Origin of the sequence: Sulfurimonas sp. (assembly GCF_019429335.1) — a bacterium.
GTDB lineage: Bacteria > Campylobacterota > Campylobacteria > Campylobacterales > Sulfurimonadaceae > Sulfurimonas.
Genome location: NZ_JAHYJB010000014.1, coordinates 1 through 42008 on the forward strand (window position 1 = coordinate 1; position 42008 = coordinate 42008).

At 39.0% G+C, this 42008-nt stretch carries 44 protein-coding genes; 28 read left to right on the top strand and 16 right to left on the bottom strand.

Annotated features, from left to right (window positions below; all coding sequences use genetic code 11):
- Positions 1–264 precede the first annotated feature (264 nt).
- Positions 265–555 carry a hypothetical protein gene (locus tag K0A91_RS06425; protein ID WP_295009142.1) on the bottom strand — a complete coding sequence of 97 codons (291 nt, stop codon included), beginning with the start codon at positions 553–555 and terminating at the stop codon, positions 265–267.
- Positions 556–648: 93 nt separating this feature from the next.
- Here K0A91_RS06425 and K0A91_RS06430 point away from each other — a divergent pair, with 93 nt between their 5' ends.
- Positions 649–831, top strand: a complete 183-nt coding sequence (locus tag K0A91_RS06430; RefSeq protein WP_295009144.1) for a hypothetical protein — start codon at positions 649–651, stop codon at positions 829–831.
- A gap of 20 nt (positions 832–851) precedes the next feature.
- On the opposite strand, the gene K0A91_RS06435 is transcribed toward K0A91_RS06430, so the two are convergent.
- The gene (locus tag K0A91_RS06435; protein WP_295009146.1) at positions 852–1604 is read right to left on the bottom strand and encodes a response regulator transcription factor; all 753 of its coding nucleotides are present in this window, start codon (positions 1602–1604) and stop codon (positions 852–854) included.
- Between the two features lie 95 nt (positions 1605–1699).
- Here K0A91_RS06435 and thiS point away from each other — a divergent pair, with 95 nt between their 5' ends.
- Entirely contained in the window at positions 1700–1900 is a 201-nt protein-coding gene (gene thiS / locus K0A91_RS06440) for a sulfur carrier protein ThiS (protein ID WP_295009148.1), read from the top strand.
- On the opposite strand, the gene acpS is transcribed toward thiS, so the two are convergent.
- From acpS to K0A91_RS06470, 6 genes are all read right to left on the bottom strand, one after another.
- The gene (gene acpS, locus K0A91_RS06445; protein ID WP_295009150.1) at positions 1868–2242 is read right to left on the bottom strand and encodes a holo-ACP synthase; all 375 of its coding nucleotides are present in this window, start codon (positions 2240–2242) and stop codon (positions 1868–1870) included. The two genes, thiS and acpS, sit on opposite strands and share 33 nt — an antisense overlap.
- Positions 2243–2800, bottom strand: coding sequence for a flagellar basal body-associated protein FliL (gene fliL, locus K0A91_RS06450; protein WP_295009152.1), 558 nt, complete (start codon positions 2798–2800; stop codon positions 2243–2245). It abuts the gene before it with no gap.
- 67 nt (positions 2801–2867) lie between these two features.
- A complete protein-coding gene (locus K0A91_RS06455) occupies positions 2868–3125 on the bottom strand; it encodes a hypothetical protein (protein ID WP_295009154.1) in 258 nt (85 codons plus the stop codon).
- A gap of 79 nt (positions 3126–3204) precedes the next feature.
- Positions 3205–4551 (bottom strand): DNA repair protein RadA, encoded by a 1347-nt coding sequence (gene radA / locus K0A91_RS06460; protein ID WP_295009156.1) that lies wholly within the window; start codon positions 4549–4551, stop codon positions 3205–3207.
- A 121-nt stretch (positions 4552–4672) separates the two neighbouring features.
- Positions 4673–5551 carry a signal recognition particle-docking protein FtsY gene (gene ftsY, locus K0A91_RS06465; protein WP_295009158.1) on the bottom strand — a complete coding sequence of 293 codons (879 nt, stop codon included), beginning with the start codon at positions 5549–5551 and terminating at the stop codon, positions 4673–4675.
- Positions 5552–6106 carry a TlpA disulfide reductase family protein gene (locus K0A91_RS06470; protein ID WP_295009160.1) on the bottom strand — a complete coding sequence of 185 codons (555 nt, stop codon included), beginning with the start codon at positions 6104–6106 and terminating at the stop codon, positions 5552–5554.
- 54 nt (positions 6107–6160) lie between these two features.
- Between K0A91_RS06470 and K0A91_RS06475 the strand changes: the two genes are divergently transcribed.
- The gene (locus tag K0A91_RS06475) at positions 6161–6733 is read left to right on the top strand and encodes a 5-formyltetrahydrofolate cyclo-ligase (RefSeq protein ID WP_295009162.1); all 573 of its coding nucleotides are present in this window, start codon (positions 6161–6163) and stop codon (positions 6731–6733) included.
- Between the two features lies 1 nt (position 6734).
- The gene (rny, locus tag K0A91_RS06480) at positions 6735–8303 is read left to right on the top strand and encodes a ribonuclease Y (protein WP_295009164.1); all 1569 of its coding nucleotides are present in this window, start codon (positions 6735–6737) and stop codon (positions 8301–8303) included.
- Positions 8304–8366: 63 nt separating this feature from the next.
- Here rny and K0A91_RS06485 read toward each other — a convergent pair whose 3' ends face one another.
- Entirely contained in the window at positions 8367–9260 is an 894-nt protein-coding gene (locus tag K0A91_RS06485) for a cation diffusion facilitator family transporter (protein WP_295009165.1), read from the bottom strand.
- 61 nt (positions 9261–9321) lie between these two features.
- On the opposite strand from K0A91_RS06485, the gene cmoB reads away from it, so the two are divergent.
- Together cmoB and K0A91_RS06495 are read left to right on the top strand one after the other, a co-directional pair.
- A complete protein-coding gene (gene cmoB, locus K0A91_RS06490; protein WP_295009166.1) occupies positions 9322–10212 on the top strand; it encodes a tRNA 5-methoxyuridine(34)/uridine 5-oxyacetic acid(34) synthase CmoB in 891 nt (296 codons plus the stop codon).
- On the top strand, positions 10209–10700 hold the full coding sequence (locus tag K0A91_RS06495; RefSeq protein WP_295009168.1) for a hotdog domain-containing protein: 492 nt from the start codon (positions 10209–10211) through the stop codon (positions 10698–10700). The genes cmoB and K0A91_RS06495 overlap by 4 nt, the downstream gene beginning before the upstream one ends.
- Before the next feature lie 8 nt (positions 10701–10708).
- Here K0A91_RS06495 and K0A91_RS06500 read toward each other — a convergent pair whose 3' ends face one another.
- Positions 10709–11302 (bottom strand): MBL fold metallo-hydrolase, encoded by a 594-nt coding sequence (locus K0A91_RS06500; RefSeq protein WP_295009170.1) that lies wholly within the window; start codon positions 11300–11302, stop codon positions 10709–10711.
- Between the two features lie 128 nt (positions 11303–11430).
- Between K0A91_RS06500 and K0A91_RS06505 the strand changes: the two genes are divergently transcribed.
- The 4 genes from K0A91_RS06505 to argB all read left to right on the top strand — a co-directional run bounded on the left by K0A91_RS06505 (position 11431) and on the right by argB (position 15232).
- Positions 11431–12237, top strand: a complete 807-nt coding sequence (locus K0A91_RS06505) for an NAD+ synthase (protein ID WP_295009172.1) — start codon at positions 11431–11433, stop codon at positions 12235–12237.
- A 10-nt stretch (positions 12238–12247) separates the two neighbouring features.
- Positions 12248–13369 carry a DegT/DnrJ/EryC1/StrS family aminotransferase gene (locus K0A91_RS06510; RefSeq protein WP_295009174.1) on the top strand — a complete coding sequence of 374 codons (1122 nt, stop codon included), beginning with the start codon at positions 12248–12250 and terminating at the stop codon, positions 13367–13369.
- Between the two features lie 104 nt (positions 13370–13473).
- The gene (locus tag K0A91_RS06515) at positions 13474–14397 is read left to right on the top strand and encodes a tetraacyldisaccharide 4'-kinase (RefSeq protein ID WP_295009176.1); all 924 of its coding nucleotides are present in this window, start codon (positions 13474–13476) and stop codon (positions 14395–14397) included.
- Positions 14381–15232: an acetylglutamate kinase gene (argB, locus tag K0A91_RS06520; RefSeq protein WP_295009178.1), complete on the top strand. Its 852-nt coding sequence runs from the start codon at positions 14381–14383 to the stop codon at positions 15230–15232. The genes K0A91_RS06515 and argB overlap by 17 nt, the downstream gene beginning before the upstream one ends.
- A gap of 10 nt (positions 15233–15242) precedes the next feature.
- Here argB and K0A91_RS06525 read toward each other — a convergent pair whose 3' ends face one another.
- The gene (locus K0A91_RS06525) at positions 15243–16385 is read right to left on the bottom strand and encodes an FAD-binding oxidoreductase (RefSeq protein ID WP_295009180.1); all 1143 of its coding nucleotides are present in this window, start codon (positions 16383–16385) and stop codon (positions 15243–15245) included.
- A 97-nt stretch (positions 16386–16482) separates the two neighbouring features.
- Between K0A91_RS06525 and K0A91_RS06530 the strand changes: the two genes are divergently transcribed.
- The 11 genes from K0A91_RS06530 to K0A91_RS06580 all read left to right on the top strand — a co-directional run bounded on the left by K0A91_RS06530 (position 16483) and on the right by K0A91_RS06580 (position 26831).
- The gene (locus K0A91_RS06530) at positions 16483–16764 is read left to right on the top strand and encodes a DUF2018 family protein (RefSeq protein WP_295009182.1); all 282 of its coding nucleotides are present in this window, start codon (positions 16483–16485) and stop codon (positions 16762–16764) included.
- Positions 16765–17178 carry a hypothetical protein gene (locus tag K0A91_RS06535; protein WP_295009184.1) on the top strand — a complete coding sequence of 138 codons (414 nt, stop codon included), beginning with the start codon at positions 16765–16767 and terminating at the stop codon, positions 17176–17178. It begins immediately after the preceding gene.
- A gap of 13 nt (positions 17179–17191) precedes the next feature.
- Entirely contained in the window at positions 17192–18079 is an 888-nt protein-coding gene (locus tag K0A91_RS06540) for a polyprenyl synthetase family protein (protein ID WP_295009186.1), read from the top strand.
- Entirely contained in the window at positions 18079–19377 is a 1299-nt protein-coding gene (gene hemA / locus K0A91_RS06545; protein WP_295009188.1) for a glutamyl-tRNA reductase, read from the top strand. The genes K0A91_RS06540 and hemA overlap by 1 nt, the downstream gene beginning before the upstream one ends.
- Positions 19378–20682 carry a proline--tRNA ligase gene (proS, locus tag K0A91_RS06550; protein WP_295009190.1) on the top strand — a complete coding sequence of 435 codons (1305 nt, stop codon included), beginning with the start codon at positions 19378–19380 and terminating at the stop codon, positions 20680–20682.
- Between the two features lies 1 nt (position 20683).
- Positions 20684–21112: an FxsA family protein gene (locus K0A91_RS06555; protein WP_295009192.1), complete on the top strand. Its 429-nt coding sequence runs from the start codon at positions 20684–20686 to the stop codon at positions 21110–21112.
- Positions 21075–21896, top strand: coding sequence for a thioredoxin domain-containing protein (locus K0A91_RS06560; RefSeq protein ID WP_295009194.1), 822 nt, complete (start codon positions 21075–21077; stop codon positions 21894–21896). The genes K0A91_RS06555 and K0A91_RS06560 overlap by 38 nt, the downstream gene beginning before the upstream one ends.
- Complete coding sequence (gene hemC, locus K0A91_RS06565; RefSeq protein ID WP_295009196.1) at positions 21897–22838, top strand: hydroxymethylbilane synthase; 942 nt, start codon at positions 21897–21899, stop codon at positions 22836–22838.
- 2 nt (positions 22839–22840) lie between these two features.
- Complete coding sequence (locus K0A91_RS06570) at positions 22841–24655, top strand: menaquinone biosynthesis decarboxylase (protein ID WP_295009199.1); 1815 nt, start codon at positions 22841–22843, stop codon at positions 24653–24655.
- Positions 24656–24984: 329 nt separating this feature from the next.
- Positions 24985–26364 (top strand): argininosuccinate lyase, encoded by a 1380-nt coding sequence (gene argH / locus K0A91_RS06575; RefSeq protein WP_295009200.1) that lies wholly within the window; start codon positions 24985–24987, stop codon positions 26362–26364.
- Between the two features lie 2 nt (positions 26365–26366).
- Entirely contained in the window at positions 26367–26831 is a 465-nt protein-coding gene (locus tag K0A91_RS06580; protein WP_295009202.1) for an OsmC family protein, read from the top strand.
- Here K0A91_RS06580 and K0A91_RS06585 read toward each other — a convergent pair.
- Positions 26826–28016, bottom strand: coding sequence for a murein transglycosylase domain-containing protein (locus K0A91_RS06585; protein WP_295009204.1), 1191 nt, complete (start codon positions 28014–28016; stop codon positions 26826–26828). The genes K0A91_RS06580 and K0A91_RS06585 overlap by 6 nt on opposite strands.
- A 31-nt stretch (positions 28017–28047) precedes the next feature.
- Positions 28048–28404 (bottom strand): histidine triad nucleotide-binding protein, encoded by a 357-nt coding sequence (locus K0A91_RS06590; protein ID WP_295009206.1) that lies wholly within the window; start codon positions 28402–28404, stop codon positions 28048–28050.
- Between the two features lie 123 nt (positions 28405–28527).
- On the opposite strand from K0A91_RS06590, the gene pheS reads away from it, so the two are divergent.
- The 7 genes from pheS to serA all read left to right on the top strand — a co-directional run bounded on the left by pheS (position 28528) and on the right by serA (position 37928).
- Positions 28528–29520 carry a phenylalanine--tRNA ligase subunit alpha gene (pheS, locus tag K0A91_RS06595; RefSeq protein WP_295009208.1) on the top strand — a complete coding sequence of 331 codons (993 nt, stop codon included), beginning with the start codon at positions 28528–28530 and terminating at the stop codon, positions 29518–29520.
- Positions 29517–31853 (top strand): phenylalanine--tRNA ligase subunit beta, encoded by a 2337-nt coding sequence (gene pheT, locus K0A91_RS06600; RefSeq protein ID WP_295009210.1) that lies wholly within the window; start codon positions 29517–29519, stop codon positions 31851–31853. The genes pheS and pheT overlap by 4 nt, the downstream gene beginning before the upstream one ends.
- On the top strand, positions 31850–33121 hold the full coding sequence (gene aroA, locus K0A91_RS06605; protein WP_295009212.1) for a 3-phosphoshikimate 1-carboxyvinyltransferase: 1272 nt from the start codon (positions 31850–31852) through the stop codon (positions 33119–33121). The genes pheT and aroA overlap by 4 nt, the downstream gene beginning before the upstream one ends.
- Before the next feature lie 99 nt (positions 33122–33220).
- Positions 33221–34048, top strand: a complete 828-nt coding sequence (locus tag K0A91_RS06610; RefSeq protein ID WP_295009214.1) for a 4-hydroxy-3-methylbut-2-enyl diphosphate reductase — start codon at positions 33221–33223, stop codon at positions 34046–34048.
- Positions 34049–34198: 150 nt separating this feature from the next.
- The gene (locus K0A91_RS06615; RefSeq protein WP_295009216.1) at positions 34199–35860 is read left to right on the top strand and encodes a 30S ribosomal protein S1; all 1662 of its coding nucleotides are present in this window, start codon (positions 34199–34201) and stop codon (positions 35858–35860) included.
- Positions 35860–36339, top strand: coding sequence for a hypothetical protein (locus tag K0A91_RS06620; protein WP_295009218.1), 480 nt, complete (start codon positions 35860–35862; stop codon positions 36337–36339). Before K0A91_RS06615 ends, K0A91_RS06620 begins: the two co-directional genes overlap by 1 nt.
- Complete coding sequence (gene serA, locus K0A91_RS06625; protein ID WP_295009220.1) at positions 36339–37928, top strand: phosphoglycerate dehydrogenase; 1590 nt, start codon at positions 36339–36341, stop codon at positions 37926–37928. Before K0A91_RS06620 ends, serA begins: the two co-directional genes overlap by 1 nt.
- A gap of 118 nt (positions 37929–38046) precedes the next feature.
- Here serA and K0A91_RS06630 read toward each other — a convergent pair whose 3' ends face one another.
- From K0A91_RS06630 to K0A91_RS06640, 3 genes are all read right to left on the bottom strand, one after another.
- Positions 38047–39735, bottom strand: a complete 1689-nt coding sequence (locus K0A91_RS06630; protein ID WP_295009222.1) for an efflux RND transporter permease subunit — start codon at positions 39733–39735, stop codon at positions 38047–38049.
- The gene (locus K0A91_RS06635; RefSeq protein WP_295009224.1) at positions 39735–41318 is read right to left on the bottom strand and encodes an efflux RND transporter permease subunit; all 1584 of its coding nucleotides are present in this window, start codon (positions 41316–41318) and stop codon (positions 39735–39737) included. Before K0A91_RS06635 ends, K0A91_RS06630 begins: the two co-directional genes overlap by 1 nt.
- A 10-nt stretch (positions 41319–41328) precedes the next feature.
- On the bottom strand, positions 41329–42008 hold a 680-nt coding region (locus tag K0A91_RS06640; RefSeq protein WP_295009226.1), incomplete at its 5' end, for an efflux RND transporter periplasmic adaptor subunit.

Sequence of the window (42008 nt, forward strand, 5' to 3'; positions counted from 1 at the left end):
TCTTCACACAGAATAGAACTCCAAGGCGAGTCCATGAGAAAAATGAATTCAGTGATGCAAAATTGCCCTTATTAAAAACATCATCCGGCCACTTTATGCTAAAATGACACTACAGAAAATATCTCTTCAGAGGTGGCCGGATGCTCTGCGCGTTTGGTGGCCAGTTTGAGCGCTATGCGCAGTCGAGTGCTCGATTCACTCAGAACCCACTACTCTCAAGCTCCGTTAACAACGAACTTTCAGTAAAAAAATTAATCTTTTATACTATTTCTTTCTATAGTGTGACATAAAATAGTGAAAAGAGTGTTTTAGAGCTTTATTTGTTAGCTCCACAAATTCTTTTACTTCTTTGAAATTTTCTTCAGCCTTATTTGAAAGAGTTTCAAATTTTGTGTGTGCATCTTTATAAAGAGTTTCCAGCTCTTTTGCACCTATGTCAAATTGTTTTTTAGCTTCTTCACTTAGATGTGAACTTGCCACTTTAAGTTCGGCTATCTCTTTTTGGAACCTAACTAACTGTTTTTTAGCTTCTTCAATCATTTCATCTCTTTTCATGACGTTGCACCTTTTTATTGAGTTGCCTTAATTATATAGCAACTCTCTTAAAAAAAGATATTTATGTTGCAATAACCATGCTTTGGATGTGCTATGTTGGATGCGGAAAGTTTGAAGCATACTGTGAGTGCAATCTCAAGCCTTTGGATGTTGATAGCAGAAGAAGCTCTTAGTAAAATATCAAACGAGAAAGGTGAAGAGTATACGCTTGATAATCATATCATAGCGAGCAGCAATGCTTTCGTGCATAGCGACTTGCTCTGTCATATCGGGTAAGCAGTTATAATTTTCGCAAATTACTTTTCAAAGTGCGGCACTATTCTGTAGCCGATTCCGTAAATACTCTCAATACAGTTAGCAGGCAGTTTTTTTCTCAATTTTGAGACAAGTTTTCTAACGTTAATAATGTCGAGATTTTCATTAATCGAGTTGTAGTAGTCTGTAATATCCTCGTTTGAGTATATTTTGCCTATGTTGTCACTTAGAAGCTGTAAAAATATTATCTCATATTTTGTCAAAGTAACCATCGCGCCGTGAACATGTAGTATATTTGTCTCTTTATTAAACGTAGCAGAGCTGTTTAGCTTTATAATGGCAGAGTTGTGATGAGCGCTGTTTTCGCTGTTTTGAAGTGTGACTTTTTTCGCTGCTCTTAGAAGCACTTTTAGCAGCTCTTGGTAATCGATAGGTTTTTTTATAAACTGCTCAATGCCAAGATTTACCAAGGGAAGCAGATATTTTGCCTCATCATAAGCAGATATAATGATTACGATTTGGTTTGGGTTAATGCCGTAGATAGTTTCAACCAGCCCAACTCCGTTAAGGCGTGGCATCTGAATGTCTGAGAGAATTATGTCATAGTATTTTGACTTTTTTGTGTAGTGCTCTTTATATTTTCTAATTGCCTCTTCGCCATTTTTGGCGCTGTCGACTTGATTGAAAAATGTTTTTAATATCTCTCTCGTATTATCTCGAATATCATCATGATCCTCTACAAAAAGAATAGATAATTTTTTCGTGTAAACCAATAACTCTTTAGAATTCAGCATATTACCACTCTTTAATATAATTTTTCCAAATGATTATATCCATTATTGATTCTATATTCAATAAAAAAAGATATTATTACAAGAAAAGAGTATGTATGAAACTTATAATTAACGGTGAAACAAAAGAGTTTAGTGAAAATATAACTTTAGAGAAGGTGCTTCAAGAGCTTGGTTTGGCAGGCAAGGTGATGGCAGCGGCTGTCAATATGGAGATAGTAAAACAGGATAAATGGGGTGAGAATATACTAAACGATATGGATAAGTTAGAGCTGCTTGATTTTGTCGGCGGAGGATGATTCAACCGCCACAACTGCTATTGCGTAATCCCCGTCATGTGTAATAGATAGGCTACAGTCTGAAATATTAAAATTTTTGAGCAGCCTCTGAGATAAGTTTAGTTTTGGAGCGCCGTAAGAAGTTTTATATATAGTTATATCATGGAATTTACACTCGGAGCCGATTCCAACCCCAAGAGCTTTAGAACAGGCCTCTTTTGCCGCCCAGAACCCTGATGCAGTTTTATAGTTTTTAACAAGAAGTATCTCATCGGAAGATAAAAATTTATGAAGTGCCCTCTCGCCAAAGCGTTCCATGAAGCGCTCCATGCGAGAAGTTTTAATTAGGTCTATGCCAATCATCTATTGTATGACAAATTCCGTAAAGTAGATGCCTTTTATGCTGCCGTCAGTTATCATGGAGTTTAGCGTATCAATAATTTGCTCTGAAACTTTTTGCTTCCCTTTTTTGGAAGATATCTCCTCTAGCGTTTTAGAGGTTAAAATTCTGATAATTCTATCCCTTATAACGGGAGATTTGTTATCAAGCTCTCTGCTTAACTCTTTACCGTTTAACTCTAACGAGATAGTAGCTTTTAGGTAACGTCGCCCAGCATCGCTTTTAAGATTTACGGTAAAAGTGTCAAGAGGATATAAAATACCTATTTCGCTTAGCTTTCTTGAGCCCATGTCATTCGAGTCCTCCCTAGATCTGCTAGATGAAGCTCTTTGTTCAATTTGAGTGCTGTTTTGCTGAACTGTGTTTGTCGCCTGCTCATCATCGCTCATTAAAAGCACGGCAACTACGGCAACCGCTATTATAATAAGTGCCATAACGGCAACTATGACTATAATCAACAGGTTTTTAGATTTTTTACCCTCATTTTGGGTATCTTCTTTGTTCTCTTTATCAGCAGGCATATTCCCTCCTTGGGTTTAGTTTTGTTAGTATATCGAAATTTATGCTATTTTATAAAACTAGAGCTCTCTAGTCGCAAATAGTAATGTTTAACGTTTTTATAATCTCTTCAAAAATTTTGCCTGCCATACGGTCTACATCGTCTTGGTATTCAATAACTACTACATCTTTTTTGTTTGATATTCTGCAAGTGTATGATTCTGGTTTTATAGGGTATTTTGAAGTTATTTTGTCTATTGTAGAGCAGACAAGCTCTGCCTCTTCTTTGCCTTCATATGATATAGAAATTTTTGAGAATTTTTCTTCACTTCTTACTTTTGCATCCATTACACTTATTCCTTTGATAATATTAAAATTCGCAAATTATACTATTAATAGTGTAAAGCGGGTTTAAATATTTGCAAAATCAGTACCATTCTAAAAGTTTTGTAACTTCATCAACAACAAATGTTTTTATATTTGTTTTCTCAAGCGGTTTTTTTGAGACTAGAGCCTTTGAAATGTCCTGCATGCTCGCTTCTCTTAATCTGATATCCATGGCATATACTTCTCTCACATCGCCAACTAGAGTGACCTCTCCTATAAAAACAGTTTTTTTTGAGATGGCACGATTGCGAAAACTGCTTATAATTGCGGCCAAAACTGCCAAATCCGCCGATGTTTCGGTTATTTTAATTCCACCTGTAATGTTTATAAAAACATCATATCCTGAGAGCGGAATTTCTAGTTTTCTCTCTAAAAGTGCAAGTAACATGTTGAGTCTATTTGTGTCAAAACCTGTCGCTTGCCGCTTTGAATTTGCGGTGTGTGACTCTGACACTAGTGCCTGAACTTCAAGAATTATAGGGCGAGAACCCTCCATGATAACGGTAAGTGCGGAGCCCGCCTGTTCCGAATCACGGTTGAAAAAGCGTGAACCTATATCAGTAGCGGATACGAGCCCGTCACTTCGCATCTCAAAAACTCCTATCTCGCTTGTAGGACCGAAACGGTTTTTAAAACCGCGAAGTATTCTTAGCTCCTGCGATGAGTCCCCCTCAAAATATAAAACCGTATCAACCATATGTTCCAAAACTCTAGGCCCTGCAATTGACCCCTCTTTTGTTATATGACCTATGATGAAGATAGCTATATTTTTATCTTTTGCTATTCGCATCAGCTCAAAAGTTATCTGCCTTACTTGCGTTACAGAACCGGGAGCGGAGGAGATGTTTTCCGAATAGAGAGTTTGAATGGAGTCAATAATTATAAAATCGTAATTCCTATGTTCAAGCTCAATCAAAACCTGCTCCAACCTTATTTCGCTAAGCAGATAGAGAGAGTTATGATTTGCGCTCAGTCTGTTTGCACGCAGTTTTATCTGTCCGCTCGACTCTTCTCCCGTTACATATAGAACATTTTGTCCGCTTGAAGCTATGTCTCCGCCTACTTTTAGCAACAGAGTCGATTTTCCAACACCGGGACTTCCGCCGATAAGCGTTAAAGACCCAGGAACAACGCCTCCGCCAAGCACCATATCTAGCTCTATGCTTCCTGAACTAAACCTAAATACTTCTTCTTCTTTTATATCATTTATGCTTTGAGCTTTAGAAGATGAAGAAGAAGCTGATTTGGTCTGTTTTGCAACTTCTTGTTGATGCTCATTAAGCTCTACAAACGAGTCCCAAGCTCCGCAGTTTGTGCATTTTCCCATCCATCTTGGTGTTGTGAGTCCACAGTGCTGACACTCAAAGAGAATCTTTTTTTTTGACATGTAGTTTGCCTTTTGTAGATGTTTGAAGAATTATACACTCACAGTTTTGAAGATGATAAAAATATGGCAAATTGCCATATTTGAATATTTATATACTAAAATTTTTCAATATAGCATAACGTTAGTTCTCTTCTATAAAAATAGCATCAAGCAATCCGTCAACGAATTCATACTTGTCAAATGGTGTTAAATTTTCCGGTTGTTCGCCGGTTCCTACATATAAAATCGGAAGCTCCAGCGCATAGGCGATGCTAAAGATGCTTCCGCCTTTTGCCGTTCCGTCAAGTTTTGTAATAATTATGCCGTCAATCCCTACCATTTCATTAAAGGCTTTTGCCTGAGCTATGGCGGAGTTTCCCTGTGTTCCATCAATGATAAGAAGAGTTCTGTGTGGCGCGCCGCTATGAGCTTTATCGCATATTCTGGCTATTTTTTTTAGCTCATTTGCGAGATTTGTCTGTGTGTGGAGTCGCCCAGCCGTGTCGATAATAACATGGTCAAATCCTCTTGATTTTGCCGAGTCTATGGTATCGTAAGCAACTGCAGAGCTGTCATGTCCCTGTTTTGAAGAGATTATGGGAATGTCAAGTTTTTTTGCCCAAAGAGTAAGCTGTTCGATAGCAGCTGCACGAAAAGTGTCTCCAGCGCCAAGAATAACCTTTTTGCCCTCACTTTTGTAACGGGCTGCAAGTTTTGAGATAGTAGTTGTTTTTCCAGCACCGTTTACACCGACAATAAGCTCTACGAACGGAGAAGTGAATTCAGGCTCTTTGTACGATGTGTAGGCAAGTGTTGCGAGCAGTTTTGAGCGTAAAATATCGCGTGTTACATTGCTTTGGTATATCTCATTTAAAATAATCTCTACAAGTGCATATTCAACGTCAGCTTCAAGTAGAATATCTTCAATTTCCTCTTTTGAAAAAGATATCTTTTTCTTTGGAACTACAGATTTTATAGCATTTGCGGTTTTATTGAGAGATTTTTTTATGAATCCAAACATCTATTTGCCTAAAGCATTTCTGATGTCACTCTCTATAAACTCCTCCTCCGTAGCGCCAACGTAGTAATTTATTAGTTTTGCGTCTTTATACATCGCCATTGTCGGAATAGGAAATCTATCGCCGAGTTCGAGCTCTTTTACAAGTGCGGTTATAAGAGAGCGGTTTTGCGCGGAATTTACAAGAGTATATTTTGCGCCGTAAGTTTGAGCAAACTCTTGGAGTTTCGCATCTTCAATACCATCTTCAATTGTTATACCGATGATAATAAGATTATCTTTGTACTTTTCCATAAGTGAGCCAAGATGCGGAGCTGCAGCGCGACATGGAGGACACCATGTTGCAAAAATATCAAATATTACTATCTTCCCCTCAGCACCATCAAGTACAAAACCTTGAGACTCTTTTTTTACAACATACTCTTTTTTGTCAAGTGAAGTTAGCACATACTGATTTACAGATATCATATCGTTTACATCTGATTTTTTACTCTCAGAGCATCCTGTAAATAGAACTCCAGATAGCATGGATAGGAGAAAAACATATTTTTTAAACATTTGCTTACCTTAATTTTAGTAGAATGAGCGAAATTATAGCCACAAAGATTTTATATGCCTCTTACAAAAGCAATTTTTAGACAAAATTGTCTAGATAAAATAAAAAACAGCCCAAAACATAACCGCATATATAAAAATGCAAAGATAAATAAAGAGCTGATAAAAGAGCTTAAAAAATTTAAAAATTTAAAAATACTTTTTTATACATCCCTGCCTTTTGAGGCAAACACCGCAAAATCTATAAATATTTTGAGAAAAAAATATAAAATTTTTGTTCCGTTTATGGAAGGCGAAAGTTTTAAGATGGTACCATTTAGATTACCGCTCAAGAAAAGAAAATTTGGTATTTATGAAGCGGGAAACAGTTTAAGAAAAATTAAAAAAATAGATGTAGCCATAGTGCCCGTTGTCGGCGTAGATGGAAACTTACAAAGAGTTGGTTTTGGAAAAGGGATGTATGATCGTTTCTTTGCAAAGTTAAAAAAGAGACCGTACACGATTTTTATACAATCAGAATATTGTTACACCAAAGAGCTCATTTGTGATGATTATGACATTACTTGTGATTTGATAATTACGCCCCATGTTAGAGTGCAAAATAAAAATATGGTTATAAACAGGAAATAAAATGTTAAACGAGATACTAATAGGGGGCTCAATTGCCTCTATTAGTGGGCTTGTTGGATTTTTCATCTCTAAAAAAATAACTAATGCTAATTTTGATATATATGTCGAAAAAGCTAAGGCTCAAGCCGGTGCCATTGAAAATGAAGCACAGTTGCTTTTATATAAAGCCAATATTAAATCTCAGGAGATAGAGCTAGAAGCTACAAAGTTGTATGAAAATGCAAAAGAGAGAGCTAAAGCGGATCTTTCTCGAAGAGAAGAAGATATTGTAAGAAAAGAGCAGAGTTTCAAACGATATAAACAAAATGAAGAGCGAAGACTTCAGGATGAAGTAGCTACTCTAAAAGCAAGACAAGTTGACTTGAAAAGAAATGAAAAATCTCTAGGCTCGCTGAAAAAGAGATATGAAGAGAAGATAGATGAAGCGCTGAATGCAATTGAGCATTGCGCTGGAATGACTAAAGACGAGGCAAAGGCTGTTTTACTTGAGAAAGTAGAAGAGAAGTCGCGTGCAGATATAGCGCATGTAGTGAGACGTTATGAAAATGAGGCAAAAGTAGAAGCTAAGAAAAAGGCAAACTATATTTTGGCTCAGGCAACAAGCCGCTTTGCCGGAGAATTTGCAGCGGAGCGACTTACAAATCTTGTTTATCTCTCAGATGATGAGCTAAAAGGGCGAATAATAGGAAAAGAGGGTAGAAATATAAAAACCCTTGAAACACTTCTTGGTGTGGATATCGTAATAGATGACACTCCAAATGCTATTTTGGTAAGCAGTTTTAATCTTTATCGTCGCGCTATTGCTACCAAAACTCTTGAGCTATTGATAAAAGACGGGCGTATCCAGCCTGCTCGAATTGAAGAGATTTACGGCAAAGTTTGTGATGAATTTGAGGCGGAGACGCTCTCGGAGGGTGAAGAGATTGTTATGAATCTAGATATAGGTGTTATGCATCCTGAACTTATAAAGCTCATAGGCAAACTTCGCTATCGTGCAAGTTATGGTCAAAATGCTCTAGCACACACTCTTGAGGTTGCACATTTGGCAGGAATTATGACTGCCGAGATGGGCGGAGATATCAGGCTTGCAAAGAGAGCAGGGCTACTGCATGACATCGGCAAGGCACTTACCCATGAACACGAGGGAAGCCATGTAGACTTGGGTGTTGCTATTTGTAACCGTTACAATGAACACAGTGTGGTTATTAATGCTATCTATGCTCATCACGGTCATGAAGAGATTAACTCAATAGAGTGCGGAGCGGTTTGTGCCGCTGATGCGCTCTCGGCTGCAAGACCTGGAGCTAGACGTGAGGTGCTTGAGAGCTTCTTAAAGAGAGTTACTGCAATAGAAGAGATAGCTTCTGAACATACTGGTGTAAAGCAGGCCTATGCGATTAATGCAGGTCGAGAGGTTAGGGTAATCGTAAACGCTTCTCTTGTGAATGATGACGAATCTATTTTGATGGCTAAAGAGATAGCTAAAGAGATTGAGGAGAAAGTTCAATATCCTGGCGAGATAAAAGTAAACGTAATCCGCGAGAGCAGAGCGGTTGAATTTGCCAAGTAATAAAACTCGTGCCGCCAAGCTTTAAAAAATAGGCGGACACTTGCAGAACACAAAAAAAGTCTATTAGTACAAATCCTCTATATCATTAATCTCTGAATCATCATACGGGTCCATATGCATAAGCATATGTACTTTTTTATCTGCAAACAGCCTCTTTATTTTCTCTTCTAATTTGTCAGATACAAGATGTGCATCATAAAGTGATATGCTGACGTTAAAGACGATATGAACTGAGACAAATATGTGCGATCCCGACTCTCTTGTTCTTAAATGATGGTAAGTTGTTACCGTCTTCTCACTCTCTATAACATCCTTAATCTTTTGTATATCGTCTTCTTTAAGTGCCGCATCAAGAAGCATAAGTATTCCCTCTTTAATGATTGGCATAGCCGAGTAGATCATATATATCCCGATACCTACGCCAAGAATTGGGTCAAAAAGCTGCTCACCGGTCATAGCAACAAGTCCAAGTGCTAGCAGAACTGCGCCATTTGAGAAGATGTCTGTTTTATAGTGAAGAGCGTCTGCTTTTATGACCATATTGCCCGTTTTTTTGGCAACTCTGTTTAGAAACATGACAAGAAAGAGCGTGATTATTATAGAAACTAGCATCACTGCAATGCTCACACTTACAAACTCCATCTCCCTAGGATGTGCTATTTTAACAAGTGCTTCATAGAGGATGAAAACGGCAGAGAGCGATATTACAGTCCCCTCAATAACAGCTGCCAGCGGCTCTATTTTGCTTCGTCCGTAGTTAAAGTTGTCATCTGGGTCTTTTTCGGCATTGTGAAGAGCAAAGTAGTTAAAGAGGGATACGGTTAAATCCAAAAGAGAGTCTATGGCTGATGCCAAGACGGCTATCGAACCGCTTAGTATTCCGACAGTCATCTTCATAATAACAAGCAGCGACGCAACAGATGTCGAGACAACAGTTGCTTTTTTTTCCAATCTCATCTTTGGTCCTATCGGTTTTAGGGTACAATTATAATAGAATAAATATATTATAGTGATTAAAATGAATATAAAAGAGTTAAGACAAGAGCGTTTAAGGTGGATGGGGTGGAAAAACATAGCTCCACTAAGAGAGGCTTTGAAGAGTTTAGAAGAGGGTTCGTGGGATGTTGAGCTGGATGATGCGGTTACAGTCAAAGGCAAAGCCCCAGCAAACATAGAAGAGACGGCGAGACTTATGATGCCGTGGAGAAAAGGTCCGTTTAAGCTTTTTGACACATATATAGACTCCGAATGGAGAAGTAACGTAAAATATAACCTTTTGCGAAAATATTTTAATTTAAAAGATAAAAGAGTTGCCGATATAGGGTGCAACAATGGATACTATCTTTTTAGGATGCTTAAGGACAAGCCAAAGTCGCTTGTCGGTTTTGACCCATCCCCTCTTTTTAAAACGCAATTTGATTTTATAAACCATTTTGTAAAAAGCGATATTGTTTATGAACTTTTAGGCGTTGAACATCTGGAGTTTTACGAAGAGAAGTTTGACACTATCTTTTGTCTTGGTGTTTTGTATCACAGAAGTGACCCTGTCGGAATGTTGAAATCTCTCTATAAGGGCTTAGACAAAGAGGGAGAAGTCTTTCTTGACACCTTTTATATAGAGGGTGATGATGAGATGTGTCTCTATCCAGAGTCCACCTACTCAAAGATACCAAATATCTACTTTGTGCCTACTGTAAAGGCTCTAAGAAATTGGTGTTTAAGGGCTGGATTTAGCAGTTTTGAGGTTTTGGAGAGTTCTAAAACAGAGAGTAGCGAGCAGAGAAAAACTTCATGGATAGAGGGCGAGTCGCTGGAGAATTTTTTAGATGAAAATGACAGCAGCAGAACAGTTGAGGGGTATCCGGCACCTGCTCGGGTTTATGTAAAATTGATTAAGGGAAAAAGATGAGCGATCAAAAAGAAGAGATATTAGATGATGATGAAGAGCTTGAGATTAACGAGTATAGAGGTAAGGACGACGTTTTATTAAAAACTCACGAAAATATAAATCAGGAGCTTTGTGGAGAGCTGGAAAAACTTGAGCAGGGGTTTGTAAAGTTAAAGCTTGTTACCGTCTCTGAAATGATAGTTGATTCAACAGGTCTTATTCACGGCGGTTTTATTTTTAGTGCGGCTGATTTTGCCGCGATGGCTGCGGTTAATGAGAAAAATGTCGTTTTAGTGGCAAGTGAGTGTCAATTTCTCTCTCCTGTAAAATTTGGGGATATAGTCTATTTTACGGCCAAAGTCCGCCATAAAGAGGGTAGAAAAAGAAATGTACATGTAATAGGAAATGTTCTGGACATAAAGGTTTTTGAAGGGGAGTTTAAAACAGTCGTAACAGAGAGACATGTTTTAAAACTTAAACTAAGCGGCGAAGAGGATGACGAAGAGTAGCAAACTGATTATAGGTTTGCTATCCAGTAGTCGCTGTACTGCTGCTCCTGTTTTATGGTAGTTGTCCCGCCGTGCCCTGGATATATAGTTTTATCGTAGGTTAGTTTTTTGAATTTTTCAAGAGACTCCCTCATCTCTTGCGGTGAAGAGTATGGAAAATCAGTACGTCCGATAGAGCGTTCAAATATAAAATCTCCGCTAAACATAGCATCTTCTATCTCTATTGTAGAACATCCAGGAGTGTGTCCAGGAAAATGGCTGAACTTAACTTTTAGGCCGTTAAAATCAAACTCCTGATTCGGTTCCACCTCTATATCAGGTTTTGAGGGTGGCAGATCTGGACTCCAGCTGCTTCCTTTAAGAAGCATAACATCCTCTTTTGGAGTATAAAGAGGAATCTTTAGCTTCTCTTGCAGCTCGGCATTGCTCCAGACATGGTCAAAATGTCCGTGTGTATTTAGTATAGCGACCGGATTTTTAACATTTTGGATAACCCATGCAGTAGCACCTATGCCCGGGTCTATAATAAAATCCATCTCATTAACACTCACGATATAGCAGTTTGTCTGATACTCACCCATAGCTCTTGTTTTTATTTTCATACTTAAAACTTCTCTTTTTTGAGAAAATTGTAGCCTAGTAATATAAATAGATGCAAATAGCATCGTTTCGCGCATCGTTACAAATCTTTGATATAATATTATTTATTAAAGTTCATTAAAGGTTAAAGATGAAAAAGTATGAGCAGATATCTGAGTATCTGCAACATTTTTTAAGTGATGAAGTTCGAAAAACAGGTATACAAAATGTTGTTTTAGGACTTAGCGGCGGGATAGATTCGGCCGTAGTTGCTCTGCTTGCCCAAAGGGTCTTTAAGGGTAATTTGCTGTGCGTGAAGATGCCATCGCAATACTCTTCACAAAGTTCGCTTGATGATGCTGATGAGTTATGCCGTGACTTTAATATCAATGCCATAACTGTCTCCATTGAGCCAATGCTTAGAGCTTATGAGGAGTTAAATCCTGATATGGACAACTTAAGATGCGGCAACCTCTCCGCACGTCTTAGAATGAGTACTATTTTTGATATTTCGGCAAAACAGAGAGCTTTGGTTTTGGGAACAAGCAATAAGAGCGAGCTTATGCTTGGTTATGGAACCCTTTTTGGCGACCTCTCAAGCGCAATAAACCCGATAGGCGATCTGTATAAGAGTGAAGTTTACGAGTTGGCAGAGTATCTTGGTGTAACAAAAAGCATTATAAATAAAGCTCCATCTGCCGATTTATGGAGCGGACAGAGTGATGAAGCCGATTTGGGCTATACGTACGCAGAGCTTGACAAAGCTCTAAAGCTCTATGTTGAAGACAGATTGAGCAAAGAAGAAATTGTTGAGATGGGATGCGACAAAGATTTGATTGAGATGATAATTGAGAGAATATTTCGCAATCAGTTTAAGAGAAAGATGCCTCTTATCGCTAAATTGACATCTAGAACGATAAACCACGATTTTAACTATCCAAGAGATATTAGACTATAAGGATGAAGCAATGAAAGTTGAATTTTGTAAATATGAGAGTAGCAGAGATGCACATTCAAATGTTAGTGACGTTTTAGACGGCGAAAATAGTGATCAAGTGAAAGAGCTTGAGAAAGAGTTTATCTCATATATAGGATCAAAGTACGCGCTTGCTACTTCACATGGGACTTCTGCGCTTCATTTGGCAATGCTGGCACTTGATTTAAAACGCGGCGACAAAGTTGTCTGTTCCGTAAATGCGCACCCTAAAGTTCCTGAGGTTGTCCGCCATTTTGATGCGGAGCCTGTTTTTATAGATATTGATTCCCAAACTTATAATATAAATCTTGACAAGCTGGAGACATATCTAGAAGACAACAAAGCCAAGAAACTGAAAGCAGTTATAGTTACTCACGTAGCAGGTCAATGCGTTGATTTGAGCAGATTGTACAATATGGCAAAGATATATGACGTAAAAATCGTAGAGGACGCAAGCGAAGCTCTGGGTGCGACATATCAAGGCAAAAAAATAGGTTCTACTGGAGCAGATATAACATGTTTTAACTTCTCGTCTCACCTAAAAAAAGATGTTTGCAACGGCGGTATGCTTGTTTCAAACAGCGAAGAGATAATAGAGCGTGCAAAACTTTTAAATTCGCACGGAATGACAAGAGATAAAGATTCGCTAGATTATGTTTATGACGTTATCGATATCGGATTTGACTACTCGATGAGCCAGTTGGATGCCGCATATATAAGAGCAAAAATTAAGGAGCAGGATAAAAACCTAAAGAGAGTTAAAGAGATAGCAGAGATGTACAACAAGGCTCTTGATGGTGTTGCTCACATCGCTATACCAAGGCCAAATAGCGATGAGCATCCATACTCTCTCTATATAATAAAAGTGGATAAAAATAGAGACTCTTTTGCGCTTGAACTTAAAAAACACGGCATTGAAGTCGGTCTGCACTATATACCGCTTCATTTTTTATCATACTATAAAAACAAATATGCACTAAAAGTAAATAATTTTCCAGTCGCACTTACGACGTATCAGCAGGTTATGTCTCTTCCGATATATTCTAGTATGCAGGATAAAGAGGTTCAGTTCGTTATAGACAAAATTAAATTAGTTGCTTCAACAAGAGTTTAGTTCTATGTTAGATTATCTGCCGCTTTATGCGGCTAGCTTTAGTGGCAAAGCGGTTTATCCTCCTTGGTCGAGGGCTAGTGTAGCATTAACGGACTTGTTCGTAGATGCGTAAAATAGTCGTTTTTTGGGTTGAAAAGTACTTTTACAACCCAAGCCTAGTACAAAAAGCACTCTCCTTTTTACTCCTGCCGCTTAGCTGGATTTACTGTTTTTGCATGTACCTAAGATTTAAGAGCCTCAAGAGCAGAGATTTCGGCATAGACATAATCAGTATAGGAAATTTAAGTGTCGGCGGAAGCGGCAAAACGCCTCTGGTGACTGCACTTGCTTCAAGATACAAAGACGTTGGGATAATTCTTCGCGGATATGGGCGTAAAAGCAGCGGAGTAGTAGTGGTGAGCAGCGGCGGCAAAATTTTATGCGGTGTAGATGCAAGCGGCGATGAGGCCATGATTTATGCATATAAACTCCCGAACGCAAAAGTAATAGTCGGTGAAAATAGGGTAGATGCTATTTTAAAAGCCAAAGAAATGGGTGCAAAAATTCTATTTTTAGATGATGCATACTCAAAACACGATATAAAAAAACTGGATATTCTTATAGATGTGCAAAGCAAAAACACATCTTGTTTGCCGTCAGGACCCTTTAGAGAGAGGTTGTGGAGCGCAAAAGAGGCTGTTATCGTAAAAGAGGGAGTTGATTTTAAAAGAGTGGTTGAACTTAAAAATAAAAGTGATAAAATGTCACTCGTAACTGCCATAGCCAGACCGCAGAGGCTGAGTGCATACCTGCCCGAGGTTGTGAGTAAAAACTATTTCGAAGACCACCACTCGTTTGTCAGAAATGAGGTTTTGGATATTCTTCAAAGAGACGGCTCAAGCTCAATTTTGGTGACATACAAAGATTTTGTAAAGCTTGAAGAGTTTAATCTGCCGCTCTCATTACTGGATTTACATGTAGAAGTTGATGAAAATATTTTTAAAATAGTAGATGATTATATAGGGAATAAAAATGCAAAAAAAGATTGAAACAGTTCAGACGCTTCTTGAAGCGCTGCCTTTTATAAAAGAGTTTAGAGGCAAGACTATTGTTATAAAATATGGCGGTTCGGCTCAGGAGTCTCTGCAGCTAAAAGAGAAGTTTGCAGAGGATGTTTTGCTCATGTATCTGGTTGGTATCAAACCTGTTATCGTTCACGGAGGCGGCAGACAGATAAATGAGATGCTTGATGCGCTTAAAATTGATATTAAGTTTATCGACGGTCAGCGTGTGACTTCAAAAGAAGTTATGCGAATTGTTGAGATGGTTCTAAGCGGAGAGATAAACAAAGAGATAGTTTCTCTATTAAACTCTCACGGGGCAAAAGCGATAGGAATCAGCGGAAAAGATGCCCATTTTATATCTGCAAAAGCAAAAGATTTCGCAAAATGGGGACTTACTGGAAATATCACTGATGTAAAAGCCGAGGTAATAGAGAATCTTATAACTGAGAAATTTATCCCCGTAATCGCTCCAATTGCTGCTGGTGGCGAGATGGGGCACCCTGGATTCAACATCAATGCCGATTTGTGCGCTTCATACGTTGCAAAGGCTATTGGGGCTAGCAAGATTATATTTTTGACCGATACGGCAGGGGTTTTAAACAAAGACAAAGAGCTTTTGAGCACACTTACAAAAGATGAAATAGAGGTTCTAAAGGCTGACGGTACGATTCACGGCGGAATGGTGCCAAAAGTCGATGCTTGCCTTGAAGCGGTTGAGGGCGGTGTCCAAAAAGCGCATATAATTGACGGAAGAATAGAACACTCCATGCTTTTGGAGTTGTTTACATCTGCCGGAGTCGGCACGCAGATAGTTTTGTAAAAACTCTCTCTTAGCTTTTTCTAGCCATTTTATAAAAAAGTTTCAGGGTTGATATCTCTTGGGGTATCGGCTCACTGTAGAGAATATTTTGAGTAAGTATTTTTGCAAGATATGGACCAAAAACAAACCCTCTTGAGCCTAACGCATTTATAACATGTAGGTTTACAAAATAGTCCAGACTCTCAGGCGGAATTTTTGTGCCGTTTTTGATGGATGGGTGCTTTTTTAGAGTGCTCGTATAATCTACTGCTTGACCTATAACGGGAAAGTAGCTTTTTATGGTCGCTCTGGCTCCCTTGTAAATCTTTACTACTTTCAAATCATCAAGTTTCATAAGTTCGTCCGCCTGAGATAAAAGAGTCTTTATCTGCTCATCTTCACTGTTTACATAAAAAGAACATTTATCGCAGGTTGTCAAACACTCTATTTTCTCATTTTCGTGTCTCTCGTGCGTTGCGCCGATGGAGATAGTTCCGTCTTGTTTGTTTGTGGAGATTGAGATAGATTTGTGGACGTTAAAAGGAACTTTTGTAGTTGTTTTGACATCGATTCTAAGTCCGAAAATAGGAGCTATTTTCATATATGGAATCTCTACTAACGAAGTGCCAACACCTTGAGACAGAATGACATTTTTGGCTCTTATATTTTCTAACATGTACAAACCGTTTTCAAAAATCAGCTTCTCTACATCTATTTTGTAAAAGTCACACCCCTCTATCAGTTTATTGCAGATTTGTATCGGTTCTATAACCGCCGCATTTTCATAAAAATAACCCTCAATATCTCTGAAGTTTTTTGAGATACTATGGAGTTTTTCGCTCTCAAAATAGTCATATTTTATACTGTTTTGTGAGAGTTTGTCTTCATCAAAATTACTGTTTGCAACTCTGAGGACACCTCTTTTATCTACCGCTTGCGGGAGCAGTTTTTCATAAATAGGCAAAGAGAAATTAAGAGCGTCGTTGACAAGAGAGTTGTATGGATTTTTCTGCCCAGGAAGAGGTGACAAGAAAGCTCCGGCGGCTCCGCTTGCACCTCCGGCAATGCCTTCTCTGTCAATAATGGCTACGCTTTTGCCCTCTTTGTTTAAAAAGTAAGCTGCTGAACAGCCGGCACTTCCGGCTCCGATAATTAAAAAGTCATATGTTTTCATTTTCGTATTATAGAAAAATATGACTTAATGTCAGGTGTTAAGCAATTGTTACAATAGTGATGTTATAATCGCCATAATATAATAAACAGGATGTTGAATGTACGGACTTTTTGAAGACGAAGATGATATATTTATGGGATCTCCTAAGAGCAAATTGATGGATGTTATTTTTAATGCCAATAATGATGTTGTGAGGCACGAGTTGCAAAAATTTATTGACAGAACTGCGGCAATCGAGCTTATGATGGCAGATAAATTTAGCCAAGATATGGATAAAGAGATTCAAAGCTATATGCACACAAACGGCGATGAAGTTGAGAATCATTCGAAAAGCTTATATATCGAGTTAATGGGTGCGATTTTATCACAAAGTGAATAATTGAGAAGTTTTTTACGCCTAACTGCTATTTTCACACTTGGTTTTAGTTTCATATTTGCCAGTGATTATAGAGAAATCGAAGAAATTGTGCTAAAAAAAGATGAGCAAAAGAAAATTCTTGTAAAATACGCTGATAAAGAAAAACTTTTTAATTTCAGATGGACTCTTTATAAGAACGGCGGACTTGTTCTCTTTAGGTCATACGATAGAATTGTTGCTCAACATCTACTCTATTTGAGACATGAAAATCAGAGTTTTAGAGTTGAGCTTATGCCAAAAGGCGCCAATTATAATAACTCGGCTTATTTGCTTGTTAAATTCAAAGAGTTTAAACAAGATAGCAAAGAGGCGGTGTTTGATATTTTTCTCTTTGATAGCAAAGGTCAAGTGTTGTTAGAAGATTTTAAAAAATAGATAAAGTGAGCACATGCAAAGAGTAGAGAGCGAAATAGCAAGAGTAATAAAAGAGATAAACTACGATGAAGTAAGCCGTCTTTTTGGGACACTTTCTGGCGGAAAAAGGCTTCGCGCAAAGTTGATTTTAAAGATTGCGCCTGCTAACGAAAATGCGCCTATGCTCGCTGCAATAGTAGAACTTATACATGCGGCAAGCCTGCTTCACGACGATGTGATAGATGAAGCGACTCTAAGACGCGGAGTTGCCTCGGTGAATGCAACGGACGGCAGCAAAACAGCAGTGATGCTTGGCGATATTCTCTACTCAAAAGCCTTTACTGAACTTGTCGCGTTTGAGAAAGATGTGGCAAAAATAGTTGCATCTTCAGTAACCGCTCTTAGCAAGGGCGAGATGATGGATGTGAAGATGGCAGGCGAGTTTAACACGGACGAAGAGAAGTATCTTGACATGCTGTATCTAAAAACCGCAACTTTAATTGAGGCTGCCGCTGAAGCCTCAGCTATTTTGGCTGGAAAAGATGCCCCGTCTCATGCGCTATATGGAAGAAATCTCGGGCTATCTTTTCAAATAATAGACGATATTTTGGATATCACGAGCAATGCAGCGACGCTCGGAAAACCAGCGATGAACGATTTTGTAGAGGGAAAATGTACGCTGCCCTATATCTATCTTTACAGAGCTTTGGATGATAGCGACAAGCAGAGGCTGCTTCTGCTTCATGCAAAAGTTTTGAGCGAAGAAGAGAGTTTCTGGATTAGAGAAAAGATGAAAGAGCACAAAACAATCGAGAAATCTTTTGAATTGGCAAGCAGACTCTCAAATGAGGCTATGAGCGCGGTGAGGGAAGATACGGAGCTCGTAGGTATTTTACAAACTATGATAAAAAGAAGTTACTAATGCACTATTTAAACATAAGTTTTTCACATAAAAATTCGACTATGGAAGTCAGAGAAAAGCTCTCTTACAAGGATGATGACTCAAAAAGAGGGTGTCTTACAAAGTTAAATTCTAGTCCTACAATCAATGAGTCGATTCTGATATCTACATGTAACCGTATGGAAGTCTTTTGCAGCTGTAGCGATGTGGCTGCTGCAACACAGCATATTTTTGATATGCTGACCGCAAGGTCTGGAATCTCGATAGACGAGTTAGAGGGAAGAGCAAATATATACGACGACAGCAGTGCTATTCACCATATTTTTTCCGTTGCCTCATCGCTTGATTCGATGGTAGTAGGCGAGACACAGATTGCAGGACAGCTGAAAGACGCTTTTAGATTTTCGTACGACAAAGGCTATTGCGGTCAAAAATTGGCTCGCGCTATGCATCATGCTTTTAAGTGTGCTGCAAAAGTCAGAAATGCTACGGATATATCTTCAAAACCCGTCTCAATAGCAAGCGTAGCAGTTTCAAAACTTAAATCTGTTCTTGATAGTGTTGAAGGCAAAAAAGCTTTGGTTATCGGCGTTGGAGAGATGTCTGAGATAACTGTAAAACATCTTCTTTCAAGCGCTGCAGACGTCTATATAATGAACAGAACAAAAGCCAAAGCCCAAAAGCTGGCGCAGGAGTGCGGCGCTAAGGTTTTAGATATGAGTGAGCTTCCAGAAGCGGTAAACGAATTTGAGATTCTCTTTACTGCGACGTCGGCTTCTGAGCCTATAATTACCGACGAGATTATCAAAACTTGCGATTTTGACAGATACTGGTTTGATATGGCAATGCCTCGCGACATAAGCTATCACAAGGGTGAGCGAATAAGCCTCTATGTTATTGATGATTTAAAAAATATAGTAGATGAAAATATCAGTATGCGTGAAGACGGTGCAAGAAAAGCTCACGGTATTGTAGGGCGAAGCACGGTAGAGTTCTTCGAGTGGCTAAATACGCTAAATATCGAGCCTATAATTAAAGAGATATATGAAAAAGCTTTTGATGCGGCAACCATTGAGTGCAGCAGAGTTATTAAAAAGGGCTATGTTCCAAAAGAGTATGAGGCTCAAATCCGCAAGATGAGCGAGCAGGTTATGAAGAGATTCCTGCATAAAATGACATCAAAAATGCGCAGCGTATCGGAGGAATCAAAAGCGGATATGGTGACAAGCGCTTTACAGTTTTTAATACAAAAAGACAAGAGTGACATGCCTGACAAGTATAGGTGTGAGCATGCCTTAAACATTATAGAAGGAAGATAATTGAGAAGAAGCAGATCGTTTATACCTACAGCAAAAGAGGCGCCATCTGATGCAACTTTGCCGTCGCATAAATTTTTAATAAGGGGCGGTTTTATCAATCAACATGGTGCCGGACTTTACAATTTTATGCCACTTGGAAAGATAGTGCTTGAAAAAATCAGAGCTATCGTAAAAGAGGAGCTTGACAATGCCGGCTGCTTGGAAGTTCAGCTTAGTTTTGTAACTCCTATCGGTTTATGGGAGAGAAGCGGTCGCTGTGAAACAATGGGAAAAGAGATGCTTCGCATAAAAGACAGACACGAAAACGAGTTTGTGCTTAGTCCCACAAATGAAGAGGCTATGGTTGAGCTGGTAAAAAACAGAGTAACTAGCTATAAAGATTTGCCTCTAAACTTGTACCAGATTAATACCAAGTTCCGTGATGAAGCAAGACCAAGATACGGGCTTATGCGCGGAAGAGAATTTTTAATGAAAGACGGTTACTCTTTTCACTCATCACAAGAAGATATGATAAGAGAATTTGACTTGATGCAAGTGACATATAAAAAGATTTTCACAAGACTAGGGCTTGACTTTAGAGTAGTTGCGGCGGATAGCGGAGCAATAGGCGGAGAAGGAAGCAAGGAGTTTCACGTATTGGCAAACAGCGGTGAAGATACTCTTGTCGTATGTGAGGCATGCGATTACGGCGCAAATATCGAGACTATATTTGAGAGCGAAGAGGAGATTGATACGCTTAGAGCAAAATCTTATGATGAACTTCAAGAGCTAAGTATTGAAAAACGCTGCTCATGTGGAGCCGAGTTACATTTTAAAAAAGGGATTGAAGTAGGACATATTTTTCAATTGGGCACAAAATATTCCGCTGCGCTAGAAGCACATTTCAGCGATGAAAACGGCAGAACTAAACCTTTTGAGATGGCAACATTCGGCATAGGTGTGAGCAGGCTTGTAGCAGCTGTTATTGAGCAAAATCATGATGAAAACGGTTGTATCTGGACAAAAGCGACTGCGCCTTATTTGGTAAATATTATGATTTCAAATATTAAAGACGCCGCTCAGGTCAGCCTTGGTGAAGAGCTATATGCAAAACTCAAAGATTCAAATGTAGATGTTATGCTTGATGACTCCAAAGAGAGATTTGGATTTAAGATGAAAGATGCGGAGCTTATCGGTTTCCCGTACACGATTGTCATAGGTAAAGAGCTTGAAAGCGGACTGGTGCAGATATTTAACAGAAGAGCAAAAGAGAGTCTCTCCGTTAAAGCTGATGAGATTTACTCAAAAATAATGGAACTTTTGTAATATGATTTATTTTCTTATATATCTCTTTTTTGAGGTTCTTATTTCCGTCAATATATCATCGGCAATCGGGGGGCTAGCAACTTTTTTTGAGATAATTTTAAGCGCTTTTTTTGGAATAGCGATACTTGTTAATTTCAAATCAACACTTAGGGAAAATTTTACGGCGGTCTCTTACAGCTGCATAGATTTAAAACAGTTCCAGAGTCTAAACCTCTTTACGATTTTTGGAGCGATACTGCTTATTGCTCCTGGATTTTTAACCGATATAATAGGTGTTTTGTTACAATTTAGCGTATTTACCACTATGCTTGTTAATCGTTATAATGTAAAATCAAACAGATGTAAAGAAGATTACGAAAACAACAATAGAGAAAAGGATATTAATGTCATCGATGTTGAAATTATTAGCGACAACACTCACGCTAAGTAGCCTCTTGTGGGCAGATTCTTCAACTCTAGAGGTTGAGAAGTTTTTAAAAGACACCTATAGCGCCAACCCGAATATAAAATCGATAAACGTTAAGGTTACAAACGTAACAGAAGTTAAGGGATTTGAGGATTGGAGTGCATATTATGTCGAGCTTGATGCGATGCTTAAAAAAGAGAAGCGCCAAGTTGTTCAGAAGATGGTCTGGTTTTCAGACGGTAAGATTATCTCAAAAGAGCTTTTTGATTTGCAGAGCGGTCAAAATTTGAACGAGTTTGTCTCAGTGCCTTTTAAAGATGAGTTTTATAAAAAAGAGAATCTAATCTACGGAAATGCAAACGCAAAATATAAAGTTGCTATTTTTTCAGACCCGCTCTGCCCGTTTTGCAGAACCTTTGTCCCAGAGGCGATAGAGTACATGAAAAAAGAGCCAAACAAGTTTGCAATCTACTATTTTCACTTTCCGCTAGATTCGCTACATCCTGCTGCCGTAGAGCTGGTTAAGGCCGCTATAGCGCTTGAGTTAAAGGGTAGAAAAGATGTTCTTCTTGACCTTTACAAGGTAAAAGTGGATCCTAAAGAGAAGTCGAACGAGAAGATATTGGCAGAGTTTAACAAAGTTATGAAATCAGATATCAAGATGTTTGAACTTATGTCAAAAGAGGTTGTAGCACACTTAAAAAGTGACTTGGCTATAGCGGATGCGCTCATGGTTAACGGAACTCCTACAATTTTCTTTGACGGGCATATAGATAAAACAAAAAATAAGTATAAAGAGGCAAAATAGATGAAAAAATTGGTAATAGCAACAAGGGGGTCGCAGCTTGCACTTTGGCAGTCAAACCATATTAAAGCAGTTCTTGAAGAACAAAATCCAGGTCTTGAGGTTGAGCTTAACATTATCATAACAACTGGAGACAGGATTCAAGATAAGGCTCTCTCAAAAATCGGCGGTAAAGGCCTATTTTTAAAAGAGCTTGAAGAGGCAATGTTAAAGGGCGAGGCGCAGATAGCCGTCCACTCGCTCAAAGACGTTCCGACTGTTATGCCAGAGGGTCTGCTGTTAGCTGCAATTACCGAGAGAGAAGATTGCAGAGATGCGCTTTTATCTGAAAAATATGCAAACATAGATACTCTTCCAAAGGGTGCGGTAGTAGGAACTTCATCGCTTCGCCGCCGTATGCAGATAGAAAAGATACGTCCTGATTTGATTATAAAAGATTTAAGAGGAAATGTTGATACAAGGATAAGAAAACTCAAAAATGGCGAGTTTGATGCGATTATATTAGCAGCAGCGGGCATCAACAGACTCTCTCTCTTGGATGCGGTAAAACATGTATATCCGATATCTCTTGATGAGATGGTTCCATCTATGGGACAGGGTGCGCTTGGCATAGAGGCTGTAAATGATGCAGAAGTTTTAAAAATAGTAGCATGTCTTGAGGATGAATACAGCAGAATAGAGACTACAATCGAGAGATGTTTTGTTGATGAATTGGAGGGCGGATGTCAGGTTCCAATAGGTGTGAATGCATCTGTTTTAGAAGATGGAAATATAAGTATTAGAGCAATTTTAGGGCTTCCTGATGGAACAGAGATTCTAAGTGACTCTAAACTAACATCCAAAAGAGATTATCAAAATATCGGCAGAGAGATGGCTGCTGAATTTATTTCAAAAGGTGCCAAAGAGTTGCTATTACGCGCTGAAGCGATGATGGAAAATAAATAAATATGAAAAGAACCATCGCGTTACTAAAAAATAATAATGAACTAAGAGTAGTTGAAGAAGAAGTTGATATATATTTGGAGATTCCTCATTTAGCTTACGCAGAAGTAAAGAAAAAAGATGGCGGCAAGGCGATACTTTTTACAAACGTTGTAGACAAAAAAAACGGCATAAAGTTTCAAGAGGGCGTGTTGATGAACGTTTTTGGTTCATATAAGCGCTGCGAGCTTATCTTTGGCAGAACAATAGAGTCTATTGCAGAGGAGATAACAAAGCTGCTGCATATGAAACCTCCTGAGAAATTTTTTGACAAAATCTCAATGGCAGGAGAACTTTTTTCACTTAAAAATATTTTCCCAAAACGTACAACGGCTAAGGCCGCATGTCAGCAGTTAAAATATTTGGATGAGAGTATTGACCTTTATAAGCTCCCTATTCTCACTACTTGGGAGCAAGACGGCGGTCCGTTTATAACTATGGGGCAGGTCTATACACAGAGTCTTGATGGCGAGATGATAAATCTTGGAATGTACAGACTTCAGGTTTATGATAAAAATCATTTGGGTATGCACTGGCAGATTCACAAAGACTCTTCACACTTTTTTGACCAGTATCAAAAAGCAGGCAAAAAGATGCCGGTCAGCATTGCTATCGGCGGAGATCCGCTTTACACTTGGTGTGCGACTGCTCCTCTTCCATACGGCGTAAACGAGCTTTTGATGTATGGACTTATAAAAAAAGAGGGCGCAAAACTTGTAAAGTCGCTTACCACTCCGCTCTATATACCGCATGATGTTGATTACGTTATTGAGGGGTGGGTAGATACTAACGATATGAAAATTGAGGGACCGTTTGGCGACCATACCGGTTACTATACCCTTGAAGAGCCATATCCGGTTATGCAGGTGAGTGCGATTACGATGAAAAAAGAGCGCACATATTTAGCAACAGTTGTCGGCAAGCCGCCTCTTGAGGATAAATATATGGGCTGGGCAACAGGAAAGATATTTTTCCCGCTTTTAAAAACAACCGCTCCTGATCTGCTTGATTACCATATGCCTGAGAATGCAGGTTTTCACAATCTTATTCTTGCAAAGATGCAGCCTCACTATAAAGGACATGCAAAACAGTTTATGCACGCTTTTTGGGGTGCAGGACAGATGAGTTTTGTAAAACATGCAATATTTCTGGATGAAAAAGCTCCTAAACTTGAAAGCTACGAAGCTGTAACTGCTTATGTACTAGATAGGTTTACGCCAAAGTCTCTCTTTATTACCGAAGGGATTTTGGATGCGCTTGACCACTCATCTCCGGAGACTCTAGTTGGTGGAAAACTTGGGATTGATGCAACCGCTGCGTATAAGCTAGATGCTCCTCAGCTACTAGGTGATGAAGAACTTTTGGCAAGAGTAAAAGAGGTTATGCCTGATGCGCTCAATCTTCATCAATACATGAGAAGAACAAAAAATCCTATAACCGTGATATCTGTAAATAAAACAAAAAATGCAAAGCAATATTTTGACGCTCTTGTAGAACTTAGCATGCATATCAGGATCGTAGTTTTTGTTGATGCGCAAAAAAATGATATCTTTAATTCCTACATGTTGATTTGGAGAGTCACGAACAACATAGATGCTCAGAGAGATATTTTTATCTCAGGTTTAATGGTCGGAGTTGATGGGACAAACAAAAACATGCTTGATGGATTCGAGAGAAGATGGCCCGATGATGTTGATTGTACTCAAAGCGTTATAGACTCTTTAAAGAGCAAAGGCATCTGGGATTTGAACGAAAAAGTGCATGAAAAGTTTCAGTTGTGATAATTTAGTATCTTTGTTGCTGGCTATAGGGTTAATATAATAAATGGTAATACAGCATAATCCATTATTATAAGGGACTTGGTGCATGAATAAGGTTTTTATCTCTGTTTAGCCATATTTGTTCTTACCTCATTTTACGCAAATGCGGCGGTCTATAAGGGTAAAAAAGAGTTTGTGATAAAATGTGTTAAGTGTCATAAAGCAGGATAGGAATTCGACTCTCTTAAAATAAGATAGATTTTTTCTATCTTAATTACCCTCTTCATTTTGTAAAATCGTTTAATTTGGCTAAAATACGAAACTTTTTTAACTACTTCAAGGAAATTATTATGAACAAAATGTGGTCAGGTCGTTTTTCTGCGAGTGCATCAACTCTTCTAGATCAATTTAATGCTTCTATTATGTTTGACAGAAAACTCTATCGCGAAGATATCGAGGGCTCTCTCTCACATGCTGGGATGCTTGCAAAACAGGGGATTTTAACTGCTGAGGAACTATCTCAAATAACAAAAGGGCTCTCCCAGATAAAAGAGGAGATAGAGTCAGGGGTATTTGAGTGGAAAATATCGGATGAAGACCTCCATATGGGCATTGAGAAGCGCTTGACTGCAATTATCGGCGATGCCGGTAAAAAACTCCATACTGCAAGAAGCAGAAACGACCAGATTGCAGTAGATTTTCGCCGCTACGTATTGCGTAAAAATTTGGAAATAGTGGGTGCCGTAAAGCTTTTGATGCAGGAGATACTCGTTGTTGCACAAAAGCACACCCAGACGCTTCTACCAGGAATGACGCATCTTCAACATGCGCAACCTATAAACTTCGCTTTCCATTTAGGCGCCTATCTGTCAATGTTTAAAAGAGATATTGAGAGATTTGAGAGCTCACATGCTAGAAACAACGTCTCTCCGCTTGGCTGTGCGGCACTTGCTGGAACTCCACATAAAATAGACAGAGATATGACGGCGGAGCTTTTAGGATTTAGCAGTGTAAGCGTTAACTGCCTTGATACGGTAAGTGACAGAGATTTTGCGTTGGAGATTTTGTTTAACATATCTACGATGATGATGCATATTTCACGCCTTAGTGAAGAGCTTGTTATGTGGTCTAGCTATGAGTTTAGATTTATCGAACTTAGCGATGAGTACTCTACTGGTTCTTCAATTATGCCACAAAAGAAAAATCCTGACGTACCGGAACTTCTTCGCGGAAAGACCGGGCGTGTTTACGGCTCTCTGATGGGTCTTCTTACCGTTATGAAAGCTCTTCCGCTTGCCTATAACAAAGATACGCAGGAAGATAAAGAGGGCGTCTTTGATGCGGTTGAGACTGCTGAAATTTCACTGGAAATACTAAAAGAGGCTATTAAGACTATGCAGGTTAAGGCTCATAATATGAGCAGTGCTTGTAAAATGGGGCATCTTAGTGCTACTGATTTGGCTGACTATCTTGTTCAAAAGTGTGATATTCCTTTCAGGGAGGCTCACTTTATTACGGGAAAAGCTGTGGCAAAAAGCGAAGAGCTAAAAATTGATTTGAGCGATATCGAGTTGAAATATCTTCAAGAGATAGATAGCAGAATAGGTCAAGACGTTCTGAAATTTCTATCAATCGAGAATTCTATGAATGCCAGAACTTCTGCAGGCGGAACATCTACACAAAGAACAGAAGAGCAGTTGGCTTATTTTAAAAACTTCTTGGAGAAATAATTATGAGAGTAGTTGTATCACATTTAGATGGAATGAAGTTTGAAGCAAAAACAGATAAGAGCAGTTTTATAATCGACGCTCCGCAGATATCTCCGCTGGAGTATTTTTTATCTGGGATTATCTCATGTAGCGCTACAGATATGGTGTTGCTTCCCAAAAATCAGGGCAAAACAGTTTCAAATTTAGTAATCAGCGGCGATGCTATAAGAAACGAGGATTTCCCGAAAAAGTTTAACACTCTTCATCTGGATTACGGTTTTAATTCGGATGGTGATGACATAGTCGCAGCAAGGTGGGTCATGGCTTCGCTAGAGACATACTGCTCAACGATTAACACCATAAGAGACAGTGTTGCAATAACGTACTCTATAACTCATAACGGCAATAAAATTAGAGAGAATGAAAAGATGATTTCAGGCGGCGGAAGCATTCTGGACATGGGCAAGATAGAGAGCTGTCTATCATAGTAAGCCGTACACTTTACGGTAAGAGTTAACTCTTTGCGTTACTTTTTTAAGATAGGTTTTTGGTTCGTCATATTTTAAATCTTTAAGAAGTTTGTTGTAAACCTGCTCTGGCGTCAAGTTATTAATTACGAGCGCCGCATTTTTAGTATTGTTAGTTCTGACAAAAGCCCACGCAACATTTCCAGCTCCAGTATTATAAGCTGCTATCGTACAGTATAGGCGGCTGAGAGGGTCTTCTATTTGGTTTAGATATCTGTAGTAGAGTATATGCAGATAAGCACTCCCCATCGTTATATTGTTTTTGCTGTCGTAGAGATAGCTTCCTGAGACGAGTTTTTTCTCTTTGTACAAGAAGTGATAAGTGTCGATGCCCGCAGTTTTAGGAACTATCTGCATTAGGCCATAAGCAGGCACATGTGACCTTGCTCTTGGGTTGAAACTGCTCTCCGAGTGCATAATGGCAAAGACAAGCGAGAGAGGAATATTTTGCTTTTGAGATTGTGTTTTTACCTCTTCGTAATATATTTTAGACCTCTTAATCATTGTATCGCTCGGCAATGAGATATTAAGCGTATATATTTTTGTATTTTTGAGTTTGCTTGAGTCTGTTGTTTGGATATTTTTATCTTGTGTATTTTTATCTATGTAGGTTATCAGTTTCTCTTTTGTCGGCTCTTTTTCAAAAATTACGCTAGAGAGAATCGGCTCCGATTTTATCTCGCTCTCAACAACTCCTGAGGGTTTTTTTACCTCTGATAGTTTTTGCTCTAAAGGGTCGCTTTCATGGGCTTTTTTGGTGTCTGCGGTAATTGCATGCAAGAGTGCGTCTTGAAGCTTTTTTTTCGCCTCTTCTTTTGAAGATGCTATTGTCTGAAGAACTATTTTCTCCTCTTCAAAATCTACGTTAGTTCTGGTTTTTTTGTCTTTAGTGTATGCAACCCATCTTTTTTGAGTTGACATCAGAGGCTCTTCCCAGTAAATGGCAATCTCTTTTTTATAGTCGTCATAGGCTTTTTGCAGATTTGTTTGATAACTCTCAAACTCCTCCTCAACGCTTTGCTTGTAGTCCCCAAAAGCATTATTTGCATCTTCAAAACTTTGCATCTGAGCATTTTTAAATTCAGACGCGCTTTGGGCATATAGCATTGAAGAGATAAGAAGTGAGATGAAAAATTTATTACTCATATTTTCTGCCTATAGCCACAAGATGGCTTTTTTAAAACTTTCCTTTTGGGTCTGCATCGCTTAGGTGCGACCATGCGAGTTTAGCACCTCCGACTATGTGAAAGTGGAGATGTTTTACCTCCTGAGCACCATCTTCGCCAACATTTGTAATAACTCTGTAACCGCTTTTTTCAATCTTTAGCTCTTTTGTAACATCATGTATAAAACCGGTCATATTTTTCATAGTTTGCCCCGTAACCTCATTGAAGCTATCTATATGTAATTTCGGGATAACCAATATGTGAACGGGAGCTTTTGGATTAATGTCGTGAAACGCCAGAAACTCTTTGTTTTCCAATATAACATTTGACGGTATCTCTTTGTTCACGATTTTACAAAATATACACATTTGACCCTCTTTTTTTATTTATTGTAACATATAAATTGACAAATGAAGCTATATGTAAATTATTTTTGACTATAATCGTTCTAAAATTTAAGAGGGTAATTCCCTCAAATACGGGTGAGTCTATTGAAAGAGTGGTACGACGCAATAAAAGAAGCACAGAGTGTTGATAGAATCGAAGAGATTCGCATATCTGTATTCGGCAAAAAGGGTGTTTTGGCAGCAGAATTTGCTAGAATGAAAGAAGCACCGGATGAGGAAAAATCAAAAATTGCACAAGAGTTAAACGTTCATAAAAATGGACTTATGAACGAGCTGACTGCTAAAAAGATAGTTCTTCAGACACAAGAGCTTATCAAAAATATGAAAGCGGAGGCAATCGATGTCTCTATGTTTGGACAAAAGCCCCAAGCAGGCGCGCTTCATCCAGTTATGGAGACTATGGATAGGATTGTGGAGTATTTTTCGTCAATGAATTTTGCCGTAAAAACCGGAACTATGGTTGAAGATGATTTTAACAACTTTGAGGCGCTTAATCTGCCTAAACACCACCCAGCACGCGATATGCAAGATACTTTTTATTTCAAAGACGAGATGCTGCTTCGTACACACACTTCGCCTGTTCAGATAAGAACGATGATGAGCACAAAACCGCCAATTCGCATGATAGCTCCGGGAGCAGTTTTTAGGAGAGATTACGATATTACACACACCCCTATGTTTCATCAGGTCGAGGGGCTTTTGGTTGATGAAGATGGCAAAGTATCTTTTGCAAACTTGAAGTTTATACTAGAGGATTTTTTAAAGTACATGTTTGGTGATGTCGAAGTGCGTTTTAGACCTAGTTTTTTCCCTTTCACGGAGCCCTCTGCGGAGGTAGATATCTCTTGCGTATTTTGCAAGGGCGAAGGGTGCAGAGTCTGTTCAAAAACAGGCTGGCTAGAGGTCTTGGGCTGCGGAATTGTAGATCCTAACGTTTTTGAAGCGGTTAAATATGATAACGTAAGCGGATATGCGTTTGGCCTAGGAGTCGAGAGATTTGCGATGCTTATTCATCAGATAGGAGATCTTCGCTCACTCTTTGAGGGAGATATTAAGTTGTTGGAGCAGTTTCAGTGATAGTTACTAAAAGTTGGTTAAACGAGTGGATAGATTTAAGTTCTATATCTACTGATAAATTATTAAAAAAATTAAATTCCATAGGTTTAGAGGTTGACAGCGTTGTAAACAACAAAGTTCCTGAAAAAATCGTCTTTGGAAGAGTCGTGGAGTGTGTTAAACACCCTGAAGCCGATAAGCTAAATGTCTGTCAGGTAGATATCGGAACAAGTACACGCCAGATAGTATGTGGCGCTTCAAACGTAAGAGTTGGACTTGATGTTGTTGTTGCAACCATAGGTGCCGTTATGCCAGATGGCATGGTAATTAAGCCTGTAAAGCTTCGCGGCGTAGAGTCTTATGGTATGCTCTGTTCAGCAAAAGAGATTGGTCTAGGAGATGTTTGCAGCGGAATTATAGAGCTAGACAGCAGTATAGGAAAGTATAAAATAGGAGAGGATGTATCTACAAATCCTATATTTAACGATGACATTATAGAGATAGAACTCACAGCAAACCGCGGGGATTGCCTAAGCATCAGAGGAGTTGCAAGAGATTTGAGCGCTGCTTTTGATAAGCCGCTTAGAGAGATAAACACAAAAGAGGATGAAGATAAAAGAGTCGGAATTGGGCGAATTTTAACGCTTTCTCATGAGAACAATCTCGACGTAAATATCAGATATAAAGCAATAGAGCTGAAAAATCTAAATATTCCGTTTGTTACAAAGCTGAGACTGGTGCAAATAGAGGATAAGAGAGAGTCGGATATAGAGTCCCTTATTCTATATGCTATTCACAGTACGGGCGTAATTTTAAGAGCCTACGATTTTAACTTTTTCCGTGCAAAAAACGAGACAATGGCAAGAGTTTCTCTTGGTAAAGATGAGAACGGTTTCGCATCGATTATATCAAAGAATAAAAAAGCCTCAATCGTGGGAGTGGGTCAAGATGATGCCTCAAAGGTTGTAGGCAGCGAAGGCACTATTCTGATTGAAGCTACTTATATCCCGCCTGATGTTATCTCCAAGAGGATGCAAGAGAAAAAAGTGCCTGCTTGCCCGGCATACTATAGAGCATCAAGAGGAAGCGAACCTGAATTAAATCAAGGCCTTGACTACTGTATTAGTGTTTTAGAAGCAAACTCTGCTTCTACAGTTTACGGCGGCACTATAGAGCTTGGCGAAGTAAACGAAGATAAAATTATAAGTGTCAGCAAAAAAGAGATTGATGAGATAATAGGCGCTGTTATAGATAGGGCGAAGATAACTAAGATTCTTAAAAATTTAGGTTTTGACACCACAAAATCATCAAGCGACAATTTTGTTGTCTCAGTTCCGAAATTTAGACACGATATATCAAATAAACAGGATATCGTAGAAGAGATAGTGCGCTTAGTCGGTATTGACAATATTCCATCAAAGCCCTTTATCTTTGCAGAAGAGAACAGGCTGAGTGACGACTATACAAAATACAAAAAGAGACAGACATATAGACATAAAGCAGCTTTCAGCGGCTTTTTTGAGTCCGTACACTTTGTTTTTGACGAAAAAAGAGTACTCGAGGAGCATGGATTTGCTACTGTAGATGAGAGCAAAGAGCTTTTAAATCCGATTGTAAATACTCTTGACACTTTAAGAACTACGCTTCTTAGCGGACTGCTGAGAGCTGCGTCAAATAACTCCAAAAACGGTTATTCGAGCGTAAAGCTCTTTGAGGTCGGGTCTGTATTTAACTCTCAAAGAGAAGAGTCTCTGAAAATGGCTATGCTTTTTTGCGGAGATAAAGAGGCTGAGAGTATCTCAAATTGCGGTAAGCCATCAAAGGTTGATTTTGTATTTTTTGCACAAAAAGTCTCTGACATTATCGGAGCATTTGAGCTAAGAGCGGTTGAGACTAGCCACTCTCTTTCTCACCCATTTGCGTCCGCTCAAATATTGATAGAGGGCGAAGTTGTAGGTGAGCTCTTTAGAGTTCATCCAAGCGTACAAGAGAGCTATGATTTGGACATAACTTACATGTGCGAACTGGATTTTGAAAAATTGCCATACGGTTTAAAAACTGCAAATCAGACCTCAAAATATCAGGCATCTTTTAGGGATTTGAGTATCGTTATGCCAAAAGAGATGAGTTATGAGAAGGTCAAGAGCGTAATCGATTTATCACAAACAAAGAATCTTGTAAGATTCTATCCTGTTGATAGATACAGTGACGCCTCTTTGGGTGACAATATGAGCCTCTCGATTCGTTTTGTTCTTCAGTCGTTTGATAAAACACTGGAAGAGGATGACATAACAGGTTCAATGGACGCGATTTTAACTGCACTTAAAAATGAGCTTGGTATAGAAATTAGATGAGCAGCGTTAAAGTTATAAAGGCATCGCCTTTTTCGCTTAAAATTTCCGAAATAGCACCAGATAAATCAATATCTCACCGCTGTGCTATGTTTGCTATGTTAGCAGATGGAACAAGCGAGATAACTAACTTTTTAAGAGCAGAAGATACTCTCAATTCTTTAAATATAGTAAAAAATCTTGGCGCGACAGTTGAAGATGACGGTGTAACCATCAAGATAAGTTCTGATGGGATAAAAGAGAGCAGCGAGATACTCGACTGCGGAAATTCAGGGACAGGAATGAGGCTGTTTTGCGGGCTTTTAAGCTCAGCAGAGGGTCATTTTGTGCTAACTGGAGATGAGTACCTTAGACGTCGCCCGATGAAGAGAGTAACTTCTCCGCTTCAAGGAATCGGTGCAAAACTAGACGGCAGAAACAACGGAGATTTGGCTCCGCTAAGCATTAGAGGAGCTTCTCTTAGAGCCTTTAATTACGAGAGTAAAATCGCTTCCGCACAGGTTAAGAGCGCCATGATTTTGGCAGCACTCAGGGCTGATGGCGAGTGCAGTTACAGCGAACCAGAGCTTAGCCGCGACCATACCGAGAGAATGCTAAAAGGGATGGGTGCAGAGATAGAGGCAAATGGGTTGATTACAAGAGTAAAACCTATGAAAAAACTTCTCTCTCCGCTAAAAATCAGAGTCCCCGCTGACCCATCAAGCGCGTTTTTCTTCGCAGTTGCAGCGGCAATTACTCCTGGCTCTGATGTAATTTTAGAGGGTGTTACGCTTAATCCTACGCGTATTGAAGCCTTTAAGGCATTGGAGAGAATGGGTGCTGATATAAGATACGAGACTACTGAAAACAAGTATGAGCCAATTGGAAATATACATCTGAAATATGCGCCGTTAAAAGCGATAACCGTTGAACACAATATCTCCTGGCTTATTGATGAACTTCCTGCTCTCTCGATAGCTTTTGCATGTGCAGAGGGTATGAGTGTAGTTAAGAACGCCGAAGAGCTTCGTGTAAAAGAGAGTGATAGAATCTCTACCGTAGTAAACGGTCTAAGAGCTTGCGGCATTGAAGTTGATGAAGTTCATGACGGCTACAGCGTAAGGGGCGGTAAGCTAAAAGAGGCTGTGATTGACAGCCATGGAGACCACAGAATTGCTATGAGCTTTATTATTGCGGGGCTTAAATGCGGTATGAGCGTGAATGATGTTGATTGTATAAACACGTCGTTTCCAAACTTTTTTGATATTTTGCGAAAGATTACTACTATTTGATTTGATATATTAGAAAGAATAAAAAGCTTCTAGCCGACAGGCTTAGCTTTAGTGAGGGGAATTTTAAAAGAATTCACTTCTTTTTAAAAGGAGACAAACATGAAGATAGAACTTGCCGAGAGTTACGGTTTTTGTTTTGGCGTAAAAAGGGCTATTAAAATAGCTGAAGAGAATAAAAACTCCTCGACTTACGGTCCGCTTATACATAACTCCAAAGAGATTGAACGCTTAGAGAAAGATTTCAAGGTTAGTCTGACGGATGACCACAAAAGTTTTGCTTCAGGGGAGAAGGCGGTTATACGCACGCACGGCATTCCGAAAAATGAACTTGAAGAGCTTGTTGCAAACAGGGTAAACGTTGTAGATGCGACATGTCCCTATGTTACAAAACCGCAGCAGATTTGTCAGGAGATGAGCGAGCAGGGGTACGATATCATAATTTTTGGCGATGAAGCCCATCCAGAAATCAAGGGTGTTAAAAGCTATGCGACACACGGTGCAAGAGTTGTTACATCCCCGCTAGAACTCGAAGATTTAAAACTAAAAGAGAAGATAGCGCTTGTTGCCCAAACGACCAGAAAAGTTGAAGATTATTTAGAGATTGCAAACTATCTTATTCCTCGTTATAAAGAGGTAAGAGTATTTAACACTATCTGCAATGCAACATTTGAGAATCAGGAAGCTGTGAGAAAAATCTCTAAAAAAGCTGACGTTATGATAATTATAGGCGGGAAAAACTCATCAAATACGAAACAGCTCTTCAGTATCTCTCACGACAACTGCAAAGACAGCTACCATATTGAAGATGAGAATGACTTGGATTGTTCATGGTTTAAGTCTAAAGAGTTTTGCGGAATCAGCGCAGGTGCATCTACCCCCGACTGGATTATTCAAAATGTTGTCAACGCAATACAAAAAAACTGCTAATTTCTCTCTTTTAGAGAGATTATTTTTTAATAATTTCTACAATTTTTCTAAACTCCATTCCTCCTCATAGCCTGTTTTTTACATAATTAATAAAAATATTATCAATAATTGGATATACTCACGAAATTTTTATGTAACAGAGGATAGGTAATGGCGTTCGATAACGAATCATTTGAAGAAGAAGAAAATTTTGCAGAGATGTTTGCTGCAAGCGAGAAACAGCAAGAGACAACTCGTATCGTAGAGGGTGAGATTGTTGAAATCCAAGCGGATGAAAACAGAGCATTAGTAGGAGTAGGTGATAAACTAGAAGGTATTCTTAGTCTAGATGAAATTAGCGAAAACGGTACGTTAAAGTTTAACGTTGGCGATAAAATCAAGGTAATGGTTACCGGATACTACAATGAGCGTCCTAAGATATCATACAAAAAAGTTCAAGAGCAACAAAAAACTATAGATTTTATTGATAAGCACAAAGAAGACTTTGAAGATATTATTATTGACGGTGTTATTACAAAGAAAAATCGTGGCGGCTATGTTGTAGAAGCTGACGATGTTGCATTCTTTATGCCTCGTTCACTTGCTGCGTTTAAAGATACTGATGAAGTTATTGGGCGCAAAATAAAGGCTCAGGTTGTCAAGATTGATGAGGAGCAAAACTCTATTGTTGTATCTCGCCGCAAACTTTTCAATGACGAGCGCAAAAAGAAAAAAGAGGTTATCGACAAGCTGATGGAAGATGGCAACATTATTGAGGGAACCATCAAGAAAATTACTAGTTACGGTATGTTCGTTGATGTTGGCGGAGTAGACGGTTTAGTTCACTACAACGAAATCAGCTACAAAGGTCCTGTAAACCCTTCTAAACTTTATAAAGAGGGCGACACCGTTATGGTTAAAGCTATCTCTTATGATAAAGATAAAAGACATCTTTCTCTCTCTATCAAAGCTGTTCAGTCTGACCCTTGGGCAGAAGTTGAGAGCGAATTAGACGAAGGCGATACAATTACTGTTACTGTTTCAAACATTGAAGCATACGGTGTATTTGTTGACTTAGGAAACGACATTGAAGGTTTCTTACACATATCTGAAATCTCATGGGATAAAAACGTTAAAAATCCAAATGACTACCTAAAAGTAGGTCAAGAGATTGATGTTGAAGTTATAGAGATAAACCCTAAAACTCACAAGCTTCGCGTTTCACTAAAAAGACTTCTTGCAAAACCTTTTGATGAGTTTATGAAAAACTACAAAGAGGGTGATTTAATAAAAGGAACTGTAACGTCTCTTACAGATTTCGGCGCATTTGTTCGTATAGACGGTATCGAAGGGCTGTTACATAACCAAGATATCTCATGGGACAAAAATGTTAAGTGTAAAGATATTTTAAAAGTCGGCGATGAAGTTGAAGTTAAAATAGCTAAAATCAATCCAGAAGACCAAAAAATTTCACTAAACAGAAAAGCTCTTTTAGAGAGCCCTATTGATTCTTTTGCTAAAAACCATAAGTTAAACAGCGTTGTTACAGGAATAATTCGTGATATTAAAGATTTCGGTGTTTTCGTATCTTTAGAAGACGGCGTTGATGCGCTTATTCGCGACGAAGATCTTACTCCGCTTGAAAAAGCCTCTTTAGAGATAGGTCAAAAAATTGAAGCAGCAATCGCTGTTATAGATACTAAACGTGACCGTATCCGTCTATCTGTTAAAAAACTTGACTATATTAAAAATCAAGCAATGCTTGATGAGATTAACGATGATGAAGCACACTCTTTAGGCGATTTAATTAAAGATAAATTTAAGCAAAAATAGTGCGAAAGATTCTAAAATGGCTCACTCCTCTCATAGCGTTAGGGGTAGCTGTTTTTATCATTTTTTTTCTTATTTCAATTAACTCAAATGAGACCTATATAAGACTCTCTCCGCTAGAGCACAAAAGCAGCGCAACAGTAGGAGAGGCTAAAAAAGTTTGGTTGAACCATTTTTCAAAGTCAGAAAAACTGGGATACTTCTATCCTGTCAATGAGGTTTTTATTCAAGTTGATTTGAATGAGAAAATAGTAAGCCAAACTGTATACAAACTCTCAGCACCGATATTGGACCCATATCAACTCTTCTGTTTAAAAGAGGAGTTAAAGCAACATCGATTAAAGTATTATCTAAAAAAAGATAAGAGCGGTGCTGAGCTGCTAATTTTCTCAAAGGACAGAGATAAACTAAATTCTCTAGTCGAAGTGTTAAAAAATTATCAAATTTCAGCCAATGTCGGGCTGTACAAAGAGGATACGTAATGCAAAAATATACTATAGTTGTTTGTGATCATATTCACGAAGCGGGTTTAGAGATGCTTCGCAATGATGAGAATATAAATTTTGTTATGGCTGCTGATGAAGACAAAGTAAAACTTTTAGACATTATCAAAAACGCTGATGTCGCAATAACAAGAAGTTCGACTGATGTTGATGATAAGTTTATTGCTGCAGCAAAAAATATGAAAGCTATCGTGCGAGCAGGCGTTGGTGTTGACAATGTTGATATCCAAGGGTGTTCAAAAGAGGGAATAATTGTTATGAATGTTCCTACTGCAAACACTATTGCGGCGGTTGAACTAACCATGACGCATATGCTCTCATGTATGAGAATGTTTCCATATTCACACAACCATCTAAAACATGATAGAGTGTGGAAAAGAGAGAAGTGGTACGGATATGAGATGAAGGGTAAGAAGCTCGGTGTTATCGGTTTTGGAAATATCGGAAGCCGCGTAGCAAAAAGAGCTCAGGCGTTTGAGATGGATATCGTCGCTTACGACCCATATATAAACCCTTCAAAAGTAACAGACTGCAATATGGTATACACTAAGAACTTTGAAGATATTTTAGCGTGCGATATTATTACTATCCACACGCCTAAAAATAAAGAGACTGTTAATATGATAGACAAAAAAGAGATTGCAAAGATGAAAGACGGCGTGGTTTTAATCAACTGTGCTAGAGGTGGTCTCTACAACGAAGATGCTCTTTATGAGGGGCTAACAAGCGGTAAAATTCGTTTTGCAGGAATTGACGTATTTATGAAAGAACCTGCTACAAATCATCCGCTTCTTGACCTTGACAATGTAACTGTATCTCCTCACTTGGGTGCAAATACATATGAGTCTCAGTATAACATCGGTGTTCAGGCGGCTGAAAACGCAATTGCTGCAGCTAAGGGAATCTCTTACGCACACGCTATGAATCTTCCGATTGACGAGAGCAAAATACCGCCGTTTGTAAAACCGTTCTTGGAGATGGGGCAGAAGATTGGTTTCTTAGAATCTCAGCTTAACAAATCCCAGATTATCTCCATAAAAGTAAGCGGGCAGGGAGAGATTGCAAAATATGTAGACTCTCTTGCTACATTTGTTGCAGTAGGCGCGATGAGCCAAGTAAGTGATGACACTATCAACTATGTAAATGCTGATTTTATAGCAAAAGAGAAAGGTATCAAGGTTGAGTTTGAAGCGCTTCACGACTCATCTGTTTATAAAAATCTAATCACTATAAAACTGACTACGGCTGAGGGCGGAACGACTACAATCAGCGCTACAATTTTTGATGATAACGTATTTAGAATCGTATCAATAGACGGCTTTGATATCGAGGTTGCTATTAAAGGCGACATGGTAATACTTAAAAACCAAGACGTTCCGGGTGTTATCGGAAACATCGGTTCTACTCTGGCAAAACACAATGTGAATATAGCGGACTTCTCGCTTGCTAGAAACGACAAAAAACAGGCACTCGCCGTTATTTTGGTTGACAGCATTATAAGTGATGTAACGCTAAGCGAACTGCTAAAAATTGACGCTTGTTTAAGCGTTCAGTACGCTAGATTATAGACTAAACTAACAATATGAGCAAAGCCCATATTGTTAGGTAGGGAGAAACCCCTAAGGCTACACACATCATTAGGATGTGTGAGAAATAAGCTTCCCTTTAATTTTTTTTAGAAAACTTCTACTCATCATCCAAATTAAAATGTCTATTTAAATCAGCTTTATAGAGCAGTATCGGAACGATAATCAAGGATGCGATAACCGCTGCAATTGTTCCAAATATAAGAGCAACTCCAAGACCGCCAAATACTGCGTCACCGGCTAAAAGAGTCGAAGCAAGTATAATGGCTGCGGCGGTGAGAAAAATAGGTTTTGCGCGCGTTGCCGTAGCGTATGCAATCGCTTCAGCTTTTGGCATCTTCTCGTCTCTCATCAAAGAGGCTGTAAAGTCAATCAATAAAAGAGAGTTTCTTGAACTTATCCCGATAAGCGCTATAAAACCTATGAGCGACGTAGCAGTTAAAAAGAATGTATCCGAGGTGAAGAGATCCATTATGTAGTGTCCTACAATTACGCCGATAATTGATAAAAATGAGCCTAGAAGTATGATGCCGCTAAGTGTGTAGCTTTTATAATAGATAACCATCAGTAAAAATATAAGCACAAGTGCTGCGATAAAAGCAGCTCCCAGCTCGACAAAAGTATCAAGAGTTACCTCCATCTCACCGTCCCAAATCAGCTCATAAACTTGTCTGCTCTCTTTATCAGTTAGCTTAAGATTAAAGAGACCTGTTTTTTCTATCTCATATCTGTCGTCAAATGTCTTCAATATCGTATCTCTTGCTTCCATAAGAGGGTAAACCTGAGAGACCATATCCGTCTCCGCCATTACGTTTGTCATCTTGTGGAGATTTTTGCTCATAATCATAGGGTTTGATTTTTTTGGCACGATAGAGACCAGCTCCGTAATAGGCGTCATCATGCCCATCTCATTCATCAGTTTTAGAGATGATAGTTTTGCATTAATGGCATTTATATCTTTTGATGAGAATTTTTTGGACTCAAGGCCCAAAGAGAGGTAGATTGGTATCTGGTCGTTTGCCACATCAGAGTTTTTGACAGCTATCTGCATCCCCTCAAATGCAAGGTATAAAATGTCGTTTAGCTGTTTTATATTTACACCCGAGAGTGATGCTTTTGTGCTGTCAACTTCAACCTCAAACGTGTCATAAATATCATCTTGCATAATCTCTACGTCAACAAGCCCAGCCGTGTTTTTAAAGACATCAGCTACTCTAAGGGAGAGCTCTCTGATGCCATCACTCTCTTGACCATAAACTTCCGCCACAATTGCAGCTAAAACAGGAGGACCGGCAGGAGGCTCTACGAATGTGATGGTTGTGTTGCTATGGAGCTGCGTACACTCATTTTGGATAAGCGGTCTTACTCTTTGAACCATAAAGTACGATGGCTCGTCACGGTGGTGTTTTTTTGTAAGATTTACGACTATTTCCGCCACATTTTCGCTGTTTTTAAAGTGAGAACCCTTGATTAGTCCTGCAAAATCAAGCGGAGCTCCCATGCCCAAAAATATCTCAAAATCGGTTATCTCTTTCTCTTTTTTAAGATGACCGGATATGCACTCAGCTACTCTGGTAGTCTGCTCTATTGAGCTTCCCTCTGAGAGAGTTGCATAGATAGTGAATGTGTCGTTATTTTTCCCAGGAAGCATCTTTGCCAAAACCATCTTGCTCGGCGCAATCATAAGCACGGAGAGTATAAATGCCGCTAGCGTCGCTGCTAAGATTAGGTTTCTTTTTTTTGGGTTTTGGATACCCTCAAAAACCGTATCTTGAAATTTTTTAAACATCAGTGCTTCTCCTCAGCGTGAAAATCAGGTTTTTTTAACATTCTAGCCGCCAAATATGGTGTAAAAATATATGCTACAAAAAGTGAAGCGACAAGAGCAACGGGAACATTTGCGGGAATCGGTTTCATAAACTGTCCCATCATCTGCCCGACAAACGCCATTGGAATCATCGTCATAATAATCGCCAGAGTCGCTATATTTGTCGGCGGTCCTATCTCATCCGTCGCCTCTATCATTATGTCGTCAACACTTTTGTTTGCCGAGGATTTTGAGTGGTAGTGTCTGTGAATATTTTCAATAACGATAATAGCCGCATCAACCAAAAGCCCAAGTGAAAGAAGGAATGCAAAAAGGGTTATTCTGTTGATGGTCTGTCCTGTCAGATAAGCCACAAAAATGGTAATTGCCAAAATCGCGGGAACTGTAAAGGTTACTATAAGAGACTCTCTCCAGCCAAGCACGAGAACTAGCAAAATCGCTATGATTACAATGGACAAAAGAAGGTGAAAGACAAGCTCGTTTACAGCTTCATTTGCTCTCTCTCCGTCGTTTCTTGTTATAACGTAGCCGATGTCGTTATTCTGTAAAAACTCTCTATAACTCTCTAGCTCGCTCTTAACTGCATCCGCGATAACTACTGCATTTGTGCCTTGAAGTTTTGAGACGCTGAGCGTTACTTGGTTTTGCAGCGGCGAAAACTCTCCGTTATTATCTTTTTGGCTTATGCTTGCCGATTTGAAATTTTGTATGTCGTAAGAGCTTGTAACTTTTGCGATTTGTCTTAGATAAATCGCAGAGCCCATATATTTTGCGATAATGATATTGCCTATATCATCTTCGCTCTCGATGGCATTTTTAACCCCGAGCATTATTATCTCATTCTCTTTGGTTCTGTTTTTTACAGCAGGAACGCTGTATGAGAGCGATTGAACCCCTTGGACAATCTGCCCCATTGAGATGTTGTATCCTGAGAGTTTGTTCAGGTCTACTTCGATGTTAAACTGTCTTCTGTTTCCGCCTTTTAACTCAGTCACGGCGACGTTTTTTAGCCCGTTAATGTGGTGCTGAATATCTTTTACCCTCTCATAAAGCTCTGTTTTGCTCATGTTTTCGTTTTTTGAGTAAAAAGCTACGGATACAACTGGGATATCTACGTCGATATCAAGCGGTTTGATTATCGGATTCATCGCACCACGAGGAAACATGTCAGAGTTTTGCATGATTTTGTCATAAATCTTTAGGTTTGAGTTCTCTTTTGCCTCTCCTATAAAAAACGCTGCGTTTACGATGCCGACACTGTCCATAGCCATGCTTGAGATGTTCTCAACGCCTTTGACCTCTTTTAGTTTTCTCTCTAAGGGTTTGACAATAACTCTTTGAATCTCGGCGGCGCTTGCTCCGGGAAGTGCGACAATTACGGTTGAGCCGCTTACTACCATCTGAGGGTTCTCTTCGCGCGGCATAACATTTAGTGCGAGATATCCGATGGAGAGCAAAAATATGCCAAGAACAACGGTTAGCGGATTGCGCAAAAATCCTGCCGCGAGTTTTCCTGCAATATCTGTGGGTTCATAACTGCTCATATTTTAACCTTTAATCGATTACAACGGTTGCGTACATACCGGGATAAATAGATTTGTAGAGATTTTTAAATGATATTTTAATCTTAAATGAGTGTGTCATAGGATTTGAGCTAGGTATGATTGCGCTTACGGTGCCGATTGCTTCTATGTTTTGCGAAGGAATGTTGATTTTTACCTTTTTCCCCTCTTTGATTAGAGATAGGTTGTCTTCTGATATCTCTGCAGAAATTTTTAGGTTTGTTAGGTCCGAGAGCTCAAGTGCAGGCATCCCAGGCATTGCCATTTCGCCTACTTCTATGTTTTTTCTAACAATTACGCCGTTGTTTGGAGCGGTAATATTTAGGTAGCGGTACTGGTTTTTTACCTCTTCAAGCTGTGCCTGAGCCTGAGCGACCTGTTTTGTGGCAATAAAAATCATAGTCGCCAGATTTGCTTCGGCAAGAGCGAGATTTTCAACCTCAAATTTTGAGACCATATCTTTTTCTAATAGTCTTTTATGTCTCTCCAAATTTAACTTAACATTTGTATATTGGTTTTGATACATCTGAAGAGAGAGCTGTGCCTGAGAGATTCCAAGCTCAACTTGAATTAGTGCAGAATCTATCTCTTTTGAGTCGATGGTATAGAGCAGGTCTCCCTTTTTAACCTCGTCGCCCTCTGATACTTTTACGTTTGTAACAAATCCCATAA

What these genes read in the sequence shown, in the direction of transcription:
- K0A91_RS06515 (WP_295009176.1), top strand. Translation starts at nt 13,474, where the DNA reads ATGCGTAAAATAGTCGTTTTTTGGGTTGAAAAGTACTTTTACAACCCA.
- rny (WP_295009164.1), top strand. Translation starts at nt 6,735, where the DNA reads ATGTTAAACGAGATACTAATAGGGGGCTCAATTGCCTCTATTAGTGGG.
- K0A91_RS06475 (WP_295009162.1), top strand. Translation starts at nt 6,161, where the DNA reads ATGCCTCTTACAAAAGCAATTTTTAGACAAAATTGTCTAGATAAAATA.
- K0A91_RS06505 (WP_295009172.1), top strand. Translation starts at nt 11,431, where the DNA reads ATGAAAAAGTATGAGCAGATATCTGAGTATCTGCAACATTTTTTAAGT.
- cmoB (WP_295009166.1), top strand. Translation starts at nt 9,322, where the DNA reads ATGAATATAAAAGAGTTAAGACAAGAGCGTTTAAGGTGGATGGGGTGG.
- thiS (WP_295009148.1), top strand. Translation starts at nt 1,700, where the DNA reads ATGAAACTTATAATTAACGGTGAAACAAAAGAGTTTAGTGAAAATATA.
- K0A91_RS06610 (WP_295009214.1), top strand. Translation starts at nt 33,221, where the DNA reads ATGAAGATAGAACTTGCCGAGAGTTACGGTTTTTGTTTTGGCGTAAAA.
- acpS (WP_295009150.1), bottom strand. Translation starts at nt 2,242, where the DNA reads ATGATTGGCATAGACCTAATTAAAACTTCTCGCATGGAGCGCTTCATG.
- K0A91_RS06635 (WP_295009224.1), bottom strand. Translation starts at nt 41,318, where the DNA reads ATGAGCAGTTATGAACCCACAGATATTGCAGGAAAACTCGCGGCAGGA.
- K0A91_RS06590 (WP_295009206.1), bottom strand. Translation starts at nt 28,404, where the DNA reads ATGTGTATATTTTGTAAAATCGTGAACAAAGAGATACCGTCAAATGTT.
- argH (WP_295009200.1), top strand. Translation starts at nt 24,985, where the DNA reads ATGAACAAAATGTGGTCAGGTCGTTTTTCTGCGAGTGCATCAACTCTT.
- hemA (WP_295009188.1), top strand. Translation starts at nt 18,079, where the DNA reads ATGCACTATTTAAACATAAGTTTTTCACATAAAAATTCGACTATGGAA.
- K0A91_RS06470 (WP_295009160.1), bottom strand. Translation starts at nt 6,106, where the DNA reads ATGTTTAAAAAATATGTTTTTCTCCTATCCATGCTATCTGGAGTTCTA.
- K0A91_RS06555 (WP_295009192.1), top strand. Translation starts at nt 20,684, where the DNA reads ATGATTTATTTTCTTATATATCTCTTTTTTGAGGTTCTTATTTCCGTC.
- K0A91_RS06510 (WP_295009174.1), top strand. Translation starts at nt 12,248, where the DNA reads ATGAAAGTTGAATTTTGTAAATATGAGAGTAGCAGAGATGCACATTCA.
- K0A91_RS06430 (WP_295009144.1), top strand. Translation starts at nt 649, where the DNA reads ATGTTGGATGCGGAAAGTTTGAAGCATACTGTGAGTGCAATCTCAAGC.
- K0A91_RS06500 (WP_295009170.1), bottom strand. Translation starts at nt 11,302, where the DNA reads ATGAAAATAAAAACAAGAGCTATGGGTGAGTATCAGACAAACTGCTAT.
- K0A91_RS06530 (WP_295009182.1), top strand. Translation starts at nt 16,483, where the DNA reads ATGTACGGACTTTTTGAAGACGAAGATGATATATTTATGGGATCTCCT.
- radA (WP_295009156.1), bottom strand. Translation starts at nt 4,551, where the DNA reads ATGTCAAAAAAAAAGATTCTCTTTGAGTGTCAGCACTGTGGACTCACA.
- aroA (WP_295009212.1), top strand. Translation starts at nt 31,850, where the DNA reads ATGAGCAGCGTTAAAGTTATAAAGGCATCGCCTTTTTCGCTTAAAATT.
- serA (WP_295009220.1), top strand. Translation starts at nt 36,339, where the DNA reads ATGCAAAAATATACTATAGTTGTTTGTGATCATATTCACGAAGCGGGT.
- K0A91_RS06495 (WP_295009168.1), top strand. Translation starts at nt 10,209, where the DNA reads ATGAGCGATCAAAAAGAAGAGATATTAGATGATGATGAAGAGCTTGAG.
- K0A91_RS06540 (WP_295009186.1), top strand. Translation starts at nt 17,192, where the DNA reads ATGCAAAGAGTAGAGAGCGAAATAGCAAGAGTAATAAAAGAGATAAAC.
- K0A91_RS06580 (WP_295009202.1), top strand. Translation starts at nt 26,367, where the DNA reads ATGAGAGTAGTTGTATCACATTTAGATGGAATGAAGTTTGAAGCAAAA.
- K0A91_RS06615 (WP_295009216.1), top strand. Translation starts at nt 34,199, where the DNA reads ATGGCGTTCGATAACGAATCATTTGAAGAAGAAGAAAATTTTGCAGAG.
- K0A91_RS06435 (WP_295009146.1), bottom strand. Translation starts at nt 1,604, where the DNA reads ATGCTGAATTCTAAAGAGTTATTGGTTTACACGAAAAAATTATCTATT.
- K0A91_RS06455 (WP_295009154.1), bottom strand. Translation starts at nt 3,125, where the DNA reads ATGGATGCAAAAGTAAGAAGTGAAGAAAAATTCTCAAAAATTTCTATA.
- K0A91_RS06485 (WP_295009165.1), bottom strand. Translation starts at nt 9,260, where the DNA reads ATGAGATTGGAAAAAAAAGCAACTGTTGTCTCGACATCTGTTGCGTCG.
- fliL (WP_295009152.1), bottom strand. Translation starts at nt 2,800, where the DNA reads ATGCCTGCTGATAAAGAGAACAAAGAAGATACCCAAAATGAGGGTAAA.
- K0A91_RS06560 (WP_295009194.1), top strand. Translation starts at nt 21,075, where the DNA reads ATGTTGAAATTATTAGCGACAACACTCACGCTAAGTAGCCTCTTGTGG.
- K0A91_RS06585 (WP_295009204.1), bottom strand. Translation starts at nt 28,016, where the DNA reads ATGAGTAATAAATTTTTCATCTCACTTCTTATCTCTTCAATGCTATAT.
- K0A91_RS06525 (WP_295009180.1), bottom strand. Translation starts at nt 16,385, where the DNA reads ATGAAAACATATGACTTTTTAATTATCGGAGCCGGAAGTGCCGGCTGT.
- ftsY (WP_295009158.1), bottom strand. Translation starts at nt 5,551, where the DNA reads ATGTTTGGATTCATAAAAAAATCTCTCAATAAAACCGCAAATGCTATA.
- K0A91_RS06425 (WP_295009142.1), bottom strand. Translation starts at nt 555, where the DNA reads ATGAAAAGAGATGAAATGATTGAAGAAGCTAAAAAACAGTTAGTTAGG.
- K0A91_RS06630 (WP_295009222.1), bottom strand. Translation starts at nt 39,735, where the DNA reads ATGTTTAAAAAATTTCAAGATACGGTTTTTGAGGGTATCCAAAACCCA.
- K0A91_RS06570 (WP_295009199.1), top strand. Translation starts at nt 22,841, where the DNA reads ATGAAAAGAACCATCGCGTTACTAAAAAATAATAATGAACTAAGAGTA.
- hemC (WP_295009196.1), top strand. Translation starts at nt 21,897, where the DNA reads ATGAAAAAATTGGTAATAGCAACAAGGGGGTCGCAGCTTGCACTTTGG.
- argB (WP_295009178.1), top strand. Translation starts at nt 14,381, where the DNA reads ATGCAAAAAAAGATTGAAACAGTTCAGACGCTTCTTGAAGCGCTGCCT.